The sequence below is a fragment of the Vibrio sp. Y51_MX_L26 genome, from assembly GCF_024181935.1.
In the GTDB taxonomy this organism is placed as follows: domain Bacteria; phylum Pseudomonadota; class Gammaproteobacteria; order Enterobacterales; family Vibrionaceae; genus Vibrio; species Vibrio diabolicus.
The window spans coordinates 1-52114 of sequence record NZ_JAMZAS010000017.1 but is presented as its reverse complement, the minus strand read 5'-3'; the positions used below and the strand labels follow the sequence as shown (position 1 = coordinate 52114).

At 45.2% G+C, this 52114-nt stretch carries 47 protein-coding genes and 1 pseudogene; 36 read left to right on the top strand and 12 right to left on the bottom strand.

The window, feature by feature from the left end; all coding sequences use genetic code 11:
* The 4 genes and pseudogenes from tuf to NL645_RS22035 form a co-directional block, all read left to right on the top strand.
* A pseudogene (tuf, locus tag NL645_RS22050) lies at positions 1-398 on the top strand (elongation factor Tu); the annotation flags it as partial.
* Positions 399-729: 331 nt separating this feature from the next.
* Positions 730-918, top strand: a complete 189-nt coding sequence (locus NL645_RS22045; protein WP_253652407.1) for a (2Fe-2S)-binding protein — start codon at positions 730-732, stop codon at positions 916-918.
* Between the two features lie 101 nt (positions 919-1019).
* Positions 1020-1496, top strand: a complete 477-nt coding sequence (gene bfr / locus NL645_RS22040; protein ID WP_005395745.1) for a bacterioferritin — start codon at positions 1020-1022, stop codon at positions 1494-1496.
* A 203-nt stretch (positions 1497-1699) separates the two neighbouring features.
* Positions 1700-2977, top strand: a complete 1278-nt coding sequence (locus tag NL645_RS22035) for a malic enzyme-like NAD(P)-binding protein (RefSeq protein ID WP_006742766.1) — start codon at positions 1700-1702, stop codon at positions 2975-2977.
* Between the two features lie 114 nt (positions 2978-3091).
* Here the strand turns inward: NL645_RS22035 and metJ are convergent, their stop codons facing one another.
* Complete coding sequence (gene metJ / locus NL645_RS22030; RefSeq protein ID WP_005381353.1) at positions 3092-3412, bottom strand: met regulon transcriptional regulator MetJ; 321 nt, start codon at positions 3410-3412, stop codon at positions 3092-3094.
* A 225-nt stretch (positions 3413-3637) separates the two neighbouring features.
* Here metJ and NL645_RS22025 point away from each other — a divergent pair, with 225 nt between their 5' ends.
* The 3 genes from NL645_RS22025 to metF all read left to right on the top strand — a co-directional run bounded on the left by NL645_RS22025 (position 3638) and on the right by metF (position 8386).
* On the top strand, positions 3638-4801 hold the full coding sequence (locus tag NL645_RS22025; RefSeq protein WP_114324092.1) for an O-succinylhomoserine (thiol)-lyase: 1164 nt from the start codon (positions 3638-3640) through the stop codon (positions 4799-4801).
* Between the two features lie 12 nt (positions 4802-4813).
* Complete coding sequence (locus tag NL645_RS22020) at positions 4814-7222, top strand: bifunctional aspartate kinase/homoserine dehydrogenase II (protein ID WP_104969869.1); 2409 nt, start codon at positions 4814-4816, stop codon at positions 7220-7222.
* A 261-nt stretch (positions 7223-7483) separates the two neighbouring features.
* Positions 7484-8386, top strand: coding sequence for a methylenetetrahydrofolate reductase (metF, locus tag NL645_RS22015; protein WP_005395737.1), 903 nt, complete (start codon positions 7484-7486; stop codon positions 8384-8386).
* Positions 8387-8456: 70 nt separating this feature from the next.
* Here the strand turns inward: metF and NL645_RS22010 are convergent, their stop codons facing one another.
* From NL645_RS22010 to argE, 3 genes are all read right to left on the bottom strand, one after another.
* Complete coding sequence (locus tag NL645_RS22010; RefSeq protein ID WP_005395734.1) at positions 8457-8996, bottom strand: PadR family transcriptional regulator; 540 nt, start codon at positions 8994-8996, stop codon at positions 8457-8459.
* Positions 8997-9421: 425 nt separating this feature from the next.
* A complete protein-coding gene (ppc, locus tag NL645_RS22005; protein ID WP_253652406.1) occupies positions 9422-12055 on the bottom strand; it encodes a phosphoenolpyruvate carboxylase in 2634 nt (877 codons plus the stop codon).
* A gap of 272 nt (positions 12056-12327) precedes the next feature.
* Positions 12328-13464, bottom strand: a complete 1137-nt coding sequence (argE, locus tag NL645_RS22000) for an acetylornithine deacetylase (RefSeq protein WP_253652405.1) — start codon at positions 13462-13464, stop codon at positions 12328-12330.
* 144 nt (positions 13465-13608) lie between these two features.
* On the opposite strand from argE, the gene argC reads away from it, so the two are divergent.
* The 4 genes from argC to argH all read left to right on the top strand — a co-directional run bounded on the left by argC (position 13609) and on the right by argH (position 18853).
* Positions 13609-14613: an N-acetyl-gamma-glutamyl-phosphate reductase gene (argC, locus tag NL645_RS21995; RefSeq protein ID WP_253652404.1), complete on the top strand. Its 1005-nt coding sequence runs from the start codon at positions 13609-13611 to the stop codon at positions 14611-14613.
* A gap of 21 nt (positions 14614-14634) precedes the next feature.
* Positions 14635-15426, top strand: coding sequence for an acetylglutamate kinase (argB, locus tag NL645_RS21990; protein WP_046874627.1), 792 nt, complete (start codon positions 14635-14637; stop codon positions 15424-15426).
* Positions 15427-15510: 84 nt separating this feature from the next.
* The gene (locus NL645_RS21985; RefSeq protein WP_065645889.1) at positions 15511-16725 is read left to right on the top strand and encodes an argininosuccinate synthase; all 1215 of its coding nucleotides are present in this window, start codon (positions 15511-15513) and stop codon (positions 16723-16725) included.
* 253 nt (positions 16726-16978) lie between these two features.
* Positions 16979-18853 carry an argininosuccinate lyase gene (gene argH / locus NL645_RS21980; RefSeq protein WP_182037316.1) on the top strand — a complete coding sequence of 625 codons (1875 nt, stop codon included), beginning with the start codon at positions 16979-16981 and terminating at the stop codon, positions 18851-18853.
* Positions 18854-19059: 206 nt separating this feature from the next.
* On the opposite strand, the gene NL645_RS21975 is transcribed toward argH, so the two are convergent.
* The 3 genes from NL645_RS21975 to NL645_RS21965 form a co-directional block, all read right to left on the bottom strand.
* Positions 19060-19329 (bottom strand): DUF3624 domain-containing protein, encoded by a 270-nt coding sequence (locus NL645_RS21975; RefSeq protein ID WP_012841349.1) that lies wholly within the window; start codon positions 19327-19329, stop codon positions 19060-19062.
* A gap of 390 nt (positions 19330-19719) precedes the next feature.
* Complete coding sequence (locus NL645_RS21970) at positions 19720-21192, bottom strand: dihydrolipoyl dehydrogenase (RefSeq protein WP_164667089.1); 1473 nt, start codon at positions 21190-21192, stop codon at positions 19720-19722.
* A 193-nt stretch (positions 21193-21385) separates the two neighbouring features.
* Positions 21386-22114, bottom strand: a complete 729-nt coding sequence (locus NL645_RS21965) for a redoxin family protein (protein WP_005395721.1) — start codon at positions 22112-22114, stop codon at positions 21386-21388.
* A gap of 170 nt (positions 22115-22284) precedes the next feature.
* On the opposite strand from NL645_RS21965, the gene oxyR reads away from it, so the two are divergent.
* The gene (gene oxyR / locus NL645_RS21960; protein ID WP_005395720.1) at positions 22285-23196 is read left to right on the top strand and encodes a DNA-binding transcriptional regulator OxyR; all 912 of its coding nucleotides are present in this window, start codon (positions 22285-22287) and stop codon (positions 23194-23196) included.
* A gap of 51 nt (positions 23197-23247) precedes the next feature.
* Here oxyR and NL645_RS21955 read toward each other — a convergent pair whose 3' ends face one another.
* Complete coding sequence (locus NL645_RS21955; protein ID WP_253652403.1) at positions 23248-25809, bottom strand: PBP1A family penicillin-binding protein; 2562 nt, start codon at positions 25807-25809, stop codon at positions 23248-23250.
* A gap of 143 nt (positions 25810-25952) precedes the next feature.
* Here NL645_RS21955 and pilM point away from each other — a divergent pair, with 143 nt between their 5' ends.
* The 14 genes from pilM (at position 25953) to rplI (ending at position 37145) form a co-directional block, all read left to right on the top strand.
* Positions 25953-26969: a type IV pilus biogenesis protein PilM gene (gene pilM / locus NL645_RS21950; RefSeq protein ID WP_253652402.1), complete on the top strand. Its 1017-nt coding sequence runs from the start codon at positions 25953-25955 to the stop codon at positions 26967-26969.
* Positions 26953-27528 carry a PilN domain-containing protein gene (locus NL645_RS21945; RefSeq protein ID WP_046874634.1) on the top strand — a complete coding sequence of 192 codons (576 nt, stop codon included), beginning with the start codon at positions 26953-26955 and terminating at the stop codon, positions 27526-27528. Before pilM ends, NL645_RS21945 begins: the two co-directional genes overlap by 17 nt.
* The gene (locus NL645_RS21940; protein WP_012841351.1) at positions 27521-28114 is read left to right on the top strand and encodes a type 4a pilus biogenesis protein PilO; all 594 of its coding nucleotides are present in this window, start codon (positions 27521-27523) and stop codon (positions 28112-28114) included. Before NL645_RS21945 ends, NL645_RS21940 begins: the two co-directional genes overlap by 8 nt.
* Positions 28104-28619 (top strand): pilus assembly protein PilP, encoded by a 516-nt coding sequence (locus NL645_RS21935; protein ID WP_005395715.1) that lies wholly within the window; start codon positions 28104-28106, stop codon positions 28617-28619. Before NL645_RS21940 ends, NL645_RS21935 begins: the two co-directional genes overlap by 11 nt.
* A gap of 31 nt (positions 28620-28650) precedes the next feature.
* Positions 28651-30393: a type IV pilus secretin PilQ gene (locus NL645_RS21930; RefSeq protein ID WP_080955983.1), complete on the top strand. Its 1743-nt coding sequence runs from the start codon at positions 28651-28653 to the stop codon at positions 30391-30393.
* A gap of 187 nt (positions 30394-30580) precedes the next feature.
* A complete protein-coding gene (aroK, locus tag NL645_RS21925; protein ID WP_005381319.1) occupies positions 30581-31099 on the top strand; it encodes a shikimate kinase AroK in 519 nt (172 codons plus the stop codon).
* Positions 31100-31131: 32 nt separating this feature from the next.
* Positions 31132-32232 carry a 3-dehydroquinate synthase gene (aroB, locus tag NL645_RS21920; RefSeq protein WP_012841354.1) on the top strand — a complete coding sequence of 367 codons (1101 nt, stop codon included), beginning with the start codon at positions 31132-31134 and terminating at the stop codon, positions 32230-32232.
* A 52-nt stretch (positions 32233-32284) separates the two neighbouring features.
* Positions 32285-33799, top strand: coding sequence for an SPOR domain-containing protein (locus NL645_RS21915; RefSeq protein ID WP_006743221.1), 1515 nt, complete (start codon positions 32285-32287; stop codon positions 33797-33799).
* A 69-nt stretch (positions 33800-33868) separates the two neighbouring features.
* The gene (locus NL645_RS21910; protein ID WP_047009939.1) at positions 33869-34708 is read left to right on the top strand and encodes a Dam family site-specific DNA-(adenine-N6)-methyltransferase; all 840 of its coding nucleotides are present in this window, start codon (positions 33869-33871) and stop codon (positions 34706-34708) included.
* 92 nt (positions 34709-34800) lie between these two features.
* The gene (gene rpe / locus NL645_RS21905) at positions 34801-35472 is read left to right on the top strand and encodes a ribulose-phosphate 3-epimerase (RefSeq protein WP_005395709.1); all 672 of its coding nucleotides are present in this window, start codon (positions 34801-34803) and stop codon (positions 35470-35472) included.
* A gap of 242 nt (positions 35473-35714) precedes the next feature.
* Complete coding sequence (rpsF, locus tag NL645_RS21900) at positions 35715-36104, top strand: 30S ribosomal protein S6 (RefSeq protein ID WP_005381299.1); 390 nt, start codon at positions 35715-35717, stop codon at positions 36102-36104.
* A gap of 8 nt (positions 36105-36112) precedes the next feature.
* On the top strand, positions 36113-36415 hold the full coding sequence (priB, locus tag NL645_RS21895) for a primosomal replication protein N (RefSeq protein ID WP_005381298.1): 303 nt from the start codon (positions 36113-36115) through the stop codon (positions 36413-36415).
* A gap of 16 nt (positions 36416-36431) precedes the next feature.
* Positions 36432-36659, top strand: a complete 228-nt coding sequence (rpsR, locus tag NL645_RS21890; protein ID WP_000090472.1) for a 30S ribosomal protein S18 — start codon at positions 36432-36434, stop codon at positions 36657-36659.
* Positions 36660-36692: 33 nt separating this feature from the next.
* Entirely contained in the window at positions 36693-37145 is a 453-nt protein-coding gene (rplI, locus tag NL645_RS21885) for a 50S ribosomal protein L9 (RefSeq protein ID WP_005381278.1), read from the top strand.
* A gap of 79 nt (positions 37146-37224) precedes the next feature.
* On the opposite strand, the gene NL645_RS21880 is transcribed toward rplI, so the two are convergent.
* Positions 37225-37989: a DUF481 domain-containing protein gene (locus NL645_RS21880; RefSeq protein ID WP_006743223.1), complete on the bottom strand. Its 765-nt coding sequence runs from the start codon at positions 37987-37989 to the stop codon at positions 37225-37227.
* A gap of 221 nt (positions 37990-38210) precedes the next feature.
* Between NL645_RS21880 and NL645_RS21875 the strand changes: the two genes are divergently transcribed.
* Entirely contained in the window at positions 38211-39611 is a 1401-nt protein-coding gene (locus NL645_RS21875) for a replicative DNA helicase (RefSeq protein ID WP_005395704.1), read from the top strand.
* A gap of 13 nt (positions 39612-39624) precedes the next feature.
* Complete coding sequence (gene alr / locus NL645_RS21870; RefSeq protein WP_041853013.1) at positions 39625-40701, top strand: alanine racemase; 1077 nt, start codon at positions 39625-39627, stop codon at positions 40699-40701.
* Positions 40702-40739: 38 nt separating this feature from the next.
* On the opposite strand, the gene NL645_RS21865 is transcribed toward alr, so the two are convergent.
* A complete protein-coding gene (locus tag NL645_RS21865) occupies positions 40740-41159 on the bottom strand; it encodes a secondary thiamine-phosphate synthase enzyme YjbQ (protein WP_046874640.1) in 420 nt (139 codons plus the stop codon).
* Between the two features lie 306 nt (positions 41160-41465).
* Here NL645_RS21865 and pgi point away from each other — a divergent pair, with 306 nt between their 5' ends.
* Positions 41466-43118 (top strand): glucose-6-phosphate isomerase, encoded by a 1653-nt coding sequence (gene pgi, locus NL645_RS21860; RefSeq protein WP_053807699.1) that lies wholly within the window; start codon positions 41466-41468, stop codon positions 43116-43118.
* A gap of 105 nt (positions 43119-43223) precedes the next feature.
* Here the strand turns inward: pgi and NL645_RS21855 are convergent, their stop codons facing one another.
* Both NL645_RS21855 and zur read right to left on the bottom strand, forming a co-directional pair.
* A complete protein-coding gene (locus NL645_RS21855; protein ID WP_005381269.1) occupies positions 43224-43685 on the bottom strand; it encodes a chemotaxis protein CheX in 462 nt (153 codons plus the stop codon).
* A gap of 9 nt (positions 43686-43694) precedes the next feature.
* Positions 43695-44159, bottom strand: coding sequence for a zinc uptake transcriptional repressor Zur (gene zur, locus NL645_RS21850; RefSeq protein WP_005381268.1), 465 nt, complete (start codon positions 44157-44159; stop codon positions 43695-43697).
* Positions 44160-44480: 321 nt separating this feature from the next.
* Here zur and dusA point away from each other — a divergent pair, with 321 nt between their 5' ends.
* The 7 genes from dusA to NL645_RS21815 all read left to right on the top strand — a co-directional run bounded on the left by dusA (position 44481) and on the right by NL645_RS21815 (position 51483).
* Entirely contained in the window at positions 44481-45461 is a 981-nt protein-coding gene (gene dusA, locus NL645_RS21845; RefSeq protein WP_253652401.1) for a tRNA dihydrouridine(20/20a) synthase DusA, read from the top strand.
* A gap of 163 nt (positions 45462-45624) precedes the next feature.
* Positions 45625-45840 carry an envelope stress response protein PspG gene (pspG, locus tag NL645_RS21840; protein ID WP_005398086.1) on the top strand — a complete coding sequence of 72 codons (216 nt, stop codon included), beginning with the start codon at positions 45625-45627 and terminating at the stop codon, positions 45838-45840.
* 98 nt (positions 45841-45938) lie between these two features.
* Positions 45939-46598 (top strand): TIGR04219 family outer membrane beta-barrel protein, encoded by a 660-nt coding sequence (locus NL645_RS21835; protein ID WP_053807697.1) that lies wholly within the window; start codon positions 45939-45941, stop codon positions 46596-46598.
* A gap of 157 nt (positions 46599-46755) precedes the next feature.
* Complete coding sequence (locus NL645_RS21830; RefSeq protein WP_005455817.1) at positions 46756-46986, top strand: hypothetical protein; 231 nt, start codon at positions 46756-46758, stop codon at positions 46984-46986.
* A 117-nt stretch (positions 46987-47103) separates the two neighbouring features.
* Positions 47104-48975, top strand: a complete 1872-nt coding sequence (locus tag NL645_RS21825) for an assimilatory sulfite reductase (NADPH) flavoprotein subunit (protein WP_253652400.1) — start codon at positions 47104-47106, stop codon at positions 48973-48975.
* Positions 48975-50711: an assimilatory sulfite reductase (NADPH) hemoprotein subunit gene (gene cysI / locus NL645_RS21820; RefSeq protein WP_253652399.1), complete on the top strand. Its 1737-nt coding sequence runs from the start codon at positions 48975-48977 to the stop codon at positions 50709-50711. The genes NL645_RS21825 and cysI overlap by 1 nt, the downstream gene beginning before the upstream one ends.
* Entirely contained in the window at positions 50704-51483 is a 780-nt protein-coding gene (locus NL645_RS21815; RefSeq protein WP_006743230.1) for a phosphoadenylyl-sulfate reductase, read from the top strand. The genes cysI and NL645_RS21815 overlap by 8 nt, the downstream gene beginning before the upstream one ends.
* Positions 51484-52114: the final 631 nt, after the last annotated feature.

Sequence of the window (52114 nt, the reverse complement as noted above, 5' to 3'; positions counted from 1 at the left end):
GTAAGCTTCTAGACGAAGGCCGTGCAGGTGAGAACGTTGGTGCACTTCTACGTGGTACTAAGCGTGACGAAGTTGAACGTGGTCAAGTACTAGCGAAGCCTGGTTCAATCACTCCACACACTAAGTTCGAATCAGAAGTATACGTACTGTCTAAAGATGAAGGTGGTCGTCACACTCCATTCTTCAAAGGCTACCGTCCACAGTTCTACTTCCGTACAACTGACGTAACTGGTGACATCCAGCTACCAGAAGGCGTAGAAATGGTAATGCCAGGTGACAACGTACAGATGACTGTTGAGCTAATCGCACCAATCGCAATGGACGAAGGTCTACGTTTCGCGATCCGTGAAGGTGGCCGTACAGTAGGTGCTGGTGTTGTTGCTAAGATCTTCGACTAATTCATAACGAATTAAACGAAATCTTGCACTCTTCTTCTTTATGAAGAAAGCGCATCGAGAAAGGGAAGCTTAGGCTTCCCTTTTTTATATCTAAATTATATTTGGTTATAAGTGTTCGTAGGAAATGCGTTAATTTTTTAATTTAAAAACAAAATATTACCGGCTCTATTTTTCAACACCTTTAGTCGTAACACCTAACCCTCTGATCTTTGCCTACTGTCACCAAATCTATATAACAAAATATTCTGAACAGGCCTATCAATGCGACTGGTAACAAGAATTATTCTTGTTTATATTGGTTGCCACAGGTTAATTTAATAGGTTTTTGAGTATGTACGTTTGTCTTTGCCATGGGGTCTCCGACAAGAAAATTAGGAAGTTGGCGATATATGAAGGCGTAACGGATATTAAAGGAATCAAAAAATGCACAGCATTGGGTAGCCAATGTGGTAAGTGCATCAGACAGGCCAAGGATATTTTAGCGGAAACCAGTTACACGGTATTCAAACAAGCTAGCTAATTACTGTGAGCATGCAGTAATTAAGTAATTATTTACCTAGCGTTTTGACACCTTCTCATTTGCTTCTACATTTAAATGAAGCTAAAGAGGAGGTTTTTGTCATGAAAGGCGATCCAATCATCATCCAACATCTCAATAAAGTGCTCGGAAATGAGCTCATCGCTATTAATCAGTATTTTCTTCATGCTCGAATGTATAAGGACTGGGGGTTAAAGCACCTAGCAGATAAGGAATATCACGAATCTATCGATGAGATGAAACATGCCGATCATCTGATTGAGCGTATTTTGTTTCTTGAGGGCTTACCGAATCTACAAGATTTAGGCAAGTTGATGATAGGTGAAGACACTAAAGAAATGCTCGAGTGTGACTTAAAGCTTGAAATGGCCGCCATTCCAGATTTAAAAGATGCGATTGCCTATGCTGAAGACATTCGAGATTATGTGTCTCGCGATCTGTTTCAAGATATTCTTGAAGATGAAGAAGAGCATGTTGACTGGCTAGAGACGCAACTTGGCTTGATTGAAATGTCTGGCATTGAGAACTACCTCCAAGCGCAATACGTAGACGAAGAGTAATAACGTCCAGGATTTTGCGCACTTCAATTGTAAGAAGAAAAGAGCACCTGACTCGAAAATCAGGTGCTTATCCCCGCTATCTGGTCTAATCTCTTTTATTATCGGCTTTTTAAGGATATTGCTCGCAATCTTGCCTATGAAGTTTGATTTCTATCCGATAGAATTTATCCCCCCTTACCTAAAAATAAAAAAGAGAAACGTCCATGTCTGAAGACAATCGCCAAGCAGCCACTCCAGAAGAAGAACATCGCCAAAAAGCATTGGATTACCATGCTTATCCAACTCCAGGGAAGATTGCTGTCGAATTGACAAAGCCTGCGGAAACGGCGGGTGATCTTGCCCTTGCTTACAGCCCAGGTGTTGCAGAACCAGTGCGTGAAATCGCACAAAACCCTGATAACGTGTACAAGTACACAGCGAAAGGCAACATGGTTGCTGTTATTTCTAACGGTACCGCTATTTTAGGTCTAGGTAACCTAGGTCCACTTGCATCTAAGCCAGTAATGGAAGGTAAAGCGTTATTGTTTAAACGTTTTGCAGGTCTTGATTCTATTGATATTGAAGTTAAGCACCGCACGATCGATGAATTTGTTGATACTGTTGCAAGCATTGCAGACACCTTTGGTGGTATCAACCTTGAAGATATTAAAGCACCAGATTGTTTTGAGATTGAAAAGCGTCTAATTGAGCGTTGTGATGTACCAGTATTCCACGATGATCAGCACGGTACTGCGATTGTAACGGCGGCAGGCATGCTGAACGCGATCGAACTTCAAGGTAAGAAGCTTGAAGACTCAACGATCGTTTGTCTTGGCGCTGGCGCTGCAGCCGTTGCGTGTATGGAGCTGCTGATTAAATGTGGTGCAATGCGCGAAAAAATTTACATGCTGGATCGTAAAGGTGTGATCCACACTCGTCGTGATGATCTTAATGAATACAAGCAGCTATTCGCAAACAACACGGACAAACGCACATTAGAAGACGTGATTGAAGGCGCGGATCTGTTCCTAGGTGTATCTGGTCCAAACCTATTGCCAGCGGAAGCGTTGAAGCTGATGGCAGATAAGCCAATCGTATTTGCATGTTCGAATCCAGATCCTGAAATTAAGCCGGAACTTGCCCACGCTGTTCGTGATGATTTGATCATGGGGACTGGCCGTAGTGATTACCCGAACCAAGTAAACAACGTATTGTGTTTCCCATTCATCTTCCGTGGTGCTCTTGATGTGCGCGCAAGTGAAATCAATGATGAAATGAAACTTGCAGCCGTTGAGGCGATTCGTGAGCTAGCAAAAGAGCCTGTACCTGAAACTGTATTGAAGGCCGCAGGCGTCGATAAGCTTGAGTTTGGTGCAGACTACATCATTCCAAAACCAATGGACTCACGTTTACTACCACGTGTTGCAAAAGCTGTGGCTCAGGCGGCAGTTGATTCAGGTGTTGCTCGTATCGAGATGCCTGAAAACTACATGGCAGAGTAATATATCTATTAGATGTGATGTACAAAAAATGGGACGCAATCGCGTCCCATTTTTTATGTCATTCTTTTGTCTCGATATAAGAATTGCTATCTGAAGCCTCAAGCCTCGCTTTTTTTACTCTTCGTCAAACGACTCAAATTCGATGCCCATTTCCGTCATCAGTGCTTTTACTTCTGTTGGAATATCATCTGGACGGTCTTTACGAAGGTCTTCATCTGTTGGAAGTGGCTGACCTGTGTACGCGTGCAAAAATGCTTCGCATAGTAATTCACTATTGGTTGCATGGCGTAAGTTATTGATCTGACGGCGAGTACGCTCATCAGTTAGCACTTTTAAAACTTTTAGCGGGATAGAGACGGTAATTTTTTTTACTTGTTCGCTTTTTTTGCCGTGCTCTGCATATGGGCTAATGTATTCGCCATTCCAGTCAGCCATTGCACACCTTCATTTATGTAATCAGTTAAAAATAATTTAGGTGCTGATTTTAGCTGCATTTACCGCCATAAGCAAAGACATATAGACGTCTAGAAGTGTTGACGTCTCATTTTTTGACGAGTAAAGTGAACAGAACAGCAAAGGAAGTGTGTTGATCACTTTATTTTACTCATTAGATATAGCGCATTCCTATTTAGAAGTCATTACCCGTGAAAGGATACACCCATGAGCTCTCGCAAACCTGCGACCATTGCAGTACGCACTGGTATTGAATCAGACAGCCAATATCACGCTGTCGTTCCACCTATTTATCTTTCCACTAACTACGGTTTTCCTGCTTTTGGTGAGGTACCTAAGTATGATTACACGCGATCTGGAAATCCAAACCGCGGACTGTTGGAAAGTGCGTTATCTGAACTCGAGTCTGGAAAAGGAGCGGTTGTCACGAACTGCGGTACGTCGGCATTAAATTTATGGGTGTCCGCTTTTCTTGGCCCTGATGATCTCATTATTGCTCCTCACGATTGTTATGGCGGCACCTATCGTCTTTTTAATACCCGAGCCAACAAAGGCGATTTTAAGGTTCAGTTTGTCGATCAATCAGACGAGCAAGCTTTGGATGCAGCATTAGCACAAAAACCAAAACTCATTTTGCTAGAAACTCCGTCAAACCCTCTGGTTCGCGTAGTGGATATTGCAGCTACCTGTGAAAAAGCGAAACAAGTCGGCGCGTTAGTTGCGGTGGACAATACCTTTTTGACACCCGTGTACCAAAAACCTTTAGAGCTAGGTGCGGATTTTGTTATCCACTCCACAACGAAGTACATCAACGGTCATTCAGACGTGATTGGTGGCGTGATCATCACCAAAACAGAAGCGCATGCAGAAGAGCTTGCATGGTGGGGCAATTGCATTGGTGCGACTGGCACACCTTTCGATAGTTATATGACGTTGCGAGGCATTCGTACACTTGGTGCTCGCATGCGAGTGCATGAAGAGAGTTCACAGCAGGTACTGGCTTATCTCCAGAAGCAAGCGTTAGTTAAAACCATTTATCATCCAAGCCTGCCGGAGCACCCGGGTCATGACATTGCTAAAAAGCAGCAAACGGGCTTTGGCTCTATGCTGAGCTTTGAGTTTGCCGGTTCGTTTGAGCAGTTAAAAGTGTTCGTTAAAGAGCTCCAACTGTTTTCATTGGCTGAGTCATTAGGTGGAGTAGAAAGCTTGATTTGTCATCCGGCATCCATGACGCATCGCGCTATGGGAGAGGAAGCACTGGCAGAAGCGGGGGTGTCACATCAACTATTGCGTTTGTCTGTCGGCTTGGAAGATGCACAAGATCTCATCACGGACTTAGAGCAAGCATTCGCTAAAGCTGCCCAACAATAGGAGACGAGAATAATGACTGTACAACGTCAGCTGCATAAGTTTGGTGGCAGTAGCTTAGCAAACCCAGAATGCTATTTACGCGTTGTGGATATTCTTAAGGAGTATTCGACGGAAAATGATCTTGTGGTCGTTTCGGCGGCAGGAAAAACCACTAACCGCTTGATTGAGTTCCTGGAAGGGTTAGACAAAGATGGCCGAATCGCGCATGAAGCACTTCAAAGCCTAAGGCAGTTCCAAACGGAGCTAATAGAAAATTTGTTGGAAAATGAAGTACAAGAAGAGCTATTAGCGTTACTGCATGATGAGTTCAGTACCTTATCTGAGCTGACTGCACCACTCACTGGCGCGCAAAAAGCCGCGGTACTAGGACACGGAGAAGTTTGGTCTGCTCGCCTATTGGCCGCGTTATTATCTCAACGTTCTATCCCCGCTGTCGCACAAGATGCACGAGCGTTTTTACGTGCGGAAGCCGGGACTCAACCTGAAGTTGATCGCGCTCGTTCATATCCTTTGATAAAAGAAGTTCTCGCGCAACACAATCATAAACGTGTGGTAATTACTGGCTTTATGGCTCAGAACGAGGCGGGCGAAACCATTTTACTTGGTCGTAATGGCTCTGATTATTCTGCAACTGTCATTGGAGCTCTGGCTGAAGTGAGCACGGTCACCATTTGGAGTGACGTTGCCGGTGTCTATAGTGCCGATCCGCGTTTGGTGGCAGACGCGTGTCTGTTACCATTACTTCGATTGGATGAAGCCAGCGAACTCGCCCGTTTAGCCGCCCCAGTCCTACACAGTCGTACACTTCAGCCTGTGGCGCAAAGTACTATGGATCTCAACCTCAAGTGTAGCTATCTGCCGGAATCGGGCTCTACTCGTATTGAGCGTGTCTTGGCGTCTGGCCGTGGCGCTAAAATTATTACCTCGCTGGATGATGTTTTATTGGTGCAGCTGTCTTTCATGCATGGGCACGACTTCGAAAAAACACAGAATGATGTATTACAAGCGTTGCAGCGAGCGCAATTGGAGCCATTGGCATTTGAGGCACAGCCCGATCAACACACGTTGCGCTTGGCGTATACCGCAGAAATTGCTGGTGGCGCACTGAAACACTTACAAGAGCTTGCGGTTGAAGCGGAGATTAAGCTCAAGGAAGGCTACTCGCTCTTAGCGGCGGTAGGCGCTGGCGTTACGAAAAACGCCAACCATTGTTTTGGTTTTTATCAGAAGTTAAAACACTCTCCGGTTGAATTTATTTCTGAAACTGAGTCGGGGCTGAGTTTAGTCGCCGTTTTGCGTCGTACTGATACCGAAGTGTTGGTTCAAACGATTCATAGCCAGTTGTTCCAAGCGCAAAAGCGCGTGGCGGTGGCTTTATGTGGCAAGGGCAACATTGGTTCTAGTTGGTTAAATTTATTTGCAACTCAAAAAGGTGAGCTCGAAAAACGTCATGGCATGAGCTTTGACCTTGTCGCGGTCGTGGATAGTCAAACCTACTGGTTCGATGAGCAAGGTATTGATGCAGCAAGTGTTGCTGAACGATTTGATGATGAAAGCCTAGCAAACGATGGATCTTGGTTGACTCACTTAGGAGCGCTAAAAAATTACGATGAAGCCGTAGTGCTTGATGTGACAGCGAGTAAAGACTTAGCTCAGCGCTATGTAGAAATTGCGCAGCAGGGCATTCATTTGATTTCCGCTAACAAAGTGGCGGGTTCGGCAGATAGCCAGTATTACCATCAGGTTCAAGATGCATTCGCTAAAATTGGTCGTTATTGGCTGTACAACGCGACGGTTGGTGCGGGGTTACCAATAAACCATACCGTGCGAGATCTACGTGAAAGTGGGGATGAGATCGTTGCTCTATCGGGTATTTTCTCTGGGACGTTATCATGGTTATTCCAACAATTTGACGGCTCAGTACCATTTAATGATTTAGTCGACCTCGCTTGGCAGCAAGGTTTAACAGAACCTGATCCTCGTTCTGATTTAGATGGTTCAGATGTGATGCGTAAGCTGGTTATCTTAGCTCGAGAGTCTGGTCTCGATATTGAGCCGGGCAGCGTTAAGGTTGAATCTCTAGTACCAGAAGAATTAAGAGAACTTAGTATCGATGACTTCTTCGATAACGGAGGGCTGTTGAGTGAAATACTGCAAGAGCGCCTGACAAAAGCACAGAGAAACGATCAAGTGCTTCGCTACGTTGCGCGTTTAGAAAAAAATGGTAAAGCGACGGTGGGAGTAGAAGCGTTATCTCGTGAACATGCGCTCGCCAACCTTCTGCCGTGCGACAACATTTTTGCCATTGAAAGTAAGTGGTACAAAGATAACCCACTCGTTATTCGAGGGCCTGGCGCAGGAAGAGAAGTGACAGCCGGCGCGATTCAATCTGACCTCAACCGATTAGCCGGTTTATTCTAAAGTTGCGAGATACCTAAAACCCTGGAACCCGACCAGGGTTTTTTATTTTTCCTTCAGTGCCATACTGAAGTATCGGCTTGTGATAAGTGGTGAAATAACGTTCAAGTAATAACTTGAACTATCCTCATTATTAACTTGAGAAAAATTCATAATTACAAGGTTGACATTAAATCGTATTCAATACATTCTGTAGACATATAGACGTCTAAACGTCGATTTGAGGAATTTATTTTCGTGGCGGAGTGCCACAGGGAGAGTAAGATGGGATACACGCACGCAGGCCATATTGACGCCTTGAACCAGAATATTGCTGAGTTGTCAGACAACATCAATGTATCATTTGAGTTTTTTCCACCAAGCAGCGCGAAGATGGAAGAGACACTCTGGAATTCAGTGCACCGTCTTAAAACGCTCCAACCTAAATTTGTTTCTGTGACTTACGGCGCGAACTCTGGCGAGCGTGACAGAACGCACTCCATCATTAAAGAAATCAAAGCAACAACCGGATTGGTTGCTGCTCCTCACCTCACTTGTATTGATGCGACTCGCGAAGAGTTGATTAATATTGCCGATGATTACTGGAATAATGGCATTGAAAATATCGTTGCTCTGCGTGGTGATATTCCTCCTGGTGGCGGTGCGCCTGACATGTATGCCTCGGATTTAGTTGAGTTGCTGAAATCACGTCACGATTTTGATATCTCAGTTGCCGCATTTCCTGAGGTTCACCCTGAAGCTAAAAGTGCGCAGTCTGACTTATTGAACCTAAAACGTAAGGTTGATGCTGGCGCAAACCGTGCAATTACTCAGTTCTTTTTTGATGTTGAGTCTTATCTGCGATTCCGTGACCGCTGTGTAGCGGCAGGAATTGACGTGGAAATTGTGCCAGGAATTTTGCCTGTATCGAACTTTAAGCAAGCCTCTCGCTTTGCTGCGCAGAACAATGTGAAAGTACCAGGTTGGATGAGTAAACAGTTCGAAGGCTTGGATGATGATCCGGTGACTCGTCAGCTTGTGGGAGCAAGCCAAGCTATTGATATGGTGCGCGTACTTAGTCGTGAAGGCGTTAAGGATTTCCACTTCTACACCCTAAACCGTGCAGAGATGACTTACGCTTTATGTCATACGCTAGGCGTTCGTCCTCGCGCTGTAGTAGGTGCATAAATCGGGTTTCAAAAAGACAAAAGGCTTGCCAAGTGGCAAGCCTTTTTCGTTGTATCAAAGTAAAAGGAAATTAACCAATCACTTCAAGTTCTGTTAGGACTTCTTCAGCCCACGTGATCCACGTTTCACGTAACAGTAGGTTACGACGAAGCGTTAAACGCTCTAGGCGAGCTTGTTTGTCTAAAGTTGACGGCGTTGCGTAGTAAGCCGCTTCAATTTCTTTGTAGTGAGAAACCAGTTTGCGAGACTCTTCAACCAGTTCGGCGAGTTGATCACGGAAAGGTGTTGATGGTTGAACGGCACATGCCATCAATTTCGCTGAAAATTCATCACGAACAGTCGGGTGTGCAGTTGGTTGATCAAACCATTCTCCTAAAGCGCTGCGACCAGCATCTGTGATGGAGTAGACCTTACGGTCTGGTTTGCCTTCTTGGGGTTCTAAAACGCAAGTAACCAGCTCTTTCTCGGCCATTTTATTGAGTTCACGGTACACTTGTTGGTGGCTTGCTTTCCAGAAGTAACCGATGCTAGCAGAGAATTCTTTAGTGATATCGTAACCGGTTGCGTCGCGAGTGCTAAGAACAGTTAAGATTACGTGTGGTAATGACATGTCTTCAATCCAAATGGTCAATAAACTTGTAAACAAGCTACTTATACTTTCAGCTGTGCTCTTTCTGGCACTTGAGTTTTTTAATGTATAAGTAGCACCAACAATGTTGGTCCTGTCACCTTAAAGCCGTTTATCACCTAGAGAGATGGGGAGTCCCATCATGGCTGGAGCAGGTATGATTGGATTTATGAGCTCTCAGCAGGCAAGTAGTATATAAATAATAAGCATGAAGTGGAATAGTAGGACAAAATTACCCTAAAAAACTAACATAATAATCAATAGTGTTAACTTGTGGTTTTTTATTCTTTTTGTGTGGTAATTTTTGGGTTTTTTATAGTTTATTAAACTGCCTTTTGGTTGCGCAATTATCCAGCGCCAAAAAAAAGCTGAGCACTTGCTCAGCTTTTTTATTACAAATGAAGCGATTAGCCTGTGTTGCGCATGCCAGCTGCAATACCAGCAATTGTCACCATTAGCGCTTCTTCTAGGTTTGCAGATGCTTCTTCGGTTTGGCGTGTACGGTATAGCAACTCGGCTTGTAGCATGTTCAATGGCTCAACGTAGATGTTGCGCAAGCGAATCGATTCGAGTCCCCAAGGGTCATGCTGCATCAAGTTTTCGTTGTTCTCTACATTCAGTACTGCTTTGATATCTTCTTGAAGCTGAGCGCGAAGCTTTTCACCGAGTGGACGGAGTGATTCATCCACCAATCGCTCATCGTAATAGCGAGAAATATCGATATTACACTTCGAGTACACCATTTCTAACATGCCAAGGCGAGTCGAGAAGAACGGCCATTCACGACACATCTCTTCGAGCAGCGCTTGGTGACCTTTATCGATCGAGTATTGAATCGCTTCACCCGCACCTAGCCATGCAGGAAGTACCAAACGGTTTTGGCTCCATGAGAAGATCCACGGGATTGCACGTAAGCTTTCTACTCCGCCCTTCGGATTACGTTTTGCAGGACGAGAGCCAAGTGGCAACTTACCGAGCTCGAGCTCTGGTGTCGCTTGACGGAAGTAAGGCACAAAGTCAGGCTCGCCGCGAACTACGTTGCGATAAGACTCGCAGCTAACTTCTGATAGCACTTCCATTAAGTCGCGCCATTCTTGTTTTGGCTCTGGTGGTGGCAATAGGTTGGCTTCTAGAATCGCGCTCGCGTAAAGGTTAAAACTGTTTACGGCGACATCTGGAAGGCCCAGTTTAAAGCGGATCATCTCGCCCTGTTCTGTTACGCGCAAACCACCTTTCAAGCTTTTTGGTGGTTGAGACAGAAGTGCAGCGTGTGCTGGCGCGCCACCGCGGCCTACTGTACCGCCACGACCGTGGAATAGAGTCAGTTCAACACCTTCTTCTTCCGCCACTTTTACTAATGATTCCATCGCATGGTACTGAGCCCAGCCTGCAGACATGACACCCGCATCTTTCGCTGAGTCAGAGTAACCAATCATGACCATTTGGTGGTTTTGGATAAAGCCACGGTATAGGTCGATACCCATCAGCTGTTTGATGACCGATTCTGCATTGTTCAAGTCGTCTAGCGTCTCGAATAACGGGCAAACATCCATACGATATGGGCAGCCTGCTTCTTGCAGAAGTAGGTGGACTGCTAACACATCTGATGCAGTGCGTGCCATAGAAATAACGTAGGCACCGAATGCTTCACGCGGTTGTGCTGCAATAATCTTACAGGTGTCCAAAACCTCTTTGGCAGGTTCTGATGGTTCCCAATCACGAGGCAGAAGAGGACGTTTAGATGCGAGTTCGTTGGTTAGGAAAGCAATCTTATCTTGCTCGCTCCATTGTTCGTAATCACCAATGCCTAAGTAGCGGGTTAATTCAGACAATACGTCTGAATGACGAGTGCTCTCTTGGCGGATATCAAGGCGAACAAGATGAATACCAAATGCTTTTACGCGGCGCAATGTATCCAGTAGAGAGCCATTTGCGATCACACCCATGCCACATTCATTTAGCGACTGGTAACAGGCATACAGAGGTTCCCAAAGTTGCTCGACTTTTTGCAACGGAGCTTTAACGGCCAGTTTTTGACCATGGATTTTAGCATCGAGAATATCTTTGGTTTCGTTCAATAGGGTGCGAAGTTGTTTCAGGATCGCACGATATGGTTCGTGCTGATCTTCGCCAGCAAGCTCACGAACTTGGTCGTTTGAAACCGTCATAGACAGTTCACTGATCAACTCGTTGATGTCATTGAGATAAAGATCTGCGGCTTTCCAACGAGACAGAAGCAATACTTCACGCGTCACGCTATGAGTGACGAACGGGTTACCGTCGCGGTCACCCCCCATCCAAGAAGAGAAGTGCACAGGGCGAGCATCAATTGGTAAACCTTCACCCAAGTAAGATTTCAAGCGATCGTGCATTTCACGTAAGAAGTCTGGCACTGCTTCCCACAGTGAGTTTTCTACTACGGCAAAACCCCATTTCGCTTCATCCAATGGAGTAGGGCGTTGTTGACGAATCACGTCAGAATGCCAGCTTTGTGCGATAAGTTGCTCTAAGCGACGCTCGGTTTTCTTGCGCTCTTTAGAAGAAAGATCACTCAGTTCCAACTTTGATAAGCACTCATTGATCTTGACCAATTTGTTGATCATGGTGCGACGCGTGATTTCCGTTGGGTGAGCCGTCAATACCAATTCAATATTCAGATCACGAACCGCTTGCGCAGTGTCCAGTTTGCTCACATCGTTTTGTACCAGTTTAGAAAACAGCGAGTTAATCGCGTCTGGTTCACAAATGTGCTCTTCACAATGGCGTGAAATCGTGTGGTATTGCTCAGCAATATTGGTGAGATTTAGAAATTGGTTAAACGCACGGGTAACGGGCGTTAGTTGCTCATCGGGTAGGTGTTTGATTTCTTCTATCAAGCTTTCCCTGTCTGCTTGATTACCTGCTTGAGCCGATTTGGATAATTTACGAATGGTTTCCACTTTCTCGAAGATTTCTTCGCCATGGGCATCGCGAATGGTGTTACCCAATAAGTGGCCTAACATGCGCACATTACTTTTGAGTGCGGCGTATTTCTCGTTCATTGTCGTCCTGCCTCGTAAAAAAACTACATCCATTGTCCTTGTTAAGACTCCAATCTAGCGAAAAGCACCAGTTATAGTCAAATAAAGCAGACTAAGTTTGCAATTATTCCGCTGTCTCCTGATTTAGAGCAAATTTACGGCAGCTGTAGAATAAGAAGTGAAAATTAATTACAAAATAACAAGTTAAAGAAGTGTTAAGGCTAGCGCTAAATTGTGAAGATAAAAAGATGCAGCTCAATCGAGCTGCACTGACTTTTGAGTTTATTCGCGTATTAACAGCAATACTTGACCATTGCCTTTGAAAGCACATCAATTGTGGGATCGATAAAATCAAATGAGAGAAACTCATCCGGTTGGTGCGCTTGGTCAATTGAACCCGGGCCAAGAACTAAGGTTGGACAGAGCTGTTGTAAGAAGGGCGCCTCAGTACAGTAGTTCACGGTTTCTGAACTGGTTTGGCAGATCTCTTCAACACCACCGATAAATGGGTGGTCATGTTGGCATTCGTAACCCGGAATTGGTTCATGTAACGGAATTATCTCCAAGCGTCCAGGCCACTTTGTTTCGACTTCTTTTAATGCTCCGCGCAGCATATTTTCTAGGCCATCCAGGCTGATCCCTGGTAGCGGGCGAACATCATAGTGCAGCTCACAGCAACCACAAATACGGTTAGCGCTGTCACCGCCGTGAATGTGTCCAAGGTTTAGGGTAGGGCTTGGAATGGCAAAACCCGGGTGGTGGTATTCTTTCACCAATTTATCGCGCAGTTGCATCATGGCAAACATCACTTCATGCATGATCTCAATCGCGTTAACGCCTAAGGCAGGATCGGATGAATGGCCTGACTTACCCGTGACCCGAATTGCATTCGCCACATGACCTTTGTGGCCGCGAATAGGAACGAGGCTGGTAGGCTCACCAATAATGCAGTAATCCGGCTTAAAAGGGGCGTTTACGGTGAAATGTCGTGCACCCAACATGGTGGTTTCTTCGTCACAAGTGGCTAACACGTATAGCGGCTTGGTTTGTTTGCTCCAGTCGACTTTTTTGACGGCTTCGTAAATAAAAGCAAAAAAGCCTTTCATGTCTGCCGTGCCTAAACCGTAAAAGCGATTGTCTTTTTCAGTCAGCTTATGTGGATCAAAATTCCATCGTCCTTGATCGAATGGCACGGTATCACTATGGCCCGCAAGTAAAAGGCCGCCTTCACCCTCACCCATACGTGCAATCATATTGTGCTTGCCTGGCTCGACCTCGATCACTTCAACGCTAAAACCCAGATCTTTAAACCAAGATGCGAGTTTTTCGATGACTTTTGCATTGCCCTGATCCCAGCTCGGATCCGTGGAGCTGATAGAAGAGGTGCTGATGAGTCCTTCATAGACCTCTAGAAAAGTTGGTAATTGCATGGATTCTTCAAATCTCCTGTTGACAGACAGACCACAAAAATGTAAAACACATATTGAATCATATTTAATGAATAAAAAATCAAAATAAAGCAAAAATTAAATATGAATAGTCATTTGAGCCTTTAAGTATATGGATGTCACACAATGCTAAAAACCACGATTATTGGAGCCAGCGGTTACACCGGCGCAGAGTTAGCGTTAATGGTTAATAAACACCCACAACTCACGCTATCAGGTTTATACGTTTCCGCCAACAGTGTTGATGCAGGAAAGAATATTGCGCAGCTGCACGGTAAGTTAGCAGGCATCATTGATATTCCGGTCTCGCCACTAACGGATCCACTGCAAATCGCTCAAGAATCGGATGTGGTGTTTTTAGCAACGGCTCATGAGGTGAGCCACGATCTAGCCCCAACTTTCTTGGAGGCAGGCTGTCAGGTATTCGATTTATCGGGGGCATTCCGCGTCCAAAGTGAAGGTTTTTACAACACCTTTTATGGCTTCGAGCATCAACATAATAACTGGCTAGATAAAGCTGCATACGGCTTAGCAGAGTGGAACCAGGAATCAATTAAAACTGCTCCCTTAGTTGCTGTAGCTGGTTGCTACCCGACTGCTTCGCAGTTAGCCATCAAACCTCTACTCGAAAATGCATTAGTGGATACCAATCAATGGCCTGTCATTAACGCGACCAGCGGTGTGTCCGGAGCTGGGCGTAAAGCTTCTATGGTGAACAGTTTCTGTGAAGTGAGCTTGCAACCTTATGGTGTATTTACTCATCGTCACCAACCAGAAATTGCTCAGCACTTAGGTTGCGATGTGATTTTTACTCCGCACCTAGGCAACTTTAAACGCGGCATTCTTGCCACGATCACCATGAAGCTAGCATCAGGCGTTACAGAGCAACAAGTCGCTCAAGCATTTGAACAAGCTTATCTAGGAAAGCCTGCCGTGCGTTTAAAAGGCGATGGCATTCCACGTATTCAGGATGTCGAAAATACCCTTTTCTGCGATATCGGCTGGAAGGTACAAGGCGAACACATCATTGTGATTTCAGCTATCGACAACCTACTTAAAGGTGCATCAAGTCAAGCGATGCAATGTCTCAATATTCATTATGGTTACCCAGAACTGACAGCGTTGCTGTAGTCGTTGAAAGAGGGAAATGCGATGACGCAAACCAATCAAGCTCCTTTAGTCATTAAGCTAGGCGGTGCTGCTCTATCTTGCACTCAAACCTTAAGCCAACTGTTTGGTGCCATTGCGGCTTACCAAAAATCGGCACAGCGACAAATCGCCATCGTTCATGGCGGTGGCTACCTAGTTGATGAGTTGATGGCAAAGCTTCAGCTTGAAACCGTAAAGAAAAACGGTTTACGCGTAACGCCTTACGATCAAATTCCGGTGATTGCAGGCGCGCTTGCAGGCACAGCGAATAAGCTACTTCAAGGTCAAGCCATCGCAGATGGACTCAATGCAGTAGGTCTTAGCCTCGCCGATGGTGGTTTGTGTCTTGTTGAAGAACTTGACCCAGAGTTGGGCGCGGTAGGTAAAGCATCACCGGGTGATTCAACGCTATTACAAGCTGTATTAAACACAGGTGCACTGCCGATCATCAGTTCAATTGGCTTAACCACAGATGGCCAGATGATGAATGTGAATGCTGACCAAGCCGCAGTCGCGGTGGCAGGTGCTCTAGATGCCGAATTGGTCCTGTTGTCAGATGTGAGTGGCGTACTCGATGGCAAAGGGCATTTGATCAAAACGCTATCTGAGCAAGAAGCCGATGCATTGATCAAAGGGCAGGTGATCACAGACGGCATGATCGTCAAAGTTAAAGCTGCTTTGGAGGCGGCCAATGATCTTGGTCGTCCTATCGAAGTCGCCACCTGGCGTTACCCAGAAAAATTAGTACAGCTATTCGCTGGTGAAAGTATTGGAACGCAATTTTTGCCTCAATAAGCATCAGCAAAAGAATTCAATATTAGGAAGTAGTAGTTGGCACTGACCGCCGAGCGCAGCGCCAGTTAAGTTTGGAGAAGAAAGATGAGCAAAGTGAACGTAAATAAAGTGGTAGTCGCATACTCAGGCGGTCTAGATACCTCAGTAATTATCCCGTGGCTAAAAGAGAACTACGATTGTGAAGTCGTTGCTTTCGTTGCCGATGTTGGTCAAGGCGCAGAAGAGCTAGAAGGTATTGAAGAGAAAGCAAAAGCTTCAGGTGCTTCTGAGTGTTACATCGCTGATCTGAAAGAAGAGATGGTGGCGGATTACATTTACCCAACGCTAAAAACCGGCGCGTACTACGAAGGTAAGTACCTGCTGGGTACATCAATGGCGCGTCCAATTATTGCTAAAGCACAGGTTGAAGTCGCACGTAAAGTGGGCGCGGACGCATTGTGTCACGGCTGTACAGGTAAAGGTAATGACCAAGTTCGTTTCGAAGGTGCATTCGCAGCACTAGCACCAGATCTACAAGTGATTGCCCCTTGGCGTGAATGGGACCTAGTGAGCCGTGAAGAATGTTTAGATTACCTAGCTGAGCGTAACATTCCTTGTTCAGCGTCTCTTACTAAGATCTACTCACGTGATGCAAATGCATGGCATATTTCCACTGAAGGTGGCGTCCTAGAAGATACGTGGAATGCACCAAACGAAGATTGCTGGGTATGGACTGTAGACCCAGAGCAAGCACCAAACGAAGCGGAATACGTCACGCTGAAAGTAGAAAAAGGTGAGGTGGTCGAAGTTGATGGCGAAGCGATGACACCATACAACGCGTTGGTTTATCTAAACGAAAAAGGTGCGAAGCACGGTGTTGGTCGTATCGATATCGTTGAAAACCGTCTAGTAGGAATGAAATCTCGTGGCTGCTACGAAACACCGGGAGGCACCATCATGATGGAAGCGCTGCGTGCCGTTGAACAGCTCGTGCTAGACAAATCATCATTCGAATTCCGTGAAGAGCTGGGGCTAAAAGCGTCTCACCTTGTGTACGATGGTCGTTGGTTTACGCCGCTATGTAAGTCGATCCTTGCCGCTTCAGAAGAGCTAGCGCAAGACGTGAATGGTGAAGTGGTTGTTAAGCTTTACAAAGGCCAAGCCACGGTAACGCAAAAACGTTCTGACAACAGCTTGTACTCAGAAGAGTTCGCAACTTTTGGTGAAGATGAGGTTTACGACCAAAGCCATGCGGGTGGTTTCATCCGTCTTTACTCGCTATCAAGCCGTATCCGTGCGTTGAACAGCCAGAAGAAATAATCTCTCCACATCTCGGATTGAGTAAAGACCTGCTATTGGATAGCAGGTCTTTTTTGTTGGCTTACGTCTATGAGCACAAAGATGCAAATACATTCCTTTTGAATATATATGTAAAAATATTGAATTTATACTTTATTTTTTGTCGAAATTGCCGTAACGTTGACCCATAAGAAAAAGTGAGCAAATGACCATCAAATTGGTTACTACTCATTCGAGAACGTTAGAGTAAGCAATAGTCATCAGGAGAAACGCAATGGCATTATGGGGCGGAAGATTTACCCAAGCGGCAGACACTAGATTTAAAGAGTTTAACGATTCGTTGCGTTTTGACTACCGATTGGCTGAGCAAGACATCGTAGGTTCAATCGCATGGTCTAAAGCTCTGCTTTCTGTAGATGTTCTATCTGCAGAAGAACAGCAAAAGCTGGAACTTGCTTTAAACGAGCTGAAGTTAGAAGTGATGGAAGATCCTCACCAAATTCTTCGCTCAGATGCAGAAGATATCCACTCGTGGGTTGAACAGCAGCTGATTAGTAAAGTGGGAGATTTAGGTAAAAAACTCCACACTGGGCGTTCTCGTAATGACCAAGTAGCGACAGACCTAAAACTTTGGTGTCGTCAGCAAGGCCAGCAACTGTTGATTGCTTTAGATCGTCTGCAAGCACAAATGGTTCATGTTGCTAAGCAGCACCAAGGTACTGTATTGCCTGGCTATACTCATCTTCAGCGCGCTCAACCTGTCACCTTTGCTCACTGGTGTTTGGCTTATGTTGAAATGTTCGAGCGTGACTACTCTCGTCTGAATGATGCCTTACAGCGTCTCGACACTTGTCCACTTGGCTCGGGGGCTTTAGCTGGCACGGCTTATCCGATTGATCGTGAACAGTTAGCACATAACCTTGGTTTCCACCGCGCTACGCGTAATTCACTCGATTCGGTTTCGGATCGTGATCATGTAATGGAACTGATGTCGGTGGCCTCGATTTCTATGTTGCACCTTTCTCGTCTTGCAGAAGATATGATCTTCTACAACTCAGGGGAGTCTAACTTTATTGAGTTAGCGGATACGGTGACATCTGGTTCGTCATTGATGCCACAGAAGAAAAACCCGGATGCACTTGAGTTGATCCGTGGTAAGACAGGGCGTGTCTATGGCGCATTATCGAGCATGATGATGACAGTGAAAGCCTTACCATTGGCGTACAACAAAGACATGCAAGAAGATAAAGAAGGGTTGTTTGATGCGTTAGACACATGGAATGATTGCATGGAAATGGCAGCGCTGTGTTTTGATGGCATTAAAGTGAATGGTGAGCGTACGCTTGAAGCAGCGAAGCAAGGGTATGCGAACGCGACTGAGTTAGCTGATTACTTAGTGGCGAAAGGCATCCCATTCCGTGAGGCGCACCATATTGTGGGCGTAGCGGTGGTAGGGGCAATTGACAAAGGCTGTGCGCTGGAAGAATTGTCTCTGCAAGAGCTAAAAGCCTTCTCTGAGGTGATTGAAGATGATGTGTATGACATTCTGACGATAGAGTCTTGTTTGGAAAAACGTTGTGCGCTGGGTGGCGTTTCGCCTCACCAAGTCGCTTATGCGGTAGAGCAAGCGGATAAACGTCTGAGCCAGCGTGACAGCTCGGCAGTGAAAGTGCGTCCTGCACGTTTGACGGACATTGAAACACTAGAGGGCATGGTGGCTTATTGGGCGAACCTCGGTGAGAATCTACCCCGCTCTCGAAATGAGCTCGTGAGAGATATTGGCTCCTTCGCGGTGGCTGAGCATCATGGTGAAGTGACAGGTTGCGCTTCTCTATATGTGTATGACTCAGGGTTGGCTGAAATACGCTCTCTTGGTATCGAAGCAGGCTGGCAAGGTCAAGGACAGGGCAGTGCAATCGTAAATCACTTGGTTGAGAAAGCACGTCAAATGGCGATAAAGAAGGTCTTTGTCCTCACTCGAACGCCAGAGTTCTTTATGAAGCAGAGCTTCTTACCAACATCGAAGTCGCTGTTGCCAGAAAAAGTCTTGAAAGATTGCGATCAGTGTCCACGTCAGCACGCGTGTGATGAAGTGGCGCTAGAGATCAATTTAATGGAGCAAGTGATCCAAAAATCGTATGTGGCATGAGCTGAAATTTCGGAGTGATTTTATTAGCATTCAATGACATAGTTATTTTCTGATTCACTTACATCAGTATTTGCTAAAAAAAACGAAAAAATTTGGAACCTTTGAGAGGAAGCTCGGTCTATTAAAGTACCACTGCTTTTTCTTAGAAGAATCTAAGAGAGCCCCAGAACTGATATTGGTTTTGGGGCTTTTTTCTATCTGCCACTTTACTCTTTTTTATCCGTCTCTTTTCGTCCTCGCCGACGTTGCCACGGCAAGATGACAAAACGCATCCATAAGTGCAAAAATAATAAAATATTGAAAGCGAAACCAGCAAAGATCAAAGCGATCGACTCGATGCTTTGTGGATCATCTTTGAACGCAAACCACCACACAATCCAGCACAGTACCGAAAGCACCGTTAACTGATCCAAGCATCGTTGGCAACGCCCAAGCTTTTTCCAAAACCAATGTTCCTCGCAACGGCGACAAGTCATAGTGTTTTCCAAGGCATCAGTGTTGCTTCAGATTATATACCCAACACAAAGAGAGAAAGCGTTTTTTGTCGCAGCTTAGAGCGCAGGAACACAACCAAAAATGGAAAGTTAGCTTTGTAGAGCTTATGTGGCACGTGATTGATGTATGGTGCGCTGTCAGTCTTTAATAGGAAAAATAATCATGTCGACAGAATTGAAATTTGCGCTGAGTATCGCTGGTGGCTTTTTTACGATCGGTGTAGTCGCGATCATCATGGTAAGTCGTTACGCAATGATGGCAGTGTAGTACTTATGTAATCGCCTCAAAGTAGTCAACAGAAAGCCTCGTTAATCACGAGGCTTTCTGTTTTGTTTGGTATGTAAAGACTGGCTCGATTGAGCATGAAAGCGTTAGCAACCAGGCCCACAGTCAAGGCAATGTTTCACCATTTCTGGCCCTAAGTGTAGTTTTGCATTCAAATCACGTAGAGCGGTGCGGACACCCTCTTCGATCACTGGATGATAGAAGGGCATATCTAGCATCTCAGAAACCGTCATTCTATTTTGGTGTGCCCAAGCCAAAAGATGCGCGAGGTGTTCTGCGTTCGGCCCCATCATCTCTGCACCTAAAAAGCGTCCAGTACCTTGCTCGCCATAGACATGTAACATCCCTTTGTTTCGTAGCATGACACGCGAACGTCCTTGATTCTCAAACGAGACTTCACCAGTAACAAAACAACCACAGCTTCCTAAGCGAGTTTCCAGTTGTTTGAAAGTTTCACCGACCATAGCTATTTGCGGATCGGAGAATACAGCTGAAATTGGCGAACGACGCAGACCTGCACGAATATCCGGGAAACGACCAGCATTGTCACCAGCAATGCGGCCTTGGTCAGCGGCTTCGTGCAGCAATGGAACTTGGTTACTTGCATCACCCGCAATAAAAATACTCTCTACGGAGGTTTGCAATGTGTAGTGATCTGCGGTTGGTACACCGCGTTCATCTAATGCCACATTGGTGTTCTCGATCGCTAGCTTATCTACGTTTGGACGTCGTCCAGTGGCTGCTAAAACGTAATCAACAATAAAGGTTTCTAATTCACCGTCGTGGTTAATGAATTTGATTTCAACTTTATCTGCGCCTGCTGCATTCGATGATGGTATGCGCTTCATGCTTTCTACTTTTACATCGGCATCAAGATAGAACTCTTCTTTAAAAGTTTTATCTGCATAAGCCATCACTTCTGGATCTGTCAGTGGACCAACTTGACCACCAAGACCAAAGAGCTTCACTTTCACCCCTAGGCGGTGCAATGCTTGACCGAGTTCAAGACCGATCACTCCAGGGCCAAATACCGCAACGGACTCAGGCAAATCATCCCAATCAAAGACATCATCATTCATTACGAGACGGTCACCCAACTCATTCCAAGCTGCTGGATAAGCAGGACGAGAGCCCGTCGCGATCACAATCCGTTTTGCGGTGACCTGAGTATGATCATCTATGATGAGAGTGTGGTCATCGGCAAACTTCGCGTAGCCCGATAGTTTGTCTTCAGCGGGAATATCATCGACACTTTCAAGCACAAAGCCAACAAAACGATCGCGTTCGCGCTTTACACGATCCATAACTTCTTGTCCGTTAATGCGTATTTCACCTTGCGGATGGATCCCAAATCCAGGCGCTTTTTCGATTTGGTGGACACTTTCTGCGGCCGCAATCAACAGCTTAGAGGGCATGCAACCGACGCGAGCACAGGTTGTTCCGTAAGGGCCGCCTTCAATCATTACTACGCTATTAGTATGAGCTTTTGCTGCTCGATAAGCGCCAAGACCAGCAGTACCACCACCAATAATCGCTACGTCGACATTAACTTGTTTCATCGTGAACTCTCGTTTTTTTGTTTTTAAGCCAAGCTAGCTACATTGAGCTTGGAGAGTGAATTGGGTCGTTGAATCTGTATAAGGAGTCACCTTATCGGTAGACGACTACTTATCTAGACTAGTAGAAGAAGTGAGTTAGGGTTGGCCTCCGAGCCAAAGGCACCGGAGACCGAGGGTGTAGGCTATGGACAGCTTAGCCTAGATACGCTTCTAGCTCTTCGCTACCGCCGATGTGTTTGCCACCGATAAAGACTTGTGGAACAGTCGTGCGACCAGATATAGCTCGTAGACTAACTGTCGTTGCGTCTTTACCCAGAATCACTTCTTCATATTGAAGACCGTGGTCAATCAGGTTTTGTTTCGCTTTCATACAGAAAGGGCAGCCTGGCTTAGTGAATACCGTGATGGACTCTTGCGTTTTGTAGTCTGGCGCAATGTAGTTCAGCATGGTGTCTGCGTCTGACACTTTGAATGGGTCGCCAGGTTCGTTTGGCTCAATGAACATTTTTTCTACTACGCCATCTTTTACTAGCATGCTGTAACGCCATGAACGTTTGCCAAAGCCGATGTCGTTTTTATCCACTAACATGCCCATGCCATCGGTGAACTCACCATTACCATCCGGGATGAAGGTGATGTTTTCTGCTTCTTGGTCTTGTTTCCATGCATTCATCACGAACGTATCATTGACTGAGACACAAATAATCTCATCCACTCCGTGCTCTTTAAATACAGGGAACAATTCGTTGTAACGAGGTAGATGGCTTGATGAACAGGTTGGAGTAAATGCACCCGGTAAGCTAAATACGATAACGGTCTTACCTTTAAATAGCTCATCAGTCGTTACATTCATCCAAGAGTCACCTTGACGAACTGGAAAAGTAACTTGAGGGACTTGTTGACCTTCTTTAGATACAAACATAATGATTTCCTTTAACTATTTTAAATTATGCGTATAGAGCTTAGCGTTTTTCTTTGCTCTGTTTCGTTCTGTTGAGCCCATTATTGTAAAAATCCTTTGATAGCTCTAATCGTTTGGTGTTATGGTTTTGATAGGTATTAGCTATTGTTAAAAGAAGCGAATTGTGAGTTATGAATATTCGAGATTTTGAGTACTTAGTTGCACTTGCGGAACATAAGCACTTTCGCAAAGCGGCAGAAGCATGTTTTGTTAGCCAACCAACATTGAGTGGACAAATTCGTAAGCTAGAGGATGAACTCGGTACCACGCTTTTAGAGCGAAGCAGCCGTCGCGTTTTGTTTACCGATTCAGGGTTGCAGTTGGTGGAGCAAGCTAAGCGTATCTTAAGTGAAGTGAAAACTTTTAAAGATATGGCGAGTGGTCAGAGCGGAGCAATGACTGGGCCGATGCATATCGGTTTCATCCCGACGGTAGGTCCGTATCTACTACCCAAAATTCTGCCGCAGATAAAAGAAGCATTTCCTGAACTGGAGCTGTTCCTGCACGAAGCTCAAACACATCAGTTGGTGCGTCAATTAGAAGAAGGTAAATTGGACTGCTTGGTCTTGGCTTCGGTTGATGAAACGGCACCTTTTAAAGAAATCGAAGTGTATAACGAGCCGTTAAGCGTAGCGGTGCCATGTGATCATGAGTGGGCCTCTCTCGACCATGTTGATATGTTGGAGTTGAATGGTAAAACCGTTTTAGCGCTAGGAGACGGTCACTGTCTGCGTGATCAAGCGTTAGGTTTCTGTTTTGCTGCCGGAGCGAAAGACGATGAACGCTTTAAGGCAACCAGTTTGGAGACACTGCGGAATATGGTCGCTGCTGGTGCTGGGATTACGTTATTGCCTCAGCTTTCTATCCCCAATGAGAAGCAAAAAGATGGCGTGTGCTATGTACCAGCCGTTAACCCTACGCCTTCGCGCAATATAGTCCTTGTATATCGCCCGGGCTCACCACTGCGTGCAAGGTTTGAAGCTTTGGCGGCGAAGATTAAAGAAGTATTGGCTTCTTATCCTTCATTGAACGCCGCGGCGTAAAAGCCGACATAAAAAAGGGAGAGCGAATGCTCTCCCTTTTGCTTTAGTGATTTAGAACAGCTCTTCTGCGCCAGAGCCGGAAGAATAAATACTGTCTTCCAAACGGTCTCCAGCGTATTCGGTAGGCTCAGTGCCTTTTTCAAAGTATTCGAACATCGATGTGCTGTCTACTTTGTGCGTTAGCATGCCAGTGTTGCGATCAATACGAACACGAATGATGTTATCTGGAATATTTTTACTTTGCTCAGGTGTTTCTTCTAGTGCAACGCGCATAAAGTCAATCCAAGCGGGTTCTGCGGTTTTCGCACCCGATTCAGCACCGGAAATTTGGCCTTTGCCTAGGTTGCTATTAACCGTTGTGCGACCAAGGGCGCGTGAGTGATCATCAAAACCAACCCAAGCAATGGCAACAACACCAGGACCATAGCCGTTGTACCAAGCATCTTTGGAGTCATTCGTTGTACCCGTTTTACCACCGATATCACGACGCCCCAGTTTTTGTGCACGCCAGCCAGTACCGTTCCACCCCGTACCTTCACGCCAGTTACCACCACCCCAAATGTTGCTGTACATCATCTCACGCATCAAGAATGCGTTTTGCTCAGAGATAACTTGTGGAGCATATTGAGGTTCATCATTTTCCAGTGCGTTGTCTATTGCCAAACCATCAATCGCGACGTCTTGTTCGCCAAACTCATCGGCATAGCGATTGTCTGGCTCATCGCTCATTTGTGGGCAATCCTTATGACAAACGCTTTTTGGATTCGCTTTAAATAGCACTTCACCGAATGCATCTTCCACGCGTTCTACGTAGAACGGTTCGACGTAATAACCTCCGTTCGCAAATACAGAGTAGCCTTGTGCCACTTTCATTGGTGTTAAGCTACCAGCACCGAGCGCGATGGTCTCTGAACGTGGTACTTGGTTAATATCAAAACCAAAACGAGTAAGGTACTGACGAGTTTCATCAAGGCCTACTTCACGCAGCGTACGCACTGCCATCACGTTCTTTGACTGAGCTAATCCGAGGCGAAGGCGAGTTGGACCGCCATAGGTTGGTGGTGAGTTTTTAGGTCGCCAAGCCGAACCAGAACCTGCGTCCCATTTGTTAATTGGCGCATCGTTGATCAGAGTGGCTAGGGTAAGTCCCTTGTCAATTGCGGCTGAGTAGATAAATGGTTTGATACTTGAGCCAACCTGACGCACTGACATAGTGGCACGGTTAAACTTACTATGAACAAAGTTAAAGCCACCCACTAACGACAATATCGCACCATTTTCCGGGTTCATCGCGACAAACGCGGTGTTCGCTGTTGGCACTTGGCTCAGTTTCCAGCTTTGTGTCGTGTTGTCATCTTCATTGGCTTCGCTCACTTCGCGAACCCAAACTTGTTGACCTGTCGCTAGCACATCATGCGCTGATTTTGGTGTTGAGCCTTGGCGGTTTTCGGTGATGTATTTACGTGCCCAATGCATTCCAGTCCAAGGAATGGTCTGCTCTTCATGGTTTTTAACCCAAACTTGTGCAGTCTTATCATCGACTTTTGTCACGACGGCAGGATAAAGGTCACCATAAGTTGGTTGCTTCTTAAGATGCTTTTCTATTTGCTCGCTGTTCCAAGCGGTTTCACCTTCTTTCCAAAGCACTTTTTCCGCACCGCGGTAGCCGTGACGTTCATCGTATGACAGCAGATTATTTACCACGGATGTATTCGCGGCATCTTGCAGTTTAGAGTCCACCGTCATGTAGATATTCAAGCCAGAGGTGTAGGCTTCTTCTTCACCGTACTCTTTTACGGCCCATGCACGAGCTAGTTCCGCCACATAAGGAGCGGAAAGTTCAATTTCAGCACTGTGGTAACGTGCCACGATAGGTTCGTTGCGTGCTTCGTCATACTGTTCTTGCGTGATGTATTTTTCATCAAGCATTCGCATTAACACGACGTTACGGCGTTTTGTCGCACGCTCAAGAGAGTAAATTGGGTTCATCGTTGATGGCGCTTTTGGCATCCCTGCGAGTGTCGCAAGTTCGCTTAACGTCAATTCATCAAGGCTCTTACCAAAGTAAACTTGAGCGGCCGCACCAAAACCATATGAGCGGTAACCAAGGAAGATTTTATTGACATAAAGTTCCATGACTTCTTGCTTACTCAGAAGCTGCTCAATGTGGATAGCAATGAAAATCTCTTTAATCTTACGCATGATCTTCTTCTCATTAGATAAGAAGAAGTTACGCGCTAGCTGTTGCGTAATGGTACTTGCGCCCTGCTTAGCGGAACCTGAAATCGCAACTACAACGGCTGCACGAGTGATGCCGATAGGATCGATACCTGGGTGTTCGTAAAAACGGCTATCTTCGGTTGCGATTAGCGCATGAATTAAGTCTTGAGGAATTTCATCATAAGTAACAGGAATACGACGCTTTTCACCGAACTGTGCGATCAGCTTCCCGTCTTGACTAAACACCTGCATAGGTGTTTGTAATTCAACGTCTTTTAGAGTTGCAACATCTGGCAATTCAGGCTTCACGTACTGATAGAAGCCAAATATTGTGGTGACTCCAAGAATTATGCAAATCAATGTTAAAAATAATAAACGCTTTATGAACTTCACCGGAGAATCCCTGATTGGTTGAGGCTGTGTAACGGCAAACCCTTGTACTCTTAGGTCAAAAATTTAGCACATAGAGATATTAACTCTTATTTGGGTGCTAATAACAACCTTTGCACGAAGAAATTTCGGAGCGAGAGTAAGAGATGGATAAGCTAATCGTTACCGGCATCGATATAGGCCATAACAGCCTCAAAGCCGTAGTACTTAAACCCACAGGCAACAATTACGCTCTGTTGGGTTACAAAGAAATATTACTAAAGGAAGGTATTGTCGCTGAAAATAACACTATAAATCATCAAGAAATTGTAAAGACCCTAAAGCTGATTAAAAAAGAACTGCCTTTTGGTGCTAAAAAGGTCGCAATTTCAGTGCCTGATAATTCGGTGATCAGTAAAAAATTGCAAATAGAACAAAACCTTGAAGATAGCGAAGTTGAGTTTGCTGTGATTCAGGCATTTTCTCATCAATCGCCATTCCCTGTCGAAGAACTGAGTTTAGACTTCGTCCGTCTTCGTGCCGAAGATGGGTTGCGTGGGACTGATAACTATCAAGTGTTTGCGACAAGAAAAGATGTGGTCGATAGTCGCGTGGATGCATTACAAAAATCCGGACTAAAACCCGTTTTAGTGGACGTGCATTCACAAAGTCTTGGTCATATCTGGAAGCTCACCGCCGATCGCTTTCCTGACAAAAATAAGTACTGCTTACTCGATATTGGCACCTCATCGAGCTCCGTTACGATGTTTACCGAACAAGGTGAGCTGTTTCACAAAGAGTTTGCTTGCGGCACTCGAGGAGCAAACAGCCCTGTTCAAGATGATTTGATGTCCGATGATGCTCAGGAGAAAACAGAGCTGTTTAATCGCCAAATCGTGGAACGGGTGAAACGTCAGATGCAGCTCTACACCTCAATTAATGGCTCGCAAAATATCAAAGGTATCTGGTTATCAGGGGAAGGAGCTTCGACACCAATGCTCGCGGAAGAGTTATCTCAGCAACTGTCACTAGAGTGTGAATTGCTAAACCCGCTAGGGCTATTTGAAATGAAGGTGTCCAAACGTAAACGTCGTGCCGCGGATTGGCAGCATTTCTCTACAGCCGCAGGACTCGCGATTCGTGGCATTCATTGGCTAGGAGGTGCGCGTGCTTTATCGCATTAATTTACTTCCTTGGAGAGAGAACCAAAGAGAAGAGCACCGACGTCGTTTCATTAGCTTGGTCGCGTTAGGCATGTTGGTTGCCATTGGTATTCAATGGGGTATTGGAAAGTTTTTTGAGTACCAACAAGATCAGCAGCAGGAGCGGCTTGATTACCTTACTCACTACATTGCTGAGCTCGACCAGCGTATTGAAGCAATGAAAATCGCTGAGCAAGAGCACAGCAAAATCCTCGAACGTTTAAAAGTGGTTGAAGGGTTACAAAACGGTAGAAACAAAACGACCGAGTTTATGAACTTGATGCCAGCCGTCATTCCTGAAGGTGTATATGTCGACAAGATCAAAATGAATGATCTGGAAATTGAGATCTCAGGGATCTCTGATAGCACACCAAAACTTGCCACGATGCTGGACAACATGGAGCGTTCGGCCAAGTTGAATGATGTAGAAATGCACTCCATCGTTCACGGAAAAGCGCGTTTTGGAAAAGAGTTCCAAACGTTCAAAGTGTCTTTCATGTTCAAAGTGCCGGAGAAGAAAGTGGAGGCCCAGCATGGTTGATTGGCAGGATCTCGAAATAGATGAAATGGCAGAGTGGCCATTGTTGCCTCAGCTTGTGGTTATCGCGCTGCTGATTTTCCTAATTCAAGGTTTTGGCTATTGGTTTTACCTTAAGCCAAAAGAAGAGCAATTGAATAACTTGGTCCAGCAGGAGCAGACGCTCAAGGTGGCATTGAAGATCAAAGCGAACAAAGTAGCAGCATTGCCTCAGCTTCAATCTCAATTGGATGAACTCACCACGCGTTACGAATTATTGCTACAACAACTGCCCGCGCAAAAAGAGTTGGCTACGATGCTCGCTTCGGTGAATGAACTCGGTATCGACAATAAGTTGACCTTTACCCGTATCGACTGGGGTGAAAAGCAATCAGAGCATTTCCTCTATCGTCTTCCTTTAAACATTGAGTTAACGGGGGATTTTCATGACATCGGACATTTTTCTCAGGCGATAGCAACGCTACCTCGAATCATCACGTTTAAAGATGTGACTTGGCAGCGTGTCAGCCAAGAAAGTGAAACTCTGCACTTTAGGGTACGAGCCAATACCTATCAGTTTAAGCCAGAGGAGACGAACAATGACAAGTAAGCATTTGTTACTGGTACTGATGGGGTCTCTGCTACTTGGATGTCAGGCGAATGATGAGTCATTAACGGATTTTATTCGAGGGGTGGAGAGTCAGGCGCGTCGAGATGTCGAGAAACTTAAGCCTGCAGATAAGTATGTTGCCGTCACGTACGCACCTGAAGTACAGCGTGCGCCCTTTGAGTTACCAAAAGAAGCCACGATCGCCACTCAGCCCGTTGCAAGAAAAGATTGCTGGCAACCGCCTTCAAGAAGGCGCACTGGCAAATTAGAAAAATTCCCATTAAGCCAATTACGTTTGAAAGGAGTTATGGGCATGGGTAATACGGTTTCTGGTCTCGTTCAAGCACCCAACGGCACCGTTTATAAAGTGAAGCCGGGGCAATACCTCGGACGCAACAATGGCAAAGTGACCCACGTCAGCCATTCCTATTTGTTAATTAATGAAACGTTGCCCGACGGCTTAGGGTGTTGGCAGAAGCGTAAAGTTAAGTTGGCTTTGAGATAGCCCCATTTATTTTTGATATTGAGTAATGAAAATGAGACAAGGATTAACACGTACAACAAGGATACTAACTGGGCTCTTCTCCTTATGGTTGTTTGTATTTTTAGCCCCTTTAGTGGCAGCAGAAGAAGTATCGTCTAATGCCTTAAAGAGTATCGACTTTCGCACTAATAAAGATAAAGACGCCGTTATAGTCGTTGAACTGGCGTCACCTGCCGCGATTGTCGATGTCAAACGCGTACAGGAAGGGTTAAGTATCGATTTGCTTAATACTTCGGTAAAAGACGAGCAACTGTATCTCCTAGACGTAAAAGATTTCTCGACTGTGGTTGAAAGCGTAGAGGTGTTTCGCGATACCTCAACTACGCGCTTGGTTGCGCACATTAATGAAGAATATACGCATGATTACCGTTTAACGGGGCGATTCTTGGAAATCAAAGTGGCTAAGATCAAACCCAATGAGAAAGCCCCGGATAAAAGCATTCTAGAAAAAGAAGGCAAGCTCATTTCGATTAACTTCCAAGATATTCCTGTACGTAACGTGTTACAGCTGATTGCTGACTACAACCAGTTCAACTTGGTTGTCTCAGACTCTGTAGAAGGTAACCTCACACTTCGTCTTGATGGTGTTCCGTGGCAGCAAGTGTTGGATATTATTTTGCAAGTTAAGGGGTTAGATAAGCGTGTTGATGGCAACGTGATTCTGGTTGCTCCAACAGATGAGCTTGATCTGCGCGAAAAACAGCAACTCGAAAAGCAGCAGCTAGAACAAACGATGGGAGAGCTTTCGTCTGAAATCATCAAGGTAAACTTCGCTAAAGCATCAGATATTGCAGAGATGATCAACGGAGAAGGGAACATCAGTATGTTGTCTGAGCGAGGCAGTATGACCATTGATGAGCGGACTAACTCGTTATTGATTCGTGAGCTACCTGAAAACATTGAAGTGATTCGAGAAATTATTGAATCTTTGGATATCCCGGTGAAGCAGGTTCAAATTGAAGCGCGTATTGTGACCATCAATGAAGGCAACATGGACGAGTTGGGAATTCGCTGGGGCTTTACCTCTATTAATGGCAATAACACGGTTGGTGGTTCTATCGAAAACAACCTTGCCACGATCGGTTTATATAACGGTGGTGGTGAAGGAGAAGACGGTGGTGACGGTGATGGAGTAGGTATCGATGACTTCCTAAACGTAAACTTAGCTGCAACCAGTCCAAACGCGACTAGCATTGCTTTTCAGGTTGCAAAATTAGGCTCAGACACCTTGTTAGACCTCGAGCTTTCTGCGCTGCAACAAGAGTCCAAAGCTGAGATTATCTCAAGCCCACGTTTGATCACTACTAATAAGAAGCCTGCCTATATTGAGCAAGGTACCGAGATACCTTATCTAGAGTCCTCATCAAGTGGTGCTACGACGGTAACGTTCAAAAAAGCAGTATTGAGTTTGAAGGTTACGCCACAAATTACACCGGATAACCGTCTTGTGTTGGACTTAAGCGTTACGCAAGATAGACCTGGACAAGTCGTGAAAACAGGCACTGGTGAAGCCGTTGCGATTGATACTCAGCGTATCGGGACGCAAGTGTTAGTAAATAACGGTGAAACCGTCGTTCTTGGTGGTATTTTCCAGCACAGCATTACTAACTCGGTGGACAAAGTGCCTTTGTTAGGCGATCTGCCACTATTAGGTGCGCTTTTCCGTCGAAGTTATGAAAATGTTGGCAAAAGTGAGCTGTTAATTTTCGTCACCCCTAAGGTGGTGATTCAGTAGTTCTACCTCGTGAAAAACTGATTAAATCAAAAATAAAGTTGCAATAGTGGCACCATGCTTGGATAATTTCGGGTCTTATCACGAATTATCTGTGAGGAACTGGTGCCACAAGCCTTGTAGAACAGCGATTTAGCTGTGTTTTCTTGTGGCGATCTTATTGAATCAATGTTGTAAATTACTGCTAAACATGGCTGAGAAACGTAATATTTTCCTTGTTGGCCCAATGGGCGCCGGCAAAAGTACAATTGGTAGACATCTAGCACAGCAACTGCATATGGAGTTTGTTGACTCCGATACAGTGATCGAAGAACGCACTGGTGCAGACATCTCTTGGGTTTTTGATGTAGAAGGTGAAGAAGGCTTCCGCAAGCGTGAAGAAGCGGTACTTGAAGACCTAACACAAGAGCAAGGCATCGTGCTTGCGACTGGCGGTGGCTCTGTTAAGAGCAAAGAAAACCGTAATCGTCTTTCGGCACGTGGTGTTGTTGTTTACTTAGAAACGACGATTGAAAAGCAACTTGCGCGCACAAACCGTGACAAGAAGCGTCCTCTACTTCAAACGGACAACCCTCGCGAAGTATTGGAGCAATTAGCTGAAGAACGTAATCCTCTGTATGAAGAAGTAGCGGATTACACTGTTCGCACTGACGATCAGAGTGCAAAAGTGGTAGCCAACCAGATCGTAAAAATGCTAGAAGAGAGATAAGTTTTTATCTTTTTTTTAATTGGAGCAAACCGATGGAACGGATTACGGTCAACCTAGCTGAGCGTAGCTACCCAATCTCTATTGGCGCCGGGTTATTTGAGGACCCGGCGTACCTCTCTCAAGTTCTCTCAAACAAAAATGCAAAACAAAAAGTTGTTGTGATCAGTAATGTCACAGTGGCGCCTTTGTATGCAGACAAAATTTTAAAGCAACTCGAGCAGCTCGGTTGTAGTGCATCCTTGTTAGAATTGCCTGACGGCGAACAGTACAAAAACTTGGATGTGTTTAACCAAGTGATGAACTTCCTCCTCGAGGGGAATTACGCTCGTGATGTTGTGATCATCGCGTTAGGTGGTGGCGTTATTGGCGACCTTGTGGGTTTTGCTTCTGCCTGTTACCAGCGTGGGGTCGACTTTATTCAAATACCAACGACATTACTATCTCAAGTGGACTCTTCGGTGGGTGGAAAAACCGCGGTTAACCATCCGTTGGGTAAGAACATGATAGGTGCGTTTTACCAACCTAAAGCCGTGATCATCGATACCAACTGTTTATCGACGTTGCCTGAGCGTGAATTCGCAGCAGGTATCGCAGAAGTCATTAAGTACGGCATCATTTACGATGTAGACTTTTTTGTATGGTTGGAAGAAAACCTTGAACGCTTGTACGCGTTGGATGAAGAAGCGCTAACTTATGCCATTGCACGTTGCTGTGAAATAAAAGCGGAAGTGGTGGCTCAGGATGAGAAAGAATCGGGCATCCGCGCTCTGCTCAACTTAGGTCACACCTTTGGTCATGCGATTGAAGCTGAGCTTGGCTACGGCAATTGGCTGCATGGTGAAGCGGTTTCTGCTGGCACGGTTATGGCGGCCAAAACTTCGCATCTGCGCGGTCTTATCTCAGCAGAGCAATTTGAGCGTATTGTTGCGATTTTGCGTCGTGCCAAACTGCCTGTTCATACTCCAGAAAGTATGAGCTTCGATGACTTCCTCAAACATATGATGCGAGATAAAAAAGTCCTCTCTGGTCAATTAAGATTAGTTCTACCTACAGGCATTGGTAGTGCCGAGGTCATTGCTGATACGACACAAGACGTACTCAAACAGGCGATAGACTTCGGTCGCGATATTTAACCTTGTAATGGCGCCTTTGGGCGTCATTCTTGTAGTGTATTAAGGTTATTAGATGAGTGTTGCTCACGTTCTGGAATTAGATTCTCAAATCGAGTTGCTTGATAGGTTAGGATTGCTGACTAATTTTGGTTCCAATTTCATTGCGATTAATGGTCATGATGGTTATGGAAAATCTTGGTTAGCGCAGCGATACCTTGAAGTGGGTGCCAGTAACAAGAATCAATGTTTGTTACTTTGTCATTCTAATCAAGATGATGTGCAGCGCCGCATCCTTATTTTGAGTCAACTGGTTTCGGACGCATTGTTTAATCAGCAAGAGCCTTTACTTGATAGCCTCGAAAGACTATTGGGTGATGAGCCTTGTGATATCGCGATTGTGGTTGATGATGCGCATTTATTAAGTGAGACGCTCGTTTCTGAGCTTTGGATGCTGGTTTTAGAGGCGCATCATAAGCCGAATTGGACCATCAATGTCTTATTATTTACGCAGTCTGGGCGCTTAGAAGGATTGCTGTCACGTCTCAGTTACGGACAAGAGATAAAGCCTGTTGAGCTTGATATTGATATGTTGTCCGAAGTGGAAGCCCGTCGTTTCTTTGAATCACTTGTTGCGCGCTATGTTGATGATGAGGCGGAGAAGCGGGTTCGAGATGCATTTAAAAAAGTTGACCCAGTACCGGGTGACATCATGGCGTTAGGAGAGATGAAAGTGGAAAAAAGGATCATTATCCGCTCGATTGTCGGTTCACCGCTGAATATTGCGTTAGTGGTATTAGCATTACTGTTGCTTGCTGCTGGTGGCTATTGGTGGATGTATAATCAACCAAGCCCTGATGATAAAGCGCAGCAAATTGCTGGTAGTTTAGAGCAAACGGCTATTCCAACTTTTGAAGAGTCAGGAATCAGTGCTGCGCAGTCTTCACTACAATCTGTGACTGATGACACTAGCAGTGGCCTTGATGGCTCTGGCGCGATTGATGATTCTGATTCATTACCGCCAGCAGTAACGGAAGAAGTGGCGAGCGTTGGCAGTGATGACAATCAACAGAGAGTGGTGATTGAGTCGAATGTGGTCGATGCATTGCTTGAAGGTAAAGCTGATTCAGCAGACACAAAAGCGATTGATGATGTCGTGGGCGTTGAGAAGCAAGACGCCACTGATGAAACCAGCTCACCCTTAATAAAAGTCGTAAAACCAAATCAAGGTATGACGCAAACTTCTGCTCAGCCAGAAGAAGACGGTGCGAAGCAGTCTGTGGTTAAGTTTTCATTTGCTCGCGAAGAATTAAAAGCACTATCACCAAGAGCCTATACACTGCAGCTTGCTGCTATGACGTCAATGGACGATGTACAAGCCTTCCTCGATGAGCATCAGCTGAATAATCAAGTACGAATTTATCCTACCGTTCGCAATGACACCGAGTGGTATATCATCACATACCAAGATTATCCGACAATTCAAATGGCTCGCGATGCCGTTGCAAGCTTGCCTGATTCGGTTAAGTCGGTGAGTCCTTGGGCAAAATCACTCCGTCAGGTTCATCGCGAAATTGATCGAGTGAAATAAACCTGAGCTTCGCTGAAAAATATGTTACATTCCGCAGCCTTAATTTTTGGCCGATAGATAGAGCAGTAGATGAAAAAGCAACGAGCCTTTCTTAAATGGGCAGGAGGAAAATACGGACTGGTTGAAGACATCCAACGTCATTTACCGCCGGCTCGAAAGCTAGTTGAACCTTTTGTTGGCGCGGGCTCAGTGTTTCTGAATACCGACTATGACCATTACCTACTGGCAGATATCAACCCAGATCTGATCAATCTGTACAACCTACTAAAAGAGCGCCCGGAAGAGTACATCTCTGAAGCGAAGCGTTGGTTTGTTGCCGAGAATAACCGTAAAGAAGCCTACTTACACATTCGCGCTGAGTTTAATAAAACCGATGACGTGATGTACCGCTCTTTAGCGTTTTTGTACATGAACCGCTTTGGTTTTAATGGTCTATGCCGTTACAACAAAAAAGGCGGTTTTAACGTTCCGTTCGGTTCATATAAAAAGCCTTACTTCCCAGAGGCGGAATTGGAGTTTTTTGCCGAAAAAGCCAAGAAAGCCACGTTCGTTTGTGAAGGTTATCCAGAAACTTTTCGTCGAGCACGTAAGGGGAGTGTGGTGTATTGCGACCCTCCTTATGCACCGCTTTCAAACACGGCAAATTTCACCTCATACGCAGGTAATGGTTTCACGTTGGATGATCAGGCTGCATTAGCCGACATTGCTGAAAGAACCGCGACTGAGCGTGGTATTCCGGTTCTGATTTCCAACCACGACACTACGCTGACGCGTCGGTTGTATCACGGTGCAGATCTCAATGTAGTAAAAGTGAAGCGCACCATTAGCCGCAATGGCAGTGGTCGTAATAAAGTCGATGAGCTGCTTGCGCTTTTTCATGCCCCTGAGATGGACAAACCAAGCTCTTAGTTCTCACACTATTAAATCTAAATAGTGGATCTCCCCACTGGCTTCGGTAGAATTGCGCGCAGATTGTTTGCTCATTACTACTGAGGTCAGGTATGAAAGATTTTCTTATTGCTCCATCCATTTTATCGGCAGATTTTGCTCGTCTCGGTGAAGATGTCGAGAAAGTACTCGCTGCGGGTGCGGATGTGGTGCATTTCGACGTTATGGATAACCACTATGTACCAAACCTGACTTTTGGTGCACCTGTGTGTAAAGCACTACGCGATTACGGCATCACCGCACCAATCGATGTTCACCTAATGGTGAAACCGGTTGACCGCATTATTCCTGATTTCGCAAAAGCGGGTGCGTCGATGATTACATTCCATGTGGAAGCTTCTGATCATGTAGACCGTACACTGCAGTTAATTAAAGAGCACGGCTGTCAGGCTGGTGTGGTACTAAACCCAGCAACGCCACTTGCGAGCCTTGAGTTCATCATGGACAAAGTCGACATGATTCTACTGATGTCGGTTAATCCTGGCTTTGGTGGTCAATCATTCATTCCTCACACACTAGATAAACTGCGTGCAGTTCGTAAGATGATCGATGAGTCTGGTCGCGATATCCGTTTAGAAATTGATGGCGGTGTGAAGGTTGACAACATTCGTGAAATCGCAGAAGCGGGCGCAGATATGTTTGTTGCAGGCTCGGCGATTTTCGGTCAGCCAGATTACAAACAAGTGATCGACCAAATGCGCACGGAACTGGCTGAAGTGAAATAAGTCCTGATATACGCGCGATAATGCCCTGATTTTAAAGGCTGTCACTTTATTGGCAGCCTTTGTTATTTCTAGCGTTGGATGAAATAAAATATCCCCTGCGTTGAGCAAATAATCACTTGCCTATTTTGCGCCCTTTCTGTACTATTCGTGCTCCTTAAACTCAGTCAATTATCTTTAGTTCCTTGCTTCCTCTGGACGACTGAGCCATTTGTGGAAGCTGAATAATCCGTAAGGAGCAACCAATGCGTCATTACGAAATCGTATTCATGGTGCACCCAGATCAAAGCGAGCAAGTTGCTGGCATGATCGAGCGTTACACTGGTTCAATCACTGAAGCTGGCGGTAAAATCCACCGTCTAGAAGACTGGGGCCGTCGTCAACTGGCTTACCCAATCAACAAGCTTCACAAAGCTCACTACGTTCTTATGAACGTTGAAGCTGACCAAGCTGTAATTGATGAGCTAGAAACTGCTTTCCGTTTCAACGATGCAGTTCTACGTAACATGATCATGCGTACTAAAGCAGCGATCACTGAGCAATCTATCATGCTTAAGCAAAAAGAAGAGCGTGCTCCACGTCGTGAAGAGCGTTCTGAAGCTAAGCCTGAAGCTAAGTCAGAAGCTGCTGAGTAAGTTTTCTTATGGCCAATCGAATGGAGCTGAGCGGCACCATTGCCAAACCGCCCATTCGTAGTAAAAGCCCTGGTGGCATTGAACACTGTCGGTTTTGGCTGGAGCATCGCTCTACTATTATCGAAGCTGACTTACCTCGACAAGTTTATTGTCGTATGCCGGTAGTCGTCAGCGGGCTTGGGTCACAAGCACTAACTCAGAATTTAGTTCAAGGCAGTAACATTAAGGTAAGTGGTTTTGTCACTTATCAAACCGGCCGAAATGGCGTGGGAAAATTAGTGTTACACGCCGACAACATTACTCAAATTTAAGATCAGGAGATAGCCCATGGCTCGTTTCTTCCGTCGTCGTAAATTCTGCCGTTTCACTGCAGAAGGCGTACAAGAGATTGATTACAAAGACGTAGCAACTCTTAAAAACTACATCACTGAAGCTGGTAAAATCGTACCTAGCCGTATCACTGGTACAAGCGCTAAGTACCAGCGTCAACTAGCACGTGCTATCAAGCGTTCACGCTACCTAGCTCTACTACCGTACACTGACAAGCATCAGTAATCGGTTCATTTTATTAAGAAAGAGGATTAAGCAATGCAAGTTATTCTACTTGATAAAATTGGTAACCTAGGTGGTCTTGGCGATACTGCAAACGTTAAATCTGGCTACGCTCGTAACTTCCTTATCCCACAAGGTAAAGCAGTTATGGCAACTAAAGCTAACGTTGAAATGTTTGAAGCTCGTCGTGCTGAACTAGAAGCTAAAGTTGCTGAGCAACTAGCTGCTGCAGAAGCTCGCGCAGAGAAAGTTAACGCTCTAGAAGCTGTAGTTATCGCTTCTAAAGCTGGTGACGAAGGCAAACTATTCGGTTCTATCGGTACTCGTGACATCGCTGACGCTATCACAGCTGCAGGCGTTGAAGTTGCTAAGAGCGAAGTTCGCCTTCCTGAAGGTGCTCTACGTACAACTGGTGAGTTCGAGATCAGCGTTCAACTTCACTCTGAAGTTTTCGCAACTGTGAACCTACAAGTTGTTGCTGCTGAGTAATTCAGTATCAAGACGAAATACTAAAAAGCACCTCTTCGGAGGTGCTTTTTTTATTTCTAAAGCTGGGAGAAAAAACGGGTTAAAAAGCGAAGAGTAAATTAACGGAAAATACGCTATCCGCTTTGCTTAAGCCTTCAGGCACTTTATCGTGATACTGACGAGAGTGTGCCAGTTTTAGTGCGATATCTTCAGTAATATCATTGGTCACGCTGAGCTCACTATCGGCTCGTGTATTACTTTTACCTGTTACCAACGTAATATCAGCCGCGAAACTCAGATTATCTAGTGCGTGCCAAGTCGTATTGATATTCCCTCGAAAAATGCCTTCTCGAACGATATCGGGAAAGACAATGTCGTCATCATCTATCTCATCTAAATTTGGTTCTTGATAACGAAAACCAGGACCGACTTCTACCTCTAAAATGAAGTTTTCAGTGTAGGAAAACTGGTAACCCAAACCGCCTGATAAGGTGTAGTCTTTAAAATAGGCACTGTAACGAGAATCCACCCCTTTAAAGCTGCCATACAAATACGTTTTAGGACCTAACTTGTAGTCACTCTGTAGGGCGTAGGTGGATGAACGTTTGTCTTCTTCACCGTCTTTGTACAAGTTGTAGTATTTCCATTCACCATTAGAACGGTGTCGACCTGACGTATATTCAGCACTCAAACGAGCATTCAGGGAACGAGAGTCCGTGTTACCTGTGTGAGCTTGATAGCCGAACTCCACCTCGGTTTTTAATGGGTCGGGCACATCAATATTTTGCTCTGGCTGTACTGATTCGTCAGCATACGATGCACTAGCGCATAGTAGGCTAAAGCTAAGTAACCAGTATCGGGACACATCAACCTCGAACGTAATTAAAAAGGAGGGGCATGATACTGATACAGATATTTTGTTGGGTCAATGGTAGGTTAATTTTTATTAGAGCTGGGCGGAAGAACCAGGCTATTACTTGTGCGGTTCGCATGTTGATTTCTTAACAAGTAATTGTCTCTTCGGGGAAGCATCTCAGTTAGGTTAAGGTTATAATCGTGGGTCAATAGTAGTTATCGAGCAAAGTCATGGCGGAAAACAGAAATCGCAAACCTTCAGACAGTCAGGTCGACGCAATCAAAGTGCCACCTCACTCACTAGAAGCCGAGCAATCAGTAATTGGTGGTCTTTTACTGGACAATGAACGTTGGGACACCGTTGCCGAACGTGTTGTAAGCAGTGATTTCTATAGTCGTCCGCATCGCCTAATTTTTGAAGGTGTAAAAACCATTCTTGAAGCGGGCAAGCCTCTCGATCTTATTACTTTATCGGAATACCTGGAGCGTCACGAGCAATTAGAAGATGTGGGCGGTTTTGCTTACCTTGCAGATTTGGCGAAAAACACGCCAAGCGCCGCTAACATTAATGCGTACGCTGATATTGTTGCCGAACGTGCGATCGTCCGTGGTTTGATCGGTGTCGCGAATGAGATTGCGGATGCGGGTTACGATCCTCAAGGTCGAAGTTCGGAAGATCTGATTGATATGGCGGAGAGCAAAGTTTTCGCCATCGCTGAGTCACGAACCAGTGAAAACGAAGGGCCACAAAATGTCGATAACATACTCGAAAAGACGTTAGAACGTATCGAGTTGTTGTATAAAACGCCACAAGATGGTGTTACCGGAGTCGATACCGGTTTCACAGATCTCAATAAGAAAACCGCAGGTTTGCAAGGTTCTGATTTGGTGATTGTCGCGGCGCGTCCATCGATGGGTAAAACGACCTTTGCGATGAACTTGTGTGAAAATGCGGCCATGCAGCAAGAGAAGCCTGTGCTTATTTTCTCGCTAGAGATGCCAGCCGAGCAGTTGATGATGCGTATGTTGGCCTCTTTGTCTCGCGTTGACCAAACCAAGATCCGTACGGGTCAGTTGGATGACGAAGACTGGGCGCGTATTTCTTCTACTATGGGTATCTTGATGCAGAAGAAAAACATGTACATTGATGACAGCTCCGGTCTAACTCCGACCGAAGTGCGTTCACGCGCTCGCCGTATCGCACGTGAACATGGCGGTCTGTCGATGATCATGGTCGACTACCTTCAGCTTATGCGCGTGCCTGCACTCTCTGATAACCGTACGCTGGAAATTGCGGAGATTTCGCGCTCTCTGAAGGCGCTGGCAAAAGAGCTGAATGTGCCCGTCGTGGCGCTGTCTCAGCTTAACCGTTCCCTAGAGCAACGTTCAGATAAACGCCCAGTAAACTCGGACTTGCGTGAGTCGGGCTCTATCGAGCAGGATGCCGACTTGATCATGTTCATCTACCGTGACGAGGTGTATCACCCAGATAGCCCATACAAAGGTACGGCAGAAATCATCATTGGTAAGCAACGTAACGGCCCTATCGGCTCTGTGCGTCTCACCTTCCAAGGTCAACACTCGCGCTTTGACAACTACGCGGGTCCTGCATTCGATATTGATGATGAGTAACCCCATGAGCTATATGAAAGCGGCCAAGGCGTGCATTGATTTGTCTGCGTTGCAGCACAACTTACAGCGCGTGAAAGCGCAAGCGCCCCAAAGTAAAGTGATGGCTGTAGTGAAGGCCAATGGCTATGGTCACGGATTACGTCACGTTGCAAAACATGCCAACCATGCGGATGCCTTTGGCGTAGCTCGCATTGAAGAAGCGTTGCAACTGCGCGCTTGTGGAGTAGTAAAGCCAATTCTATTGCTAGAAGGTTTTTACTCCCCAGGTGACTTACCTGTTCTTGTGACGAACAACATCCAAACGGTGGTTCATTGTGAAGAGCAGCTTATCGCCTTGGAGCAAGCCGACCTTGAAACTCCGGTTGTCGTGTGGCTCAAGATTGATAGTGGGATGCACCGTCTTGGCGTTCGCCCTGAACAATATGATGAGTTTGTCACGCGGTTGAAAGAGTGTCCAAACGTAGCCAAGCCGTTACGTTACATGAGTCACTTTGGCTGTGCAGATGAGCTGGATAGCCATATCACTCCCCAACAGATTGAGCTGTTTAAGTCGTTGACCTCTGGTTGTCAGGGGGAGCGTTCACTTGCGGCCTCTGCGGGGTTGTTGGCATGGCCTCAAAGCCATTTGGATTGGGTTCGTCCGGGCATCATCATGTATGGTGTATCGCCATTTGATGACAAGACCGCACAAGATCTGGGGTATCAACCCGTGATGACACTTAAATCCCATCTTATTGCGGTACGTGAAGTTAAGAAGGGCGAAAGTGTTGGCTATGGCGGTATGTGGACCAGTAAGCGAGATACAAAAGTCGGTGTCATCGCTGTAGGGTATGGCGACGGTTACCCAAGAAGTGCTCCGAACGGCACTCCGGTTTGGGTAAATGGTCGTAAAGTACCTATCGCAGGTCGAGTTTCTATGGATATGCTGACGGTCGATTTGGGACCAGATGCAACGGATAAAGTCAGCGACGAAGCGATTCTTTGGGGGAAAGAGCTCCCAGTAGAAGAAGTGGCGGGTCACATTGGTACCATTGCGTATGAACTCGTGACTAAGCTAACGCCTCGCGTCGAGATGGAGTACTCAAAATAAACAGCGAAAGGCTAACCTAAGGTTAGCCTTTGTTTTATCTACTCACCGTTAATCGTAGCAATAACGCGGCGGCCGCCGCCAAAGTCTCGGTGCTCACCCAAGTAAATGCCCTGCCATGTTCCTAAAGCTAATCGACCATTTTGGATTGGTATCGTCACACTACTGCCAAGTAGGGATGCTTTAATGTGTGCTGGCATGTCGTCATCACCTTCATAGGTGTGCTGATAATAAGGAGCACGCTCTGGCACAAACTTATTGAAGTGCGCTTCCATATCCATACGCACGGTTGGATCAGCATTCTCATTTAAGGTCAAACTGGCGGAGGTATGTTGAATAAATAGGTGTAATAAACCTACTGAAAGCTCGTTTATTTGTGGTAATTGTTGTTCAATTTCATCAGTTATCAGGTGAAAACCGCGGCTTCTCGCTTTTAATTGCAGTGTTTTTTGTGCCCACATACGTGTTCCTTTGGAAATTTATAAATTGGCGTCTATCCTATTCCAATTAGAGCCTGTCATTAGTAAGTGATATGATTCTTGTCATCGTAAATGAATTGTTCATTTTCAGGGCAGGGAACGTGACCTAACTCAATGTGAGTGTAAATACTCTCAGTCATAATTGGCACCTGAAAAAAAATTACAAAGACTTGTTTTGTGGCAATTCGCCCAAACATCTAATTAATATTCTATTTGCTAAATCGGGGATTCCACAGTTTTCGCTAGACTGTAAGGAATGGAACCTACTGTAACATCGGGATAAAGACCATGTTGAAAAATATCAATCCAACGCAAACACAAGCTTGGAAAGCGCTAACTGCGCATTTCGAATCTGCACAAGATATGGATCTTAAAGAGTTATTTGCTCAAGACGCAGCGCGTTTCGACAAATACTCTGCACGTTTCGGCTCAGACATCCTAGTCGATTACTCAAAGAACCTCATCAATGAGGAAACTCTGAAGCACCTGTTCGCTCTTGCGAACGAGACTGAGCTGAAATCTGCAATTGAAGCGATGTTCAGTGGCGAAGCGATCAACCAAACAGAAGGTCGCGCTGTTCTTCACACTGCACTACGTAACCGCGCGAATACACCAGTAATGGTAGACGGCGAAGACGTAATGCCAGCAGTGAACGCGGTTCTAGAAAAAATGAAATCATTCACTGAACGCGTTATCGGCGGTGAGTGGAAAGGTTACACAGGTAAAGCAATTACAGATATCGTGAACATCGGTATCGGTGGTTCTGACCTTGGTCCTTACATGGTGACGGAAGCTCTAGCACCATACAAAAATCATCTAAACCTTCACTTCGTATCTAACGTTGATGGTACTCACATCGTTGAAACGTTGAAGAAAGTTAACCCAGAAACGACGCTATTCTTGATCGCGTCTAAGACGTTCACAACGCAAGAAACCATGACTAACGCGCATACTGCTCGTGATTGGTTCCTAGAGTCTGCGGGTGATCAAGCGCACGTGGCTAAGCATTTTGCTGCGCTTTCAACGAACGCGACAGCCGTGTCTGAGTTCGGTATTGATACCGCGAACATGTTCGAATTCTGGGACTGGGTTGGTGGCCGTTACTCACTATGGTCTGCAATCGGTTTATCAATCGCATTAGCGGTAGGTTACGACAACTTCGTTGAGCTGCTTGAAGGTGCTCACGAGATGGACAAGCACTTCGTATCAACAGACCTAGAAAGCAACATCCCTGTGATCCTTGCGCTTATCGGTATTTGGTACAACAACTTCCACGGTGCGGAATCAGAAGCTATCTTACCTTACGATCAGTACATGCACCGTTTCGCGGCGTACTTCCAGCAAGGTAACATGGAATCAAACGGTAAATACGTTGACCGTGAAGGCAATGCTGTGACTTACCAAACGGGCCCTATTATTTGGGGTGAACCAGGTACCAACGGTCAGCACGCGTTCTACCAACTGATTCACCAAGGCACTAAGCTGATCCCATGTGACTTCATTGCACCTGCAATCAGCCACAACCCAGCTAGCGATCATCACCAAAAACTGATGTCCAACTTCTTTGCGCAAACTGAAGCACTAGCGTTTGGTAAGAGTGAAGAAACCGTGAAAGAAGAGTTGGTGAAAGCAGGTAAGAACGCTGAAGAAGTGGCAGCGATTGCGCCATTCAAAGTGTTTGAAGGTAACCGTCCAACAAACTCTATCCTAGTGAAGCAAATCACGCCTCGTACGCTAGGTAACTTGATCGCAATGTACGAACACAAAATTTTCGTACAAGGTGTTATCTGGAACATCTTCAGCTTTGACCAATGGGGCGTGGAGCTAGGTAAACAACTGGCTAACCAAATCCTACCTGAGCTTGCAGACGAGTCTCAAATCAGCTCGCATGACAGCTCAACAAATGGTCTAATCAACGCATTTAAAGCGTTCAAAGCTTAATGTTTGGTTTGAATAGATAAAGAAAAGGTCAGCAAATGCTGACCTTTTTTATTGCCTGAGGCAAAAATAAAATAGGTTGGCCAGTGCCAACCTATTTTTTCTCTTTTATTCGAAGCAAATTTCGATAAAGGCATTTCCCCATTGGGAAGAGAAAGGCATGATGATGATTGAGCCCTCACACTTGTGGCGAATCGTATGGCCTCGGCCAGAAACCACTACCGGTGTTGCCATATCAAAATCAAAACCACTTTCCGCCAGAATGCGTTTTGCACCACCAGTAACCATGTTGGTGATCTCACCCACCATATCGGTGACCTCTTCATTGAGTCCATTTGGACGCTCACCAAGCATGTTCTGCATGATTTCTAGAGCTAGCGCTTCATCAAAGGTAATCGACATTGAACCACGAGTTTGTGGACCTACCATGCCAATCAGACCAGAAACGTCACCTCGTGCGATCTCATCTTTTTTGATTCGCGGTTTTTGTGGCTTCAGCTCAAGAGAAGCCATGGTTTTTAGCACGTTCATTAAAGAAGCTAAAAACGGGTTTACAAATTCAGCGCGCATAACGTTCTTCTATACTTTTTCTTTCGTCTCGGAGGAACAGGCCTGGCATTCACCATGAGTTTCAATAACTTGGTTGGTCAGTTTGAATCCATGCTTCTCGGCGTTTTCGGCTAACAAGGATATCAGCGTCTCATCTTCGAGTTCAACGACATCACCACATTTATCGCAAATTAGTAATTGGAAAAAGTGCTGCTGAGTATTGAAAGAACAACAAGTAATAAAGCTATTTGTCGATTCCACTCGGTGGATGAAGCCTTGCTCTAGGAGAAAATCTAATGCTCGATAAACAGTGGGAGGCTTAGCCTGAGGCTCACTCTCTTTTAGTTGCTCCAATAGCTCATACGCACTTGAGGCGCGGCGATTAGAACAAATGAGTTCAAATACGCGTCGGCGTTGCGGAGTCAATCGTACTCCACGCTCTGCGCAGATACTTTCAATTTGTTCAATGATTGTTGGGTTCAAACCTTTCACCATAACTATCGGACGTGCTCTATGATAAATCATTTCTATACGAAGTTCGTTTAGAAATGCTTCATTTTACCCACTATCAGAACGAAAATCATGAATTAAAGCAAGTCGGTGGTGGTGTGAAGTCGGAATAGTCATCACAGAATGAATCAACGAGTGACAGATTCGTAATACTGCTGCGTATTCCTAAGCATTTGGCTAGCCAGCCAACCAAATCATTCTCGCTGAAACTAGCACCTAGAGGTGCTTGGGTATACAATACCCGACTTATTTTTTGAGCGTACTGCTGCGCTCGACCTTGGCAACATAAAAACGGGTGTTTATATCATGACTCATTCTTGCAGGCTCTCCGTAGCACCAATGCTCGACTGGACCGATCGTCATTGTCGCTACTTCCATCGCTTAATGACCAAAGAAACCCTGCTGTACACTGAAATGGTGACGACAGGTGCGATCATTCATGGAAAAGGAGATTTCCTAGCTTACAACGAAGAAGAGCATCCGTTGGCCCTTCAGTTGGGTGGTTCAAACCCAGAAGACTTGGCAAAGTGTGCCAAACTGGCTCAAGAGCGTGGCTACGATGAGGTTAACCTCAATGTGGGTTGCCCGTCTGATCGTGTACAAAACGGTCGCTTTGGTGCTTGCCTAATGGCGGAACCACAGTTGGTTGCGGATTGTGTCGCTGCAATGAAGGATGTGGTTGATATTCCTGTGACAGTCAAGACTCGTATTGGTATTGATGATCAAGATTCTTACGAGTTCCTAACGGATTTTGTTTCTATTGTCTCAGAAAAGGGGGGCTGTGAGCAGTTCACTATCCACGCGCGTAAAGCTTGGTTAAGTGGTCTTAGTCCGAAAGAAAACCGTGAGATCCCACCATTGGATTACCCACGAGCTTACCAATTGAAGCAAGATTTTCCTCACTTAACCATTGCTATTAACGGTGGTGTAAAGTCACTAGAAGAAGCCAAAGCACATCTTCAGCATCTTGATGGTGTGATGATTGGTCGTGAGGTTTACCAAAGCCCATATCTACTGGCATCGGTAGATCAAGAGTTATTTGGCTCTAATGCTCCAGTGAAGAAACGCAGCGAAATTGTTGAAGAAATGTACCCATACATTGAAGCGCAATTAGCGAAAGGTGCGTACCTTGGTCATATTACCCGTCATATGTTAGGTTTGTTCCAAAGCATGCCAGGTGCTCGTCAATGGCGTCGTCATATCAGTGAAAATGCGCACAAGCCGGGTTCTGGTTTAGAAGTGCTGCAAGACGCGTTAGCGAAGATTCCAAAAGAATTGAATGTGTAAAATTCACCAGTGGTTGGCTAAAATTGCCAACTAAAGAATGATAAAGCCAGAGTGCAGAAATGCCTCTGGCTTTATTTTTGAATAAAAATCATTGTGTTATCGATATCTTGGTAAGTTGGTATGGAAACTGCTCTGTTTATTAAAAACAAATGGAGAAGTGATTATGTTGGAGCTAATCTTTATTTTAGTCTTTGCGGCGACCCTATTGGTTACTGGTATCACAATGATGACCGTATTCGCAGCAACCGGTATCGCGTTAGTTGTGATGTTTTTACTGGGAATGGTCGGAGCGGTACTCAAACTATTGCCATGGTTAATCGTGATTGCATTGGGTGTTTGGTTCTTCAAGAATTACGTTGCCCAGCCCCGCTATAAATAATGAGTGACATGATTTAGTTGATAGAGAGACGTGAGAGTATGGTATATTTCCTCTCACGTCTTCAACGTGAACATCAGCTATCTCGGAGTACACACTACATGACAAATAAAGCGACCATCGCTTTAACAGCATTATCGTTGGCAGTATCTTTTCCTGTTTTTGCAGAATATTCTGTATCGGCGAAAGTCGGCGCAGAGATCTGGGCTGCTGACACTAAAGTAAATGAAGTAAGACGAGATAGCAGCACAACAGGCGCATTTTACGCGGCGATTGAGCATGATGTGAAATACGTTCCTAATGCGCGTTTTCGTTACTCGAGCATTGATGCTGATTATATGGGGTTCGATAAGCTCGATTTCACCATGTACTACCAAGTTCTGGAGCATGATTTATTGCATTTTGATGCGGGTGTTACATTCAGTAATTTAAGTGACACTAAATACATTGATGCTGGCTCAAACAAGCGTATAGAAGAGTTTGATGAGCTGATTTGGGCTTGGTACGGTTACGCAGAGATCCAAGTTCCGGACACAAATTTTGATGTGATTGGTGAGATAAACTTTGGTGACAACAAAGGTATCAAAAGTACCGATTTCATGGCCGGTGTTCAATACCATGTACCGCTCGAAAAAGCTCAACTGGCTTTTCGTGGTGGTTACCGCGTGATTGATTTGGAGTCCGAGAAATTCATGTCGGATCTAGGGAAAGAGTTTATTTTTGCTAACGGCTTTTTTGTGAGTGCAGAATACGCATTCTAAATGCAGCCAGATTAGATACTCGATTTTTTTAAAACGTCGCTTTATAAGCGGCGTTTTTTTATATCACTTCATTATATCCAATCGAATTTTCTGCCTATTTTGCTGACTTAGACCATGCTTACCTAGGAGCAATGTGAAAGTTAAAGCAGGGATAGCGATGACAATAAACGAACTAAGACATCTATTCCGTGAAAACCAGCTTGTCGAAGCGATTATTGAACCTGCAATCCAAGAGGGTGGCTGGGTTGTGGAATTCAGACATGCGCGCGGTGGTTTTGTTTTTCTGACGGACAGTCATGGTGAAGAATGTCTTTATGAAGATTTGGATGCAGCGTCAAAATCGGCAATGGCAGTAGGCTTTCAACAAGTCCGCATTGAAGATCGATGAGCAAAAAGTAAGCCGTTCTTACTTCCAAAAAGTTATAAAACATTCACTTCTATTCTTTCTTGTTATTAAGGAGAGTGGGTACTCTATCGTCACGCAATGAATAGGGATGTCGTGATAATGTCTTTTCAAAAGAATGAGTATTCTCACAAGAATGTGTCTGAAGATAATAATGGGCAAGGAGGAAATCCTCCAATCGCAAGCCCTCTGAATGACCAACAAATTAGCTCACTCCAACAAACTGTCTCTGAGTTGTCTTCACATCAACTTGCTTGGGTCAGTGGGTATTTTTGGGGATTAGCTCAAAATCAACCAAATACAGCGGTAACGCCAATTGCACAAGCGACGGCAGCCGTATCAGCGAAGCCTGCAGGTAAGTTGAGTATTATTTTTGCTTCCCAAACTGGCAACGCTAAAGGCGTTGCTGAAGCTCTAGAACAGGAAGCAAAAGCAGAAGGAATTGCTGTCGAACTTTTTGATGCAAGTGATTACAAAGGTAAAAACTTAGCCAAAGAAACACATGTCATTATTGTGGCATCGACGAATGGCGAAGGCGAAGCACCAGATAACGCTATAGAGCTACACGAGTTTTTGCAATCTAAGAAAGCTCCTAAGCTGTCAAACCTTCAATATGGCGTTATTGCTCTGGGTGACTCGAGCTACGAATTCTTCTGCCAAACCGGTAAAGACTTCGACGCTTACCTATCAAAGTTAGGCGCGACCCCATTTATCGATCGTCTTGATTGCGATGTGGATTATGAAGCACCAGCAGCTGAATGGCGTAAGAATGCGTTAGGTAAGGTAAAAGATACGCTTTCTTCTGGCACTGAAGCGGATGTGGTTCAACTTCCTGTGGGTCAGGCGGCGACTGCGCACTCTCCTTACAATAAACAAAACCCATACACAGCGACGTTACTGACCAGTCAAAAAATCACGGGTCGTGATTCTGGAAAGGATGTTCGTCATATAGAAATTGACTTGGAAGGTTCGGGGTTAACGTATCAGCCTGGTGATGCGCTAGGTGTGTGGTTTGAAAATAGTTCAGAACTTGCTAATGCCATTCTTGGTAAGGTCGGTTTGTCTGGGGTTGAAACCGTTGATGTTGATGGCGAAAGCTTGTCAATCCATAGTGCTCTCGTGAGTAAATATGAAATCACAACATCTAACCCACAGCTCATCACAAAGTTTGCCGAGTTATCCGGTAGTAAGAAGCTACAAAAGCTGGTTGACGATAAAGATAAACTTCGCGAGTACTCTGCCAATACTCAAATTGTTGATGTATTGGCAGAGAAGAAAACCAAGTTAACCGCAGATGAGTTGATTAGTTTGCTTCGTCGTCTTACTCCTCGCCTTTACTCTATTGCATCAAGCCAAGAAGAGGTCGATGAAGAAGTACACCTAACGGTTGCTTTGGTTGAGTACGAACAAAACGACGAAAAACGATATGGTGGTGCGTCTAGCTTCTTAGCACAGCGTCTCGAAGAGGGAGATGAAGTTAAAGTATTCGTTGAGCATAACAACAACTTCAAACTGCCGGAAGATGATAGCACTCCAATTATCATGGTGGGTCCGGGCACTGGGATCGCACCATTCCGTAGCTTTATTCAGGAACGTGAAAACCGTGATGCTGAAGGCAAAAACTGGTTGTTCTTTGGTGATCGCACGTTCACTCAAGACTTCTTGTACCAAGTGGAATGGCAAAAGTACCTCAAGTCAGGAGTACTAAGCCGATTGGATGTTGCCTTTAGTCGTGACCAAGTAGAAAAAGTTTACGTACAACATCGCATCTTAGAAAACGCAGCTCAAGTGTGGCAGTGGATCCAAGAAGGCGCTTATATCTATGTCTGCGGTGATGCAACGCGTATGGCAAAAGATGTGCACGACGCACTGGTTATCGTTGCTGAACAAGAAGGCAAGATGCCGCGTGACGATGCGGAACAATTTATTAATGACCTACGTAAAGCGAAACGTTATCAGAGGGATGTGTACTAATGACTTTTTCTACGGACAATAACAAGCAGGTTGTATTAGGTGAAGAGTTAGGGCCGCTATCTGATAACGAGCGCCTGAAGCGAGAAAGCAACTTATTACGTGGCACCATTGAGCAAGATTTACAGGACCGTATTACTGGTGGCTTTACTGCCGACAACTTCCAGCTAATTCGTTTCCACGGTATGTATCAACAAGACGATCGTGATATCCGTAATGAACGCACAAAGCAAAAACTGGAACCATTACATAATGTGATGCTTCGTGCACGTATGCCGGGTGGTATCATTACACCAACGCAATGGTTAGCGATCGACAAGTTCGCAACGGAGCACTCTTTATATGGAAGTATTCGTCTGACGACTCGCCAAACGTTCCAGTTTCATGGGGTATTAAAACCGAATATTAAGTTGATGCATCAAACGCTCAACAGTATTGGCATTGATTCGATTGCAACCGCGGGTGATGTAAACCGAAACGTGTTGTGTACCACTAACCCAGTGGAGTCGGAGTTACACCAAGAAGCTTACGAATGGGCGAAGAAGATCAGTGAGCATCTATTACCAAAGACGCGCGCTTATGCAGAGATTTGGCTAGACGGTGAAAAAGTAGAAAGCACGGAAGAAGACGAACCAATTCTAGGCAAGAACTACTTACCACGTAAGTTTAAAACCACAGTGGTGATCCCACCGCAAAATGACGTAGATGTACACGCTAACGATCTTAACTTCGTAGCCATTGCAGATAACGGCAAGCTGGTTGGTTTTAACGTCCTGGTCGGCGGCGGCTTAGCGATGACGCATGGCGATACGTCAACCTACCCACGCCGTGCGGACGATTTCGGTTTCATCCCACTAGAAAAAACACTTGATGTGGCGGCTGCGGTTGTCACAACTCAGCGCGACTGGGGTAACCGTTCAAACCGTAAGAACGCAAAAACCAAATACACATTGGATCGTGTAGGTAGCGATGTCTTTAAAGCGGAAGTCGAGAAACGTGCTGGTGTTAAGTTTGAGCAAAGCCGTCCATATGAATTCACAGAACGTGGTGACCGTATTGGCTGGGTAGAAGGAATTGATGGTAAATATCATTTAGCGCTTTTCATCGAAAACGGTCGCTTATTAGACTTTCCAGGTAAACCACTTAAGACGGGTGTTGCTGAAATTGCCAAAATCCACAAAGGCGATTTCCGCATGACAGCAAACCAAAACCTAATTGTTGCGGGTGTACCTAAAAACGAAAAAGCGAAGATTGAAAAGATCGCTCGTGAACATGGCTTAATGGACGACGGCGTAAGTGAACAGCGTAAGAATTCAATGGCTTGTGTTGCTTTTCCAACGTGTCCGCTAGCGATGGCAGAAGCTGAACGTTTCCTTCCTCAGTTTGTTACTGATGTGGAGGGGATTCTGGAGAAGCACAACCTACCAGAAAATGACAACATCATTTTGCGTGTAACTGGGTGTCCAAATGGTTGTGGTCGCGCAATGTTGGCTGAAATTGGTTTAGTTGGTAAAGCGCCAGGTCGTTACAACCTACATTTAGGTGGTAACCGTGCTGGTACTCGAGTACCAAAAATGTATAAAGAGAACATCACGGATAAGCAAATCTTAGAAGAGATTGATCTGCTGGTGGCTCGATGGTCGAAAGAGCGTGAAGAAGGCGAAGCCTTCGGCGATTTCACAATTCGTGCTGGTATTATCCAAGAAGTGCTCGTATCAAAGAGGGACTTTCATGCTTGATTCTGTAGCATCCAGGCTTGAGCTTACAGAGTTATTGACATTAACAAAGACGGAGCAAATCCTCCGTCTTGCTCAAATTAATGTCGAGCTCGAAAAGCTTTCGGCACAAGATAGAGTAAAGTGGGCTTTAGAAAATCTAGAGGGCGAGTTTGCGGTTTCTTCTAGTTTTGGTATTCAAGCCGCGGTTATGCTTCATTTAGTGACTCAAGTCAAAGCGGATATCCCCGTCATTCTAACCGATACAGGATACCTGTTTGCTGAAACCTATCAATTCATTGATGAGCTGACAGATGCTCTCAACCTAAACTTAAAAGTTTATCGAGCGAAAGAAAGTGCGAATTGGCAAGAGGCTCGATATGGAAAGTTATGGGAGCAGGGTGTAGAGGGAATTGAAAAATACAACAAGCTCAATAAAGTGGAGCCAATGCGTCGAGCGCTAAAAGAGCTTAATGTTGGAACGTGGTTCTCTGGACTACGTCGAGAGCAAAGTAAATCACGAGCAGGTTTACCGATACTATCAATTCAGAACGGTGTGTTTAAGTTTTTGCCAGTAATTGACTGGACTAATAAAGACGTTCATTACTACTTAGAACAACACGGCCTTAAATACCACCCATTGTGGGATGAAGGTTACCTTTCAGTTGGTGATACTCATACCACTCGTAAATGGGAGCCGGGAATGTCAGAGGAAGAAACTCGATTCTTTGGTTTAAAACGAGAGTGTGGTCTACATGAAGATGATGGTTCAGAACAAGATGGGTCCGGCATATAACCATAGTGACCTTTAAATCGAGTTTAGAGTAAATAAAGAAAGCTGCAATAAAGCAGCTTTCTTTATTTATAGCACCTGAAAAACACGCTTTATAGAATAACTCTGTGGATAAGTTGTGCGAGTTCTTGGGGTAAAGTTGAATAAATAAAGCTTTGATCGAAAACTCATCGCTTAACCATTATTTTTGCAATTTTTGAAAAATAACGCTTGCCAATGTGAGCGCGATCTCTATAATGCCTCCTCGTCGACAGGGCAAGGGCTCACAAGGGTTTAAGCAAAGTCGGCAAGGCTGAAAAGAAAAACGAAATAATTTGAAAAAGTGTTTGACACAATAAATTATCTCGCTAGAATGGCCGCCTCTTCCGAAGTGATGTCAATCACAAAGAAGAGTTGCTCTTTAACAATATAGACCTATCAATCTGTGTGGGCACTCGTTGATGATAATCCAATTAGATACTTCGGTATCAAATTAGGTTTCAATGAAACGAAGTGACCATTGAATCGAAAGATTCAGCACAGTCAATTCAAACATTACTTATGTAATGTTCAGTATTCATTGAGCCGAACAAAATCTTAAATTGAAGAGTTTGATCATGGCTCAGATTGAACGCTGGCGGCAGGCCTAACACAT

What these genes read in the sequence shown, in the direction of transcription:
- NL645_RS21830 (WP_005455817.1), top strand. Translation starts at nt 46,756, where the DNA reads ATGACAATAAACGAACTAAGACATCTATTCCGTGAAAACCAGCTTGTC.
- NL645_RS21970 (WP_164667089.1), bottom strand. Translation starts at nt 21,192, where the DNA reads ATGAAACAAGTTAATGTCGACGTAGCGATTATTGGTGGTGGTACTGCT.
- pilM (WP_253652402.1), top strand. Translation starts at nt 25,953, where the DNA reads ATGGATAAGCTAATCGTTACCGGCATCGATATAGGCCATAACAGCCTC.
- rpe (WP_005395709.1), top strand. Translation starts at nt 34,801, where the DNA reads ATGAAAGATTTTCTTATTGCTCCATCCATTTTATCGGCAGATTTTGCT.
- NL645_RS22035 (WP_006742766.1), top strand. Translation starts at nt 1,700, where the DNA reads ATGTCTGAAGACAATCGCCAAGCAGCCACTCCAGAAGAAGAACATCGC.
- dusA (WP_253652401.1), top strand. Translation starts at nt 44,481, where the DNA reads ATGACTCATTCTTGCAGGCTCTCCGTAGCACCAATGCTCGACTGGACC.
- NL645_RS21815 (WP_006743230.1), top strand. Translation starts at nt 50,704, where the DNA reads ATGCTTGATTCTGTAGCATCCAGGCTTGAGCTTACAGAGTTATTGACA.
- argH (WP_182037316.1), top strand. Translation starts at nt 16,979, where the DNA reads ATGGCATTATGGGGCGGAAGATTTACCCAAGCGGCAGACACTAGATTT.
- NL645_RS22045 (WP_253652407.1), top strand. Translation starts at nt 730, where the DNA reads ATGTACGTTTGTCTTTGCCATGGGGTCTCCGACAAGAAAATTAGGAAG.
- NL645_RS21855 (WP_005381269.1), bottom strand. Translation starts at nt 43,685, where the DNA reads ATGCGCGCTGAATTTGTAAACCCGTTTTTAGCTTCTTTAATGAACGTG.
- NL645_RS21875 (WP_005395704.1), top strand. Translation starts at nt 38,211, where the DNA reads ATGGCGGAAAACAGAAATCGCAAACCTTCAGACAGTCAGGTCGACGCA.
- NL645_RS21825 (WP_253652400.1), top strand. Translation starts at nt 47,104, where the DNA reads ATGTCTTTTCAAAAGAATGAGTATTCTCACAAGAATGTGTCTGAAGAT.
- priB (WP_005381298.1), top strand. Translation starts at nt 36,113, where the DNA reads ATGGCCAATCGAATGGAGCTGAGCGGCACCATTGCCAAACCGCCCATT.
- NL645_RS22025 (WP_114324092.1), top strand. Translation starts at nt 3,638, where the DNA reads ATGAGCTCTCGCAAACCTGCGACCATTGCAGTACGCACTGGTATTGAA.
- argB (WP_046874627.1), top strand. Translation starts at nt 14,635, where the DNA reads ATGACGCAAACCAATCAAGCTCCTTTAGTCATTAAGCTAGGCGGTGCT.
- rpsR (WP_000090472.1), top strand. Translation starts at nt 36,432, where the DNA reads ATGGCTCGTTTCTTCCGTCGTCGTAAATTCTGCCGTTTCACTGCAGAA.
- oxyR (WP_005395720.1), top strand. Translation starts at nt 22,285, where the DNA reads ATGAATATTCGAGATTTTGAGTACTTAGTTGCACTTGCGGAACATAAG.
- aroK (WP_005381319.1), top strand. Translation starts at nt 30,581, where the DNA reads ATGGCTGAGAAACGTAATATTTTCCTTGTTGGCCCAATGGGCGCCGGC.
- pspG (WP_005398086.1), top strand. Translation starts at nt 45,625, where the DNA reads ATGTTGGAGCTAATCTTTATTTTAGTCTTTGCGGCGACCCTATTGGTT.
- NL645_RS21965 (WP_005395721.1), bottom strand. Translation starts at nt 22,114, where the DNA reads ATGTTTGTATCTAAAGAAGGTCAACAAGTCCCTCAAGTTACTTTTCCA.
- cysI (WP_253652399.1), top strand. Translation starts at nt 48,975, where the DNA reads ATGACTTTTTCTACGGACAATAACAAGCAGGTTGTATTAGGTGAAGAG.
- NL645_RS21915 (WP_006743221.1), top strand. Translation starts at nt 32,285, where the DNA reads ATGAGTGTTGCTCACGTTCTGGAATTAGATTCTCAAATCGAGTTGCTT.
- NL645_RS21985 (WP_065645889.1), top strand. Translation starts at nt 15,511, where the DNA reads ATGAGCAAAGTGAACGTAAATAAAGTGGTAGTCGCATACTCAGGCGGT.
- NL645_RS21865 (WP_046874640.1), bottom strand. Translation starts at nt 41,159, where the DNA reads ATGTGGGCACAAAAAACACTGCAATTAAAAGCGAGAAGCCGCGGTTTT.
- rplI (WP_005381278.1), top strand. Translation starts at nt 36,693, where the DNA reads ATGCAAGTTATTCTACTTGATAAAATTGGTAACCTAGGTGGTCTTGGC.
- NL645_RS21940 (WP_012841351.1), top strand. Translation starts at nt 27,521, where the DNA reads ATGGTTGATTGGCAGGATCTCGAAATAGATGAAATGGCAGAGTGGCCA.
- metF (WP_005395737.1), top strand. Translation starts at nt 7,484, where the DNA reads ATGGGATACACGCACGCAGGCCATATTGACGCCTTGAACCAGAATATT.
- ppc (WP_253652406.1), bottom strand. Translation starts at nt 12,055, where the DNA reads ATGAACGAGAAATACGCCGCACTCAAAAGTAATGTGCGCATGTTAGGC.
- NL645_RS21935 (WP_005395715.1), top strand. Translation starts at nt 28,104, where the DNA reads ATGACAAGTAAGCATTTGTTACTGGTACTGATGGGGTCTCTGCTACTT.
- metJ (WP_005381353.1), bottom strand. Translation starts at nt 3,412, where the DNA reads ATGGCTGACTGGAATGGCGAATACATTAGCCCATATGCAGAGCACGGC.
- NL645_RS22020 (WP_104969869.1), top strand. Translation starts at nt 4,814, where the DNA reads ATGACTGTACAACGTCAGCTGCATAAGTTTGGTGGCAGTAGCTTAGCA.
- pgi (WP_053807699.1), top strand. Translation starts at nt 41,466, where the DNA reads ATGTTGAAAAATATCAATCCAACGCAAACACAAGCTTGGAAAGCGCTA.
- NL645_RS21930 (WP_080955983.1), top strand. Translation starts at nt 28,651, where the DNA reads ATGAGACAAGGATTAACACGTACAACAAGGATACTAACTGGGCTCTTC.
- NL645_RS21835 (WP_053807697.1), top strand. Translation starts at nt 45,939, where the DNA reads ATGACAAATAAAGCGACCATCGCTTTAACAGCATTATCGTTGGCAGTA.
- NL645_RS21975 (WP_012841349.1), bottom strand. Translation starts at nt 19,329, where the DNA reads ATGACTTGTCGCCGTTGCGAGGAACATTGGTTTTGGAAAAAGCTTGGG.
- zur (WP_005381268.1), bottom strand. Translation starts at nt 44,159, where the DNA reads ATGGTGAAAGGTTTGAACCCAACAATCATTGAACAAATTGAAAGTATC.
- aroB (WP_012841354.1), top strand. Translation starts at nt 31,132, where the DNA reads ATGGAACGGATTACGGTCAACCTAGCTGAGCGTAGCTACCCAATCTCT.
- NL645_RS22010 (WP_005395734.1), bottom strand. Translation starts at nt 8,996, where the DNA reads ATGTCATTACCACACGTAATCTTAACTGTTCTTAGCACTCGCGACGCA.
- alr (WP_041853013.1), top strand. Translation starts at nt 39,625, where the DNA reads ATGAAAGCGGCCAAGGCGTGCATTGATTTGTCTGCGTTGCAGCACAAC.
- rpsF (WP_005381299.1), top strand. Translation starts at nt 35,715, where the DNA reads ATGCGTCATTACGAAATCGTATTCATGGTGCACCCAGATCAAAGCGAG.
- argE (WP_253652405.1), bottom strand. Translation starts at nt 13,464, where the DNA reads ATGCAATTACCAACTTTTCTAGAGGTCTATGAAGGACTCATCAGCACC.
- argC (WP_253652404.1), top strand. Translation starts at nt 13,609, where the DNA reads ATGCTAAAAACCACGATTATTGGAGCCAGCGGTTACACCGGCGCAGAG.
- NL645_RS21910 (WP_047009939.1), top strand. Translation starts at nt 33,869, where the DNA reads ATGAAAAAGCAACGAGCCTTTCTTAAATGGGCAGGAGGAAAATACGGA.
- bfr (WP_005395745.1), top strand. Translation starts at nt 1,020, where the DNA reads ATGAAAGGCGATCCAATCATCATCCAACATCTCAATAAAGTGCTCGGA.